This window comes from Olsenella sp. An270, assembly GCF_002159735.1.
Lineage (GTDB): Bacteria > Actinomycetota > Coriobacteriia > Coriobacteriales > Atopobiaceae > Thermophilibacter.
In genome coordinates this window covers 399,122-454,794 of record NZ_NFJF01000001.1, presented here as the reverse complement: position 1 = coordinate 454,794, position 55,673 = coordinate 399,122, and the positions used below count along the sequence as shown (strand labels likewise).

Genomic DNA, 55,673 nt, shown 5'->3' with positions numbered 1-55,673 from the left:
CCTCGCCCGCCGCTACGGCGAGCGCCCCGAGATCGTGCACGCTATCGAGGCGCACCACGCCGACGTCGACCCCGACACCGTCCTCGACGTCCTGGTCCAGGCAGCCGACGCCATCTCCGCCGCCCGTCCCGGCGCCCGCCGCGAGTCGGCCGAGAACTACATCAAGCGCCTCGAGAAGCTCGAGGAGATCTCCAACGCCCACGACGGCGTCGAGCGCACCTACGCCATGCAGGCCGGTCGCGAGCTCCACGTCATGGTCGAGCCCGAGAAGATCTCCGACGCCCAGGCCACGGTCCTCGCCCACGACATCGCCAAGCAGATCGAGGACGAGATGGAGTATCCCGGTCAGGTCCGCGTCGTCGTGATCCGCGAGTCCCGCGCCGTCGACGTCGCGAAGTAGGCGGCATGGCGGACGCTCCGGGAGGGCTCGCCGACTTCGTGTCGACGATGGGCGGTGACCGCGCCCTTCGCGTCGAGGAGTCGCTCGGCGGCGGCTTCGTGCGCTTGCGCGTCGCCGAGGCCGAGCGTCGTCAGGCGAAGCACGACGTCCGCTGCGTCGAGGACGCGGTGATGGAGATGCTCCGCAACGCGCGCGACGCCGGCGCCCGCCACATCTACGTCGCGACCACCCGCGAGGGGGACCTCCGCACGACGACGATGCTCGACGACGGGTCCGGCATACCCGCCGACATGCACGAGCGCGTCTTCGAGGCACGCGTCACCTCCAAGCTCGAGTCCGTGCACATGGACCGCTGGGGAATCCACGGTCGAGGCATGGCGCTCTTCTCGATCAAGGAGAACGCCGTGAGCGCCGAGGTGGTCTCCTCGGCGCCCGGCAAGGGCAGCGCCCTGCGTGTGGTGACCGACGTCAACGCACTCCCCGAGCGTGCCGACCAGTCGAGCTGGCCCTCGGTCGGCGTCGACGACGACGGGCGCGACGCCTGCGTCCGCGGGCCCCACAACATCGTGCGCACCTGCTGCGAGTTCGCCCTCGAGGAACGTGGGACGTGCGAGGTGTACCTCGGGTCGCCCGCCGAGGTCGTCGCCACCGCGCGCGCCCGTGCCAGGCAGTCCGTCGACGGCTCCGACCTGCTCTTCATCGACTCGCTCGACCAGCTGCCCGTCATCGAGCGCCTCCGTGCCGCGGCAGACGCGCGTGAGCTCCGCGAGCAGGCCGCCTCGCTCGGGCTCGAGATGTCCGAGAGGACGGCCCATCGCATCGTATCCGGGCAGATCAGGCCGCTGCGCAGCGTCGCGTCCCGCCTCACCCGCACCTCCGAGGACCTCGGGTCGGCGGGCCCGCGCGAAGTCGACCTCGTCCGGGACAGGAGGGGGCTCAGGGTCGCGCCCGACGACGTCGACGAGTTCTCCCGCGTCATGGAGCGGGACTTCGCCCTCCTGGCGGACCGATACTACCTCACGCTTGCCGGCGAGCCCCGCGTTCGTGTCACGGGGAGTCGCGTGACCGTGACCTTCGACCTCGCCCCGTCCGACTAGCTTCTCAGCACGCATCCCAAACAGTAGAATTGTCACATCAGCGCACAGTCGAAACAGATTCGTCGCATCACCGCATCAGGAGACGTACATGGACTACCTAAAGGTTTCGAGCAAGTCCTCGCCCGCGTCGGTCGCCGGCGCCATCGCGGGGCTCGTCAAGGACGGCGTTCCCGTCAACATGCAGTGCGTCGGAGCCGGCGCCGTCAACCAGGCCATCAAGGCCATCGCCATCGCGCGCGGCTTCCTCATCCCCACGGGGCTTGACATCTCCTGCGCGCCCACCTTCTCCGATGTGGAGATCGGCGGTGAGAGCCGCACGGCCATCAGGATTGCCGTCTACGTCCACCGCCTCGCGGCGCCCGTCTCGTCCGCCAACACCGAGAGTGCGGAGGCGTGATGGAGCACCCTCGCGAGCTCGTCGGCAAGACCTACTACGTCCGCACCTTCGGCTGCCAGATGAACCTGCACGACTCCGAGCGCGTCGCCGGGGTCCTGGACGAGTGCGGTTGCATCTGCGTCGACGACACCGATGACGCCGACATCGTCGTCTTCATGACCTGCTGCGTCCGCGAGAAGGCCGACCAGCACCTCTACGGCCAGGCCTCGGCCATGGTGAGCGCGCCCACGCCCCCGTCCGGGCGTCGCGTCGTCGCCATCGGCGGCTGCATCGCGCAGCGCGACGGCGAGAGGATCCGCGAGCACGTGGCCTGCGCCGACGTCGTGTTCGGCACGAGCGCGATCTCGAGCCTGCCGACGCTGCTCGCCGACGCCTTCGCCGGCGACGGGGCGCGCGCCGAGGTGGACACCGTCGAGGAGGGACGCTCCTTCTCGACCGACCTCCCGAGCCACCGCGCAAGCGCCTACCACGCCTGGGTCCCCATCATGACGGGCTGCAACAACTTCTGCACCTACTGCATCGTCCCGTACGTTCGCGGCCGCGAGAAGAGCCGCACGATCGAGAGCGTCGTCTCCGAGGTCGAGCGCCTCGTCGCCGACGGCGTGCGCGAGGTCACCCTCCTCGGGCAGAACGTCAACTCCTACGGGCGCAACATCTACGGCGAGCCCCGGTTCGCCGAGCTCCTGCGCCGGGTCGGCGAGACGGGCGTGGAGCGCGTCAGGTTCACGTCCTCCAACCCCAAGGACCTCTCCGACGAGACCATCCGCGCCATGGCGGAGACGCCCTGCGTGATGCCCCATCTCCACCTCGCGGTGCAGAGCGGATCGAGTCGCATCCTCAAGGCCATGAACCGCAGCTACACGCGCGAGGAGTATCTCGACCTCGTAGCCCGTCTGCGCGCCGCCATTCCCGACCTCGCCCTCTCGACCGACATCATCGTCGGCTTCCCCGGCGAGACCGAGGAGGACTTCCAGGACACCCTCTCGCTCGTGCGCGAGGCGTCCTTCTCGTCCGCGTTCACCTTCATCTACTCGCGCAGGCCCGGAACGCCTGCCGCCAAGATCCCCGACGACACCCCGCGCGAGGTGATCCAGGAGCGGTTCGACCGCCTCGCCGACCTCGTGGCCCAGCAGGCGCATGACGCCAACCAAGTCTTCCTCGACCAGCTCGTGACCGTGCTCGTCGAGGGGTCCTCGAAGAGGGACGACGGCATTCTCGTCGGGCACAGCGAGCACAACGTCACGGTGCACTTCCCGGTCCCCGAGGGGCGCACGGCCGACGAGCTCGTCGGCGCGTTGGTCGACGTCCGCGTCGACGAGGCGCGCACGTGGTACCTGCGCGGCACCGTGGAGGGCGACCCCCGATGAGGGTGATCGGACCCGTCGTCTGCATCGTCGGGCCCACCGCCTCGGGCAAGAGCGCGCTGGCCGAGGAGGTCGCCCTTCGCCTCGACACGTCCGTCATCTCCGTCGACGCCATGCAGGTCTATCGCGGCATGGACGTCGGCACGGCCAAGACGCCGGTCGCCGAGCGGCGCGTCCCGCTGCTCATGGTCGACGTCGCAGACCCCGACGAGGACTACTCCGTCCGGCTCTTCCAGCGCGACGCGCGTGCATGCGCCGACCGCCTTCTCGCCGAGGGGAGGGTCCCGGTGCTGTGCGGCGGGACGGGGCTGTACCTCAACGCCGTCATCGACGAGATGGACTTTCCCGCCGGCGAGCGGGGAGGCGCCTCGCGTGAGAGGTACGAGCGCATGGCCGAGGAGCTTGGCGGCGACGCGCTCCACGCCCTCCTGGCCGAGCGGGACCCCGCGAGCGCGGCCATCATCCACCCCAACAACGTCCGGAGGGTCGTCCGCGCCCTCGAGATGCTCGACGAGGGGGTCTCGTACGCCCGCCAGCACGAGGGCCTCCATGCCCGCGCCGTGCACTACGACGCGCGCCTGTGGGGGCTCACCATGTCACGGGAGCGCCTCTACGCCCGCATCGACGCTCGGGTCGACGCCATGATGGAGGCCGGCCTCCTCGACGAGGTGCGGGGCCTCTGCGCCCGTGGCCTGAGTCTTGAGACCAGCTCCGGCCAGGCGATCGGCTACAAGGAGCTCCTCTCGGCCCTCGCGGGCGAGACGAGCGTCGAGGAGGCCGTGGAGCTCGTCAAGCGTCGGTCGAGGCGCTATGCCAAACGACAGCTCTCGTGGTTTAGACACGACCCCCGCGTCCGCTGGATCGACCTCGACCAGACGAGCGGGGAGGACGCGGTTCGTCTGGTCCTCGACGACCTCGGGGAGGTGCGCTGTGGGACGGTTTAAGCCGCTCTCCACCGCGCCGGTCCCCGAGCGCGCGATACTCGTCGGCGTCGAGGTCGGCCGATCGGAGTGGAGCTGCGAGGAGTCCCTCGCCGAGCTCGCGCGCCTCGCCGATACCGACGGCGCCGAGGTGGTCCTCACCATGACGCAGCGGCTCGACGCCCCGGTCCCCAAGACGTTCATCGGCAAGGGCAAGGTCGAGGAGCTCGTCTCTGCCGTCCACGCCCTTCATGCCGACGTGGTCATATTCGACGACGAGCTCACGCCCTCGCAGCAGGCAAACCTCGAGCGCCTCGTCGGCGAGCCCGTCAAGATCATCGACCGCACGGCCCTCATCCTCGACATCTTTGGCGTGCACGCCAAGACGCACGAGGGCCGCCTCCAGGTCCAGCTCGCCCAGCTCCAGTACGTACTGCCGCGCCTGCGCGGCATGTGGAGCCACCTGGTGGGCGAGCAGACCCGAGGCGGGATCGGGAGCCGCTTCGGCCAGGGCGAGAGCCAGCTCGAGGTAGACCGGCGGCTCGTCCGTGCGCGCATCTCGACGCTGCACAGGGAGCTCGAGCGCCTCGAGCGACGTCGACTCGTCCAGAGCAAGGCCCGCTGGGACTCGGGAGTCTATCGCGTCGCTCTCGTCGGCTACACCAACGCCGGCAAGTCCACGCTGCTCAACCGCCTGACCGGGTCCGACGTCTACGTCAGGGACGAGCTGTTCGCGACGCTCGATCCCACGACCCGCGCCCTGGATCTCGAGGAGGGGCGGAAGGTCACGATCACCGACACCGTCGGCTTCATCCAGAAGCTCCCCACCACCCTCGTCGAGTCGTTCAAGTCGACCCTCGCCGAGGTGCGCGCGGCCGACCTGGTGCTTCTCGTCATCGATGCGTCCGACCGTCACCGTGAGCTCCAGATCTCTGCCGTGCGCTCCGTCCTCGAGGAGATCGGTGCCGGGGAGCTGCGGTGCGTCGAGGTGCTCAACAAGGTCGACCTCCTCGACGAGGGGGCCCTACGGGAGGCGGTCGCCGCCCATCCCGACGCTCAGCTCGTCTCCGCCGCAAGCGGGACCGGCATCCGCGGCCTGCTCTACCGCATCGCCAAGGAGGCCAGCCAGGGGAGCGTCTCGCTCACCGTGCTCGTCCCGTACGAGAAGGGGCTCCTCATGAAGATGGTCCATGAGCGCTGCCAGGTCATGCGGGAGCGCTACGTGCAGGAGGGGCTCCTGGCCACCGTCCGCGCGGACGCGAGGATGGCCTCCACGCTCGGCCCCTACGTCGTAGAGGACGAGGCCTAGAGGGAGCCTGCCAAAAGGCAGCCGGCGAGAATGAGCGGCTGATGCGCGACGTAGACGGCGAGCGCGTGTCGACCAACGAAGTTGAGGGGCGCCACACGTGCCCTCCGCGCCCACTCCGGGTACCCGCGCGACGACCACAGCGTGCCCAGAGACGCGCCGCACAGATAGATCATGAGGTAGGGGAGAAGGGGATAGTAGTCCCCCGAGGCAAACCCCGGACCCGGGAGGCCAAGCCAGGAGAGCCAGGGGGTCGCGTAGAGTGACTCGGGCAGCGTCACCGTGAGGGGGCCGATGCCCACGTGGCCGTCCGCAAGCCCCTGGAGCGCGAGGAAGGCGAGAAGGAGCACGACGGCCGCAGCTCGCCCCCGAGGCCTCAACCCAAGGCGCTCGAGCACCCACGCGACGAGCGTGCAGACGGCCATGCAGTAGATGATCCCGAACGAGATGGGGATGTCTACGGCCGCGAGCGAAGTCACGACCCAGATGGCGAGCGCGACCGCCCCGTACTGCCCCGCGCGCCGGAGGTTGTTTCGCGAGAGGGGACACATGCACCCTGCGACGAAGAGAAAGGTCCAGGATATGCTGCATCGCCAGACGTCCTGGAGCGGGGGAGCAAACCAGGACAGGTCGGCGCCAACTATGAACCTGAGGTCATAGCAGAGGTGGAACAGCACCATTGAGACTACCGAGAAGCCTCGCACGAGGTCGAAGACGCCGATTCTGCCGCCCCGCGGGGAATCCGAGCCCAAGCCCGCCGCCATCAGGAGATGGAGCGGATGAGCGCGGTGACGCGCCCCAGGATGACCGGGTTCTCAACGTAGATCGGCGACATCATGTCGTTCTCAGGCTGGAGGCGGACGCGGTCGCGCTCGCGGTAGAAGGTCTTGACGGTCGCGGAGTCGTCAAGCAGGGCGACCACGATCTCCCCGTCGTGCGCGTCGTGCTGCTCCTTCACGACGATGTAGTCACCGTCGAAGATGCCGGCGTTGATCATGGACTCGCCGCGGACCCTGAGCACGAAGGAGCTGGCATCACCGACGACGGAGGTGGGGAGGGCGAGCGTCTCCTCGACGTTCTGCTCCGCGAGTATGGGCACGCCGGCCGCGACCCTGCCCACGAGTGGGAGCCGGATGACGTTGGAGGCAACGTCCTCGGTCACCTTGGCCAGGGGCTGCTGCGAGTCGTCCTTGTCGGCGCGGTCGTCCATGACCTCGATGGTACGGGGCTTCTTGGAGTCACGCTTGATGAGGCCGCTCTCCTCGAGCACCTTGAGGTGCATGTGGACCGTCGAGGGGGACGCGAGGCCGACGGCGGCGCCGATCTCGCGCACCGACGGGGGATAGCCGTGCTCGTCGGTATAGGTGCGGATGAAGTCGTAGATGGCGATCTGGCGCTTGCCGAGCTTACCCTTTGGCATGACGGCCCCCTTCTCTCTTGCGAACAAGTATACGGCCTGTTGCTCGAAAGCGCAAACATCTGTTCGAAAATTCTCTTGACACGAACACATGTACCGTCATAATCAAGTACAGATGTTCTGATTCTTCCGGCGAGCGGTTGTTGTCCGGTACCTCCCGTATAACGGACGTGTACCGCGAGCGATAGGGGAAACGCAGATGACACGCAGCAGCTACGCCATGCCCGCCTTCGACGGAACCGCCGCGCTCGAGCAGCGCGCCACGGGTCTCGTCCTCATCGAGGGCGGCCGCGGTCGTCGCGTTGAGGGCACGCCCGAGCCCGTCACCCCAAGGCTCACCGTCTGGCAGTCCGTCGCATTCGCCGCCCTCGGCGTCATCCTCGTTACCGCCCTTGCCATGACGAGCCTTCTCGTTGACACGCTCGCCTCGCAGAGGGGCTCGCAGGCCCTCTCGAACCTCCGGGAGAGCGAGATGGTCGTCCAGGACGGTGACTCGCTCTGGTCAATCGCCGAGTCGCTCGAGCTCTCTGATGCCTCCGTGCCCGACGTCGTCTCCTGGATCAAGGCTCGCAACGGCCTCGATGGGTCCATGCTCGTCGCCGGCCAGATGCTCGTCGTTCCCATGGCGGGCCCGCTCGACTGACGAGCCTTTCCAGTTCGTTACCTACGCAGTTTCGCGGGACGAATTTGTGCGTTTTGTGATAACGTTTCCTCTGCTGCCTGTAGAGGAGGTTTGATGCGCTGTCCCAGGTGCGGCTGCGAGGAGTCAAAGGTCGTCGACTCGCGACCCTCGGAGAACAACGATGCCATCCGCCGTCGTCGCGAGTGCATCGGGTGCGGCTTCCGCTTCACCACGTACGAGCGTTGCGAGGAGATGCCCATCGTCGTCATCAAGAGGGACGGCCACAAGGAGCCCTTCGACCGACAGAAGCTCATGAGGGGCCTGCTCACGGCCACCGTGAAGCGAGACATCCCCGTCTCCACGCTCTCCGCGCTCATCGACGACATCGAGTCTAGCCTCAGGGACGGCGGTACGCTGGAGGTCTCCTCGGTCGACCTCGGGAGCATGGTGCTCAAGCGTCTCATTTCCGTCGACAAGGTCGCGTACGTGCGCTTTGCCTCCGTGTATCGCGACTTCAAGGACGTCGACGAGTTCAGCGAGGAGTTGAGGAGTCTCAATGACTGATGACGTTGTCTCGCTTCCCATTAAGCGGCTCGACCCCACGGTCGAGCTGCCGAGCTATGCCTACGCCGGCGACGCCGGGCTCGACCTGAGGGCAAACGAGGACGTGACGCTCCAGCCGCTCGAGCGCCGTCTCGTCTCGACCGGTCTCGCGGTCGCCATTCCCGAGGGCTATGCCGGGTTCGTGCAGCCGAGGAGCGGCCTCGCCCTTCGCGAGGGCCTCTCCATGGCAAACACCCCCGGTCTCGTTGACTCCCACTACCGTGGCGAGCTCAAGGTATGCGCCGTCAACCTCGACGCCGAGCGCCCGATTCACATCGAGCGCGGCGAGCGCATCGCGCAGCTCGTCATCCAGCGCGTCCCCGTCGTATCCCTCGTCGAGGTCGACGAGCTTGACGAGACGGACCGTGGTGCCGGCGGCTTTGGCTCCAGCGGCGTCTGACGTTTGGTTTTGCGTCTGCGGCTCGTCCGCGGCATGACACATAGTGTACGTAGCAACAGGAAAGGGATGTTAGTTTATGGATTCTTTCTTCAAGGCAGGTGAGAGGGGCTCGAGCGTCGGCCAGGAGGTCCGTGCCGGTCTGACCACGTTCCTCGCGATGGCGTACATCATCGCCGTGAACCCCTCGCTGCTCACCCAGGCGGGCATTCCCGCGGCCGCGGCGGTCACCGCGACCTGCCTCGGCGCCGGCGTCATGACCATCCTCATGGGCCTCATCGCCAACCGCCCCCTGGCCTGCGCCTCGGGCATGGGCGTCAACGCCGTCTTTGCCTTCACGCTGACCGGCATCGCCGGCGGTGACTGGCACGCCGCGAGCGCCGTCATCTTCATCGAGGGCGTCGCGATTCTCATCCTGGTCCTCTGCGGCCTTCGCGAGGCCATCATGGACGCCATCCCGGTGTCCCTGCGCCACGCCATCTCGGTCGGCCTCGGCCTCTTCATCGCGATGATCGGCCTCGCTGACGCCGGCATCATCGTCGCCGACGAGTCCACCATGGTCGCCCTCGGCGACGTGTTCAGCCCCACCTTCCTGGTCGGCCTGATCTCGATCATCGTGACCATCGTCCTCTACGCGATGAACGTCAAGGGCGCCCTGCTCCTCGGCATCATCCTCGCCGTCCTCGCCGGCATCCCGCTCGGCGTCACGCAGATGCCCTCCGGCATCGTCTCCGGTCTCGACTTCTCCACCTTCGGCGCTCCCTTCCAGGCCGACGAGGCCGGCATCATGGGCATCGCCAAGGTCGTCACCAACCCGACGCTGCTCATCTTCGCCTTCTCGCTCATGATGTCCGACTTCTTCGACACCATGGGCACCGCGATGGCCGTGGCCAAGCAGGGTGAGTTCCTCGAGGCTGACGGTCGCGTCAAGGACATCAAGCCCATCCTGATCGTCGACTCCGCCGCCGCCGCGGTGGGCGGCCTCGTCGGCGCCTCCTCGATCACCACCTTCGTCGAGTCCGCCTCCGGCGCCGCCGACGGCGGCCGCACCGGCCTCTCCTCGGTCGTCGCCGGCCTGCTGTTCATCGTCGCCGCGTTCTTCTCGCCGCTCATCTCCGTCGTGAGCTCCGCCGCCACCTGCGGCGCGCTTGTCTTCGTCGGCTACCTCATGATGAGCGAGGTGACCGAGATCGACTGGTCCGACCTCCTCGAGGGCCTGCCTGCGTTCCTCATCGTCGCCGGCGTGCCCCTGACCTACTCCATCTCCAACGGCATCGGCTTCGGCTTCATCGCCTACGTCGTCGTCGCCGCCGTGACCGGTCAGCTCAAGAAGGTCAAGCCGCTCATGTGGGTCGCGGCGCTCGCCTTCCTGGTGTACTTCCTCGTCGTCTAGTCTCGACGACCGCCCGGGCGCTCGCGCCCGGGCTTTTTTCTTATCGAACCAACGAAAGGAGGGCTCGATATGAGCACGCACGAGCGTGAGGTCATCGGCGTCGACGACCGCGTGTCGGTCGGTCGGGCGATCCCTCTCGGCATCCAGCACATGATGAGCATGTTTGGCTCCACGGTGCTCGTCCCGGTTCTCACGGGCCTCAACCCCAACGTCGCGATCATGTGCTCGGGCATCGGCACCATCTGTTACCTGCTCGTCACACGCAACAAGATCCCGAGCTACCTCGGAAGCTCCTTCGCCTTCATCAGCCCCATCCTCGCTGTCGGCGCCACGCAGGGCCTTGACGCCGCCATGTCGGGCGTCGTCGTGGCCGGTCTCGTGTTCCTAGCCGTCTCCGGCATCATCCGCCTCGTCGGCACCGGATGGCTCGACAGGCTCCTGCCGCCGGTCCTCGTCGCCTCTGTCATGGTCGTCATCGGCGTCGGCCTCGCCGCGACGGCCGCCGACATGGCGTTCATGACGACGGACGCCTCGGGCGCCAGCGTGTTCTACGGCACCGGCGCGATCGTCGCCTTCGTGACGCTCGCCGCCGCGGTCGTCTTCTCGAGCATGGGCGGCATCGTCGGCACGGTGCCCGTCCTTCTCGCGATCATCGTCGGCTACCTCGTGTCCCTCGCGCTCGGTCTGGTGGACTTCGCTCCCGTCGCAGAGGCGGCGTGGATCGGCCTCCCGCAGATCTCTATGCCTCGCTTCGACCCCGGCGCCATCGCGCTGGTCGCGCCCGTCGCCGTCGTCGTGGTCATCGAGCACATCGGTCACCTGCTGGCCGTGGGTGAGATCGTGGGCAAGGACTACCGCGAGATGCTTCCCCGTTCGCTCGCCGGCGACGGCATCTCCACCGTCATCTCCGGCTTCCTCGGTGGCCCCCCGACCACGACCTACGCCGAGAACATCGGCGTCATGAGCGTGACGCGCGTCTACTCCACCCAGATCTTCTGGTATGCGGCCGGGTTCGCGCTCGTCGTGGGCGGCTTCTGCCCCAAGCTGGCGGCCCTCATCCAGTCCATCCCGAGCCCGGTCATGGGCGGCGTGAGCCTCCTGCTCTTTGGTCTCATCGCCTCCAACGGCCTGCGCATGCTCGTCTCCAACCGCGTCGACTTTGACGTCAACCGCAACCTCATGATCGCGTCTGTCGTCATCATCCTCGGCGTTGGCATGGAGACCTCCGGAATCTCGATTCCGATCGGCGACTACACGCTGCCGGGCATGGCCACCTCGACGCTCGTGGGCATCCTCATGAACCTCGTGCTCCCGCGTCCCAAGGAGGCCTAGGGCCAGCCTCTTTCCTGAGTGGGCTCCAAACAGAGGCGGCGACCAAAATGATGGTCGCCGCCTCTCATTTGATTCAGGGGCGGCGCTCTCGGGTATGCTAGAGCAAGGGATTGCGAGAGGGGAGAGACCATGAGCGATACCGTCCGAGACCTCGTGATAATCGGAGGCGGCCCGGCCGGTCTCTCCGCCGCCATCTATGCCAGCAGGTCGATGCTCGACGCCGTCACCCTCGAGCGCGAGGCGTCGGGCGGCCAGATGGTCCTCACCGGGGAGATCGACAACTATCCCGGACTCCCCGGAACCGACGGCTATGGGCTCGCCGAGGCGATGCGCGCGCAGGCAGAGGGCCTCGGTGCGCACCTGGAGATGGATCTGGTCACCTCCGTCGGGCGCGATGAGGCCAGCGGATTGTTCTCCGTTTCAACCAGCACAGGTGTTTACCAGGCAAAATGTGTCATCGCCGCCCTTGGTGCACGGCCGCGCAGGGCCGGCTTCGAGGGTGAGGAGGAGTTCACCGGCAGGGGAGTGTCCTATTGCGCGACCTGCGACGGCATGTTCTACAGAAACAAACATGTGTTCGTAATCGGGGGAGGAAACTCAGCCGCCGAGGAGGCTCTGTTCCTGGCACGTATTGCCAGCAAGGTGACGATTGTGGTGCGCAGGGACCACATGAGGGCCCAGACGGCCCTCGTCAGAAGGCTTGAGAGTGACGAGAAGGTCGAAATCAGGTATCAGACGTCGGTCGTGGCCGTCGAGGGCGGTCGACTGCCGAGCTCGATTACGTTGCGCGACAACGCCACCGGAACGCTTAAGGTCGAGAACCACGAGGAGGGCTCCTTCGGGATCTTCGTTCTCGTGGGCCGCGAGCCGGAGACTGAGCTTCTGGGCAATCTTGTCGAGCGAGACGAGTCGGGCTACGTGGTGACCGACGACCGCATGGCGACAAGGACACCGGGACTGTTCGTGGCCGGAGACGCCCGCAGAAAGCCTCTGAGACAGATCGTGACGGCGGCGGCCGACGGAGCCGTCGCGGCAACGAGTGCCGCGGCGTATCTCGGGTTACCGGTCGAGGGCTGAGAGTGAGAACCCAAACCATCTGGTACATGAGACCGTCCCAGACGGTTTGGGTTCGCAAGTTTGACCGCGTCATCGCTTCTGAGTGAGAAACCCCAGATAGTTTTGTTTGAGTAGTCTCAATGCGCCAGTCTATGAACCCAAACCGACGTGGGCTTTGGGTTATCTAAAACCGTGATAATATATCTTATGTAAAGTAGGGATTACAAGCGAATAGTTTGGGGATGCGGGGCGGTCGCGAGTGGCTAAACGCGCTGCTCGCACATCAACGAGAGCTTGAGCCTCGCGTCGTCGAGCGAGCCGGTGTCGACGATGTAGAGGAGCTCGTCTGAGGCTAGCAGCACGGTCTCCCCCGTGGGGACCAGCCTTCCTCCCGCGCGCTCTATCGTGAGCAGTCGCGTGCCGTCGGGCCACGGCACGTCGCACACGCGCCTGCCCTCCAGCCGGCTGCCGGCGCCCACGCGCACCGTGGCGATGTCCTTCTCGCCCGGTCCCGACGCCGTCGTGCCCTTCTTGGCCGTGGAGGCCAGGAGCGACTCCAGGAGGTGCTCGTAGAACGCGTCGGTCCCCGTGAGCGTAGAGACCACGTACGCGAGCACCGATACCAGCGTGACCGAGAGGAGCGCGTCGAGCGAGCCCGTGAGCTCAAAGACGAGGATCACCGCCGTGACGGGCGCGCGCACCACGCCGGCGAAAAGTCCCGCCACGCCGAGCGCGACGAAGTTGGGGCAGAAGAGCGGAGCCAGCCCCAGGCGCATCGCGACGACCGAGAAGGCCCCACCCACGAGGCCGCCGAGCACGACGAGCGGAAAGAGCGTGCCGCCCGGCGCCCCCGAGCCAAAGCAGGCGGCCGTGAAGAGGTACTTCCCCAGCAGCAGCGCCCCGAGCGAGACGAACGACGGGAATGCGCTGGCCTGGAGGACCTCCACGATGGCGTCGCCGCCGCACAGGAGCTCGGGCCAGGTGAACGCCACCACGCCGGCGAGGAGGAACGGGACGGCGAGCCGAAGGGCCGAGAGGCGCTCGGGGATGCGGCCGTAGACGGTCTGCGCGAGGAACATTCCCCGGTTGTGCAGGGCCCCGAGGAGGCCGCACGCCAGCCCGAGCGCGATGACGAAGAGGTAGTCGACGTGAGGCAGGTTGGTAATGAAGGAGAGGCTCACGACGGGCTCCACGCCGAGGACCTGGGAGACGAGGAAGTCAGACGCAACGGCCGCGCTCATGACGGAGATGATGAGCGGGGCGCTGAACTCCTTGTGGATCTCCTCGAGGGCAAAGAGGACGCCCGTGAGCGGGGCGTGAAAGGCCGCGGACATGCCGGCGGCGGCGCCGCAGGTGACCAGGAGCCGCTCCTCTCCCCTCTCGCGCCTGAGCGCCCGTGAGACGGCCTTGCCGGACATGCCACCCAGCTGGACCGACGGGCCCTCGCGTCCGAGCGAGAGGCCGGAGAGGGCGAGGAGCGTGCCCTCGGCGAACTTTGCGGGGACGACGCGCGCCCAGGGGGCGTCATAGCGCCCGAGCACCTCGGCGTCGACCTGGGGGATGCCGGAGCTCGAGGTGGCGGGCTCCCACCTCAGAAGGAGGCAGACCGCGACGAGCATGACGGCGAGAAGGGCGAACCAGCCCAAGATGCCGACGGGATCTCCGACGGCCGACGAGGTGAAGTCCCTGAGCACGGACTCCGCCCATGAGAGCGCAAGGCGATAGAGCGTGACGATGGCGCCGCCGGCAAGGCCGACGAGAGCACCCTCCCAGACGAGGCTCACCGGGAGACGTCGTGAGAGGCGCCTCGAGACAGGGTCCTCCGCTGCGTCATTCCCGGAGTCCATGGTCTAGTAAGGGCCTCCGCCGTAGAAGGCCCAGACGTTGGCGACGACGACGCCGACGGCCGGCGTGGCGGCGTGGACCAGCTGCCCTCCGCCGAGGTAGATGCCGACGTGGCCGCTTGAGGTGAAGATGAGATCGCCGTAGTTGAGCTGGCTCATGCTGGTCTTCCAGTCGCCGGTGCTCTTGAGGCTGTTGATCATCTGGTACGTGGTGCGACCGCGGGCGTAGCCGTAGCTGTAGCAGACGAGGCCGGAGCAGTCGAACGTGTCGGGGCCGGCGGTGCCGAGGACGTAGGGCTTGCCCACCTGGGCGAGTGCCGTGGCGACGCCGCCGCCGGAGGGGGTGTGCCCGCCGCTGCCCTGCGAGGGCGGCGTCTCGGGCTGCTGCTCGGGCTCCTGGGGCGTCTCGGGCAGCTGGGGCGTCTGGTCCTGGCCCTGGTTCTGGTCACCCTGGCCCTGGTTCTGGTTCTGCTCGCCCTGGCTCTGGTTCTGGTCCTGCTGGTTCTGCAGCTCGGCGGCGTCGAGGGCCGCCTGGATCTCTGCGTTGCGCTGCGCCTCGAGCTCGGCCTGGAGCTGGGCGTCGAGCGAGTTGTAGACCTCCTGGGCCTCGGCGACGCGGGCCTGGTAGTCCCCCACCTGCGACTGGAGGGACTCGACCTGAACCTGCTGGTCGGCCTTCTTGTCCTCCAGATCGAGCTTGTCCTGCTCGAGCTTCTCGGCGAGCGTGCGGACCTCGCTGATGGCGGCCGCCTCGCTCTCGGAGATGCTGTCAAGGTAGTAGACGCGCGTGACGAGCTCCTCGAAGCTCGCCGAGCTGAGCACGAAGTCGAGCATGGAGGTCCCGCCCGACTTGTAGGAGGCCTTCATGAGGCCGCCGAGCTGGGTCTGCTTCTCTTCGAGGACGATGCGCTGCTCCTCGATCTGGGCGGCCTTCTCCTCGATCTGGTAGTCGGTCTCCTCGAGCTCGGACGTTGCGTCGGCGAGGCTCGCCTGCATGGCGGAGAGCTCGGCGCCGAGCGACTCGAGTTGGGCGGATGCGGCGGCGAGCTGGTCGGCGGTGTCGGCGCGAGCGATGTCGGGCGTGCTGGCTATGGAAGCTGCCGCGAGCGGCAGCGTAAAGAGTCCTGCGATGACTGCTCTTCTAGAAAGGTTCATAACTTCCCTTCGCTGGTGTGCACCACATTATAGGGTCAAACGAGACTCCGAGCGCGAGCACCATACGATGGTCATGAATCTGAGATGAAAAAGGCGGTGCTAGGAGACCTTGACGAGCGTGAAGACCTCCTGGTCGTACTCCTCGGCGACGACGTCGCGCGGGTTGAGGAAGGAGAGCTCGAGGATGAAGCCAAAGCCCGCGACCTCGGCGCCGGACTGCTCGACGAGCCGTGCCGTGGCCACCGCCGTCCCGCCGGTGGCGATGAGGTCGTCCACGATGAGGACGCGGTCTCCGGGTGCGAGCGCGTCGCGGTGGATCTGGAGCTCGTCGGTGCCGTACTCGAGCGAGTACGTCTGCGAGTAGACCTCGCGCGGGAGCTTGCCGGGCTTGCGGGCGGGGGCGAAGCCGCAGCCAAGACGGTAGGCCACCGGCACGCCCACGAGGAAGCCGCGCGCCTCGGCGCCCACGACCTTGGTGATGCCGTGGCCGGCAAAGTGGTCGGAGATGGCGTCGATCACGGCGCGGAGCGCGTCCGCGTCGTCGAACAGCGGGGTGATGTCCTTGAACACCACGCCGGGCTCGGGATAGTCCGGGATGTCGATGATCTTGCTCTCGAAGTCGAAGTCGCTCACGAGCGTCTCCCCTCCTCCGACCGGGGGTCGCCCGGCTCGTCGCTTTTGAACGGGTTTGTGACGCGACGAGAGATGAGCTCGTCGCGAACGGTGTTGGTGAGGCCGAGCATCCGGGAGAACGCCTGGTCGTAGCGGGCCCGAGCCGCCTCGGTGTCCTCGATCTCCACCCCGCCGCCCTTCGCGGCAAAGACGACGAGCGCCTGCTCGAACATGGCAGACTCGCGGTTTGCGGCGATGACGTACTGGCGGAGGTTCTTGGGCCCGATGCCAAAGTGCCTGAGCTCGTCGCAGACGCGAATGAGCGGGAGGTCGCGGCCGTCGACGAGGTCGCGCCCGTGCGGCGAGCGCGTGAGCCGTATGACGCCCGCCTCGGAGAGCTGGCGCACGAAGCTCACGGTCACGCCCGCGATGTCGGGCATGCGGTCGATGGGATGGAGCTTGGAGAGGTTCTCCTCGTCCTCTGTGGGCAGCGCTATCGCCTCGGCGAGGACGTCGGGGCCGTCCCCCGCCGGCACCTGTCCGGCGTCTGCGCGCTCGAGCTGCTCCTTGATGACGGAGAGCGGGAGGAACCGGTTCTTCTGCAGGTAGAGGATCGTCTCGAGGCGACGGACGTCGCGCTGCGAGAAGAGGCGGTACCCGCTGGGCGTTCGCGCGGGGTTGAGCAGCCCCTCGTCCTGAAGGTAGCGCACCTTCGAGATGGAGAGGTCGGGATACTGCTGCTGCAGCTTCTTTACGACCTTGCCGATGGTGAGGTATCCGGCATCGGCCATGACGGCTAGGCCTCGGTGTCGATGCGGCGCTGCCGGGCGTTGGTGTGGAACACCATGCGGAAGGTGCCGATCTGGATGGTCGAGCCGTCCTTGAGGGTCGCACGCGTGGCGATGGCGCCGTCCACCCACGTGCCGTTGAGCGACCCGAGGTCCTCGATCGTGGCATAGCCGGCCGCGATGTTGCCGAGGTCCATGCGTGCGTGGTGACGGGAGACGGTCATGTCGTTCAGGAACACGCTGTTGTGCGGGTCTCGACCGAGGGAGATCTGGGGAGCGTCCAGCTCGAACACCTCTCCGATCTGCGGGCCCTTCACGATGGTGAGAGTGGGATGCGCCGGACGATGCGCACCCATGAGGTCGGGGACCGTGGAGTCGGCGGCGGGCATCCGGAAGATCTCGGTGGCGCCGGGGTTGGTGGAGTTGTTCGTGGGCATGTCTCTCCCCTCGTCGTCTATGTTCCTATCATAGCGCGCTTATCGGCAGGCGACACAGTCCATCTCGATGAGCGCCCCGAGCGGCAGCTCGCTGACCCCAACGACGGCCCGCGCGGGCGCCGGGGTGGTGAACCGGCGGGCGTAGACCTCGTTCATGGCGTCCATGTCGTCGAGCGAGGCGAGGTACACCGTCGTCTGCGCTACGTCCGAGAGCGTGCAGTCGACCTCCTCGAGGATGGACTCGATGATGTCGATGACCCGCTCGGTCTGCTCCCTGATGCCGCCCTCGACGAGGCTCTTCTTGTCCCTGTCGGAGATGGGCAGCTGTCCGGAGGCGAACACGAGCCTGCCGGCGGTGGTTCCCTGCGAGTAGGGACCGATCGCCTCGGGTGCCCTCTCGGCGTTGATCGAGTACTTCACGCGACTCCCCTCCCTGTGGACAAAGCGGGCGCCTCCCTCAGCCGAGCGACCGCGCACCGACGAACGTCTGGTCGTCGCGGACGATTCCCCACTCGGACAGCTCGGCGCGCGTTGCCGCCGTCGCGCCGTCCGCGAGGGCGCGGGACCAGGGCATGCGCTCGAGGAGCGAGCGGAGCCGACGATGCCCGACCGGGGTCACCTCGGTGAAGGAGAGCAGACTCCTCCATAGTATCCGAGCGTGCGCTACGGGGACGAAGAGGAGATAGGCGGAAGGTGCGAACGACCCCGCGAGCCGCGTGACGATTGCGGCGATGTCGTCGAGTCTGAGCTGGGCCACGACGCCCTCCCCGGGGAGCTCGGCGCCGTCGTGGAGGTAGTCGGCGAGCACGTGGGGGGCGGCGGGGCCGGCGAGCAGCAGCGGGACGAGCATGCCGCTCGCCTCCTCGAGCAGCAGGTCGGGGAAGGCGGCGTCGCCCTCCCCGGAGCGGGCGTGCGCGAGGAAGCTCACCCAGGCGGCGAGCGCGTCCCCCCTCTCGCTCGCGTCGAGAATGACGTGCTCCTGGTCGCCGGTCCTCATGAGCAGCGGAACCGAGACGAGGCGGCCCGCGCCGTTCAGCGAGGCCTCCCAGGCCTGCTCCCCCACGTGCAGCTCCCTTCCGGCGAGCGCGGCCGTGCAGAACGCTTCTGCGTTGGGACCGCTCGCGAGAAGGTAGGCGCAGCCGGTGAGGTCGGCGAGCACCGTGTCCGAGTCGCTCGCGGACTCGTTGGCGTAGCACGCCACGCGCTCGACTCCGATGCTATCGGAGACCTCGAACTCGGCCCCGAGCAGAAGATGCTCGACGCGGAGCACGCCCTCCCGCGCGACGGCCGTCATGCCGACGCCCCGGAGCGCCTGCTGTCCCGTATGACCTGGACGCCCTTGAAGGTGTAGACGACCGCGGTGACGAGCGAGCACGCGACGCCGGCGTAGACGAAGAAGATGCCGAGGGCGGAGGCCTGCGAGTTGAGGCCCGGGAGCCATGCGGCGGAGACGAGGCCGAGGCCGTCCACGACCGGCAGACCGAGCAGGAGGTCGCAGAAGCCGAACATGAGCAGCGCGGTCGCCGCCTTGCCGACGTACACGACGTCGATGGGCCGGCGGCGGAAGTGCTGGAGGATGAGGCCCCCGATCGCGAGGTACACGTCGCGACCGATAACGAAGACCGGAACCCAGAGCGGGAGCTCGCCGACGATGAGCAGGCCGAGCACGCCGGTGAAGAGCAGGACGCGGTCCATGATGGGGTCCATGATCTTTCCGAGCCAGCTCACGGTCTGCGTGCGGCGCGCCACCTGGCCGTCGAGGAAGTCGGTCGTCGCGGCGACGACGTAGCAGACGAGGGCCGCGGTGCGCTGGTGCCCGCCGGCGAACAGCGCGAGGAAGGCGAGGGTGAGCCCGAGACGGCAGAATGTGATGACGTTGGCGATCGTGAATACCTGGGAGGACGGGTTGTCGGAGGTTCCGACGGGACTCTCCGTCGTGCCCTGTACCTGCGCCTCGGCAGCGTCGGTGTCGGCGATGGTCTTGGCGCGCTCCTTGACACGCTCCTTGGCTCTCGCTGCTCTCGCTGCTTTCTCAGACACGAATGACGCCCCTCACTACGGTTGACTCACGTCCACAAGGTACCCATCTTAACGCAAATTGATACCCGGCCCGCGTGGCCTAGAGGGTGGTGCGCTCGAGCAGGGCGAGGATGACGCGGATGCCCTGGGCGTACACGCGCCTCGAGATGCGCTCGTTGACCCCGTGGAGCCCGCGGGAGAACTCGTCGGGAGCCGGCCTGAACGGCGTCACGCGCAGCAGCTTGTCGCAGACGCCCTCGTAGCGGATCGAGTCGGTCCCGCCGCAGACGATCGACGGGACGACCGTCGTCTGCGGGTGGTATCTCTCGAGCACGTCGACGAGCTCGTCGTACCCGAGACCACCCGCCTCGTCGAGCCGGCCTGCGGGCGTGTGGTGGAGCACCTCGACCTCGACGCCCTCCCCCACCGTCTCCCTGACCCAGGAGACGACGTCCTCGACCGTCGTCCCGGGAAGCAGCCGGAAGTTGACGGTCGCGCTGGCGTCCCCGGGCATGACGTTGGGTGAGGGGGCGCTGCCCCCGATCTGGTCGACGGCCATCGTGGTGCAGACGAGGGGGTGGAGCTCCCGCATGGAGGCGGCCTCGCGCGCGATGGCCCCCGCGTTGGCGTCGACGTCGTCGGCGAGCCCCCGGAACGGTCCCTCTACGATGTGCGGCGCGAGCGCGCGGAAGGTCGAGGCGACGGGGGGCGTGAGCCTCGGCTTAGGGCGACGCTCGGCGAGCGCCGCCACGGCGACGCAGATGCGCTCGAGCGATGTGCCACCGAAGGGGTTCGAGGAGTGACCGCCGGCCCCGCGGGCAATGAGCCGCAGGTCGAGGTACCCCTTCTGCGAGAGGCAGACGTCGATGAGCGTGGTCCCGGGCGCGCCGTAGGGCGCCGCGTCGGCAAACGTCGACACGCCCTCGTCGAGAGAGAAGGCAGCGTGCACGCCCCTGCTGGCGAGCTCGGCGGCAAGCGCGGTGGCGCCGCGGCTCGTGACCTCCTCGTCCTCGCCGAACGCGAGAATCACGGTCCTTCTCGGCCGCCCGTTGCGCACGAGGAGCAGCTCGACGGCCTCGAGCTCCCCCATGAGCATCTCCTTGATGTCGATGGCGCCGCGACCCCAGACCCACTCGTCGTCGAGGTGCCCGCCAAAGGGGTCGTGAAGCCACTGGCCCTCCGTTCCGGGGACCACGTCGACGACGTCCTGGTGGGCGAGAAGGAGCGCGGCGGGGAGCGACTCGTCGGTGCCAGGGATCGTGACGAGGACGGAGTGGCCCACGCGCTCGAACGTCCCGGGGCGGGCGACGTTGGGATACGCGCCCCTGACGAGGTCGTAGAGCCGGTCGAAGGGCGCGAAGTCGGTCTGCTCCGGCGTCGTGTAGACGGTCCTCAGGGCGAGCGCCGCCGCGAGGCGGCGACAGGCGGCCTCGCAGTCGAGCTCGGGGTAGTCGTCCTCGTGCGCAAAGTGGGCGAAGGGGTCAAAGCTCTTCGTCACGTTCTTCTCCGCTGCCTAGGCGCTCGGGGAGATCGCGCGGACCCTTCTCACGTGCTCGAGGGCGGTGAGCTTGGTGACGACCTCGTCGCTGACGGGTGCGTTGACCTCGATGAGGGTGTAGGCGTCGGCACCGCGGCTCACGTTGCTCATGTTCTCGATGTTGAGCCCGGCGTCGGCGAGGATCTGCGAGAGCTGGCCGATGACGCCCTGGGCGTTCTGGTGGAACACGGCGATGCGCCAGTCGCCCACCAGCGGCCCGAGGTCGACGCGGCCAAAGTTGACCGAGTTGGTGATGTTTCCGTTCTCGAGGTAGTCACGGAGCTGACGCGCGGCCATGACGGCGCAGTTGTCCTCGGCCTCTCCCGTGGAGGCGCCGAGGTGCGGCAGGACGATGGCGTTCTTCATGTTCGCGGAGGCGGGGTTGGCGAAGTCGGTGACGTAGCGTGCGAGGTGGCCGTCGTCGAGTGCCTCGGCGAGCGCCTGCTCGTCGACGAGCGCGTCGCGGGCGAAGTTGAGCAGCACGGCGCCGCGCTTCATCTTGGAGATGGCCTCGGCGGAGATCATGCCCTTCGTGGCGTCGGTCGCGGGGACGTGGAGCGTGACGAAGTCGCAGGAGGTGAGGAGCTGGTCGAGGTCGGTCGCGTGCTCGATCCTGCGGTCCAGCCCCCATGCGGCGTTGATGGAGAGGTAGGGGTCGTAGCCCATGACCTCGGCGCCGAGCGCGATGAGGGCGTCGGCGACCTGGGCTCCGATGGCACCGAGGCCGATCACGCCGACGCGCTTGCCGGCGAGCTCGCAGCCTGCGAAGCGCTTCTTGGCCTTCTCGGCGCGCTTTGCGATTTGCGGGTCGTCCACGGCGTCGCGGACCCACTCGATGCCGCCGATGATGTCTCGGCAGGCGAGCAGCATGCCGCAGATGACGAGCTCCTTGACGGCGTTGGAGTTGGCGCCGGGGGTGTTGAAGACGACGATGCCGCGCTCGGCGCAGCGCTCGACCGGGATGTTGTTCACGCCGGCGCCGGCGCGGGCGATGGCGAGCAGCGACTGGGGCGCCTCGATCTCGTGCAGGTTGGCGCTGCGGACGAGCCAGGCGTCGGCCTCGTTGGGATCGTCGACGAACTCGTAGCCGGCGCTCTCGAGCGCGTCGGTGCCGACGGTCGAGATGTTGTTCATGCAGTGGATTGCGTACATAGCGGTCCTCTCAGAGATGTCAGACTACCTGACAAACTACCCAGGCACCTTTGTCAGGTTTTGCGCCTAGTGGCGCGCCTCGAAGTCCTTCATGAAGCTCACGAGCGCCTCCACGCCCTCGCGCGGCATTGCGTTGTAGATGGAGGCGCGCATGCCGCCCACGGAGCGGTGACCCTTGAGGTTGACGAGGCCCTTCTCGGCGGCCTCCTTGACGAACTCGGCGTCGAGGTCCTTGTCGCCCGTGACGAAGGGCACGTTCATGAGCGAGCGGCAGGACGGGTCGACCGTGGACGAGAAGAGCTCGGACTCGTCGAGGAAGTCGTAGAGCACGGCCGCCTTCTCGGCATTGCGCTCCCCCATCGCCACAAGGCCGCCGCATCGATCGATCCACTCGAAGACGAGGCCGCAGACGTAGATGCCCCAGCAGTTGGGCGTGTTGTAGAGCGAGCCGGCGTCCGCCTGGGTCTTGAGGCGCAGCATCGTGGGCACGCCGGGCAGGTCCTCGGGGATGAGGTCCTCGCGCACGATCACGATCTGGACGCCGGCGGGGCCGACGTTCTTCTGGACGCCCGCGTGGATGAGGCCGTAGCGGGTGACGTCGACCGGCTCGGAGAGGAACATCGAGCTCTGGTCTGCCACGAGCACGTGGCCCTTGGTGTTGGGCAACTCGGGGTACTTGGTGCCGTAGATCGTGTTGTTCTCGCAGATGTAGAGGTAGCTCGCGTCCTCGCGGATGGGCAGGTCGGAGCAGTCGGGGATGTAGGAGAAGTTCTTGTCGGCCGAGGAGGCGACCGCGACGGCGTCGCCGAGGATCTGCGCCTCCTGGAAGGCCTTCTTGGCCCAGTTGCCGGTGATCACGTAGTCGGCCTTGCCGTTCAGGGCGAGGTTCATGAAGACCGTGGAGAAGAGCAGCGAGTCGCCGCCCTGGGTGAAGATGACCTTGTAGTTGTCGGGGATGTTCATGAGGGAGCGCAGGCGCGCCTCGGCGCCCTCGATGATGCCCTTGAAGACGGAAGATCGGTGGCTCATCTCCATGACGCTCATGCCGCAGCCGGCGTAGTCGAGCATCTCGTCCGCGCACCGCTTGAGGACGTCCTCGGGCAGCACGGCGGGACCGGCGGAGAAGTTGTACACGCGTGCCATAAGATCCTCCAATGGTTGGTCTTGCCGTGAGGACATCTTAGGCGTGCCCGGACGCGTGGGCGCCGGCGGTCGCGCGTCGTTTGCGAGCCTGAAACGAAAAGAGGCCAGGGACTGCTCCCTGGCCTCGAAAGTGCTGGTCGGGTGGACTGGATTCGAACCAGCGACCCCTTGACCCCCAGTCAAGTGCGCTACCAAACTGCGCCACCACCCGTCGTGCGAGGAAGAACTATAGCATCCCTCGCCGTCGTGTGCAAGCGGGAGATTGGGACCCCGCTAGGCCAGGGCCGCCTCGAGCTCCGCGACGGTCACGAGCTCCGAGCCGTAGCACTTCTCGCAGTGCTCGAGCGCGCCCTCCTGGGTGCCGCAGAGGAAGGTCATCGTGGCGTCGGTCACCACGACTGAGGCGTAGTTGTTGAAGTAGGCGTCGGCGAGGGTGTGGAGCACGCAGATGTTGGTGTCGGCGCCCACGGCGATGACGGTTGTGACGCCCAGCTCGCGCAGGGTGAGGTCGAGGTCGGTCTGGAAGAAGCCGGAGTAGCGGCGCTTGGGGATGGTGATGTCGCCGGTGGCCTGCCCGATCTCGGGGAAGACGCGCACCTCGCCGGCGACGCCGTGCTCGCCCCAGAGGTCGAGCTCGCGGTCGAGGCCGCGGATATGTGCGTCGTTGCAGTAGATGACCGGGATGCCAGCCGCATGGCAGGAGGCGACGGAGCGCGCGACGGCGGCGCGGTAGGCGGCGGTCGCGGCGTCAGGATCGTAGAGCGAGTCGTCGCCCACAGCCTCGATGGCGTCGATGACGAGCAGGGCGGTAGTGTTCTTGTCGAGCTCCATGGAATCCCCTCTCGGTTGGGTGGTAGCCTGAAGCATAGCGGATTGGAGGATCTGTGGAGGAGTCGTTCTTCGAGCGAGCCTGGGACGTGGTGCGACAGATTCCCGAGGGGCGCGTGGCCAGCTACGGGCAGGTGGCTCGTCTCATGGGGGCGCCTCGCTGCGCGCGGCAGGTGGGGTTTGCCATGCACGCGAGCCCTGGGGTCGCGGGCGGCGTGCCGTGCCATCGCGTGGTCTTTGCGGACGGCTCGCTGGCTCCGGGTTTCGCGTTTGGTGGCCCCGGCGAGCAGCGTCGTATGCTCGAGTCCGAGGGAGTGCGCTTCCTGCCGGACGGGCGCGTGGACATGGACGCCTGTGCCTGGGAGCTGGGCCTGGTCGAATGATGCAGCGATCCCCTGTTTCGAGCGAACCTGCCTTCAATACCGACTTCTGAATAGATTTCCACCCAGGACCCTTCCGAGTGGGCCCTTCTTGGCTATGAAACCGCAGGTAAGCGAAGTTGAAATTCGAATGTTTGACCCCTTGCGGTAGAAATATGTTCAGAAGTCGGCTTTGAAGTCAGGTTCTTTGCAAGTCATGTTGCCAGCGGCCCCTAGAGCACCGGCGGATGGTTGAGCAGCAGGTGCCACGCCTCCCAGCGCTCGTTGTCGTAGTCGTCTGCCTTGCCGTCTCTCCTGGCCTTACGCTTTCCGAGCGCCCTGCGAATCCGCTCCATCGAGCTGCGCCACGCGGGATACGACGTGCGCTCGTCCTCGGTGAACGTGAAATGCACGAGGCGACGGACGCCGCTGATCTGGTTTCCCCTCCTCACGTCGCTCTTGCGCTTTGCCTCTCCGCCGTGCGTGACCTCGGGGTCGAAGTCGATTCCCACCATGCGGCGCTCACCACCTGCGGTCTTGCCCACGATCACGACATCCGGGTAGCGAGTCGTGTAGCGACTTTTCCCACGCGCATCCATTCGCTCGAAGACACGCAGCGCGACGTTCAGCCTCACGTCCTTCCACCCAAACCCGCCGCACTTACACGGGAGCATGGCAAGCAGCCCAATGCCGCCCTCAGGTGGCGAGAGCGCGCCGTCGCGGACGTACCTCAGAGCGCGACGGGCCTCGTCCACCCCATAGAGTCCCTTCGCACGTCGCAGTAGGCCGCGATCTTCTTGACCGAGGTCAGCGGCTCCTCCGGCTCCTCCCGCCTCGCGAGCCCGGACGTCGAGAAGTCGTCCAACCTGAAGGACGAACACAGCGCCATGCCAACATAGGCCGCGACGCGCAGGTCCTCGGTCGCGGCGATCTGGATAAACGTGAGCTCCGGCGAGGTGACCACGATGTCGTAGCCGCGCAGACCGGTCGGCTGGATCGATCCCCTTGGTAAGGGTGTCGAGCAGACGTGGCTGGTGACGCCCGCGATCTTTCGACGTCCCCGGTCGCTCGCCACGAGCACGTCAATCGACGGCGCGCGGCCGGGGACCTCGGGCAGGTAGGGCTCGAGCGCCCTCATCACATCCGCCACCTCGGCGGCGGTCGGCCCGACGTCGGGCACCCGAGGCTCGTCGCCGTCAGATGCCATCACGCTCGACCAGCAGACCCGACGGAGATGCCAGTGGAGCGCCGTCCAGTGTGAGATGCACGTCGTCATGGTTTCCCCCTCTCGCGAGGGACAATCGTCTCAAGGCGACCTTCCACGAAAATGCCGATGGCTCACGGCAGCCTGGCGGCGCGCTGCCACGTGGCTGCCACCCGCGGCGATTCATCACAAACGCGCAGGCAAGGAAGTTCCTCAGAGACAGATGCGACGCACCACTACCGGACCCGCGTGAAATCGGGACGCGCGGCCTCCACAGCACGCTCACAAGTTCTCGCCAACGACCCAATATGGGTATATACGACCCGAACACGACCAAGGAGGACCCATGTCGTACGCAATCATCTGCAGCTCTAAGACCGGCAACACCGAGAAGCTCGCACAGCGCGCCCGCGAGGTGCTGGGTGAGAAGGGCGAGGGACCGGTGGCCGACGCCGACCTCGTTCTTCTTGGCTCCTGGACCGACAAGGGCGGCATGGACCCCGCGCTCGCAGACTCGCTCCCCCAGCTTGTGGGCAAGCGCGTCTTCCTCTTTGGCACCTGCGGCTTTGGCGGAAGCCAGGCGTACTATGACCGCGTGCTCGACCGCTTTGCCGCGGCGCTGCCGGAGGGCGCCCAGGTGGTCGGTCGCTTCATGTGCCAGGGACAGATGCCGCCCGCCGTCCGTGAGCGCTACGTCAAGATGGCCGAGCACGACCCAAAGAAGTTCGAGCCCATGATCGAGAACTACGACCGCGCGCTTGGTCACCCCGACGCCGCCGACCTCGACGCCTTCGAGGAGGCTCTGCGCGGCGCGCTCTAGGTCTTACTCGATTCCAAGCCTCTCTGAGAGCTCGAGCCACTCGTCCTCGAGCTCTCCGCGCTCGGCGAGGCAGGCATCCAGCGCCTCCTGCGCGGCCATGAGGGCGGCGTAGTCGCTCGCGTTCACGGCAGCCATCTCGGCTCGCAGGCGATCGGGCTCCCCTGCCGTCTTCTCGAGTCTGCGGCTCACCGCGTCGAAGCGCTTCTTGAGTTCGCGGCGCTCCTGGTTGGTGAGGCCGGAGTCAGCTGGACGAGAAGAACCTTCCTCCTTCGTAGCCTCCTCCGTCTGAACGTCGTCCTTCTCGGCGAGCAGCCTCAGGTACTCGTCGACACCGCCGGGGACGTGTCGGACGTGGCCGTCCAAGAGGGCAAACTGGTCGTCGGTCACGCGCTCCATGAGGTAGCGGTCGTGACTCACCACGAGCAGCGTTCCCGGCCAGCTGTCGAGCAGGTCCTCCATCACGGCGAGCATGTCCGTGTCGAGGTCGTTTCCGGGCTCGTCGAGCACGAGAACGTTGGGCTCCTCGAGGATCACGCACAGAAGCGCCAGGCGGCGCCGCTGTCCGCCGGAGAGGTCCTTGATGAAGTTCTGCAGCTCGCGCTGCTCGAAACCCAGACGCTCGATGAGCTGCGTGGGACTCTGCATCTTGCCGCCCACGAGGTAGCTGCGCTTGTAGCGGCCGAGCACCTCGAGGACGCGCCAGTCGTCCTTCTCGCCCAGCGCGTCGAGATGCTGGCTCATGAAGCCGAAGCGCACGGACGCGCCGATCTTCACGGTGCCGCTCGTAGGCTCGAGCGACCCCGTCATGAGCGCGAGCAGCGTTGACTTGCCGGCGCCGTTGGCTCCGAGGATGCCGTAGCGGTCGCCGGGTCCGATGAGCCACGAGACACCGTCGATCACGCGCGGACCGCCGGGATAGGCAAAGTTCACGTCCTTCATCTCGATTACCTGCTTGCCCAGGCGGCTCACGGCGAGGCGCTTGAGCTCGAGCGGGTTTCTGAGCGGCGGGTCGTTGGCGATGAGGGCACGCGCCGCTTCGATGCGAAACTTCGGCTTGCTCGTGCGGGCCTTGGCGCCGTGCGCCAGCCAGTTGAGCTCCTTGCGCAGCGTGTTCTGGCGGCGCTCCTCCATGACGGCGGCCTGGCGCTCGCGCTCCACACGCTGCTGGATGTAGGCGGAGTAGCCGCCCTCGAAGGGCTCGATGCGACGGTCGTGGACCTCCCACATGTGCTCGCAGACCTCGTCGAGGAACCATCGGTCGTGCGTTACCACGAGCAGCGCGCCCTCCCCTGCCGGCCAGCGGCGGCGCAGATGGTCCGCAAGCCACTCGATAGCTGCGAGATCGAGGTGGTTGGTGGGCTCGTCCATGAGGATGACGTCCCAGGTGTGGCAGAGCACGCGGCAGAGGTCCACGCGGCGGCGCTGGCCGCCGGAGAGCTCGCCCACGAGGCCGCTCAGGTCGAGATCGCCCACGAGCTCGTCAAGGATGGCGCGGATGCGGGCGTCCGAGGCCCACGTGTACTCCGGGACGTCGCCAAAGATCGCGCGGCGCACCGGGTCGGCGTCAGAGAGCTCGTCGGTCTGGCCGAGATAGCCAACCGAGATGCCCCGGCGCCAGGTCACCGTGCCGGAGTCGGGCTCAAGCACGTGACCCACGATCTCCAGCAGCGTCGACTTGCCGTCGCCGTTGCGGCCGACGATGCCGATGCGCTCGCCCTCGTTGATGCCGATGGTCTGGTCCTCGAGCACGCGCTTGCCGGGCCACTCGTGCCCCACATGCTCAAGTCCGATGAGGATTCCCATTACGATGCGTCCTCTCGCGTCGCGAGGGTTCTAAGCAGCGCGATCTCTCGCGCCCAGCCCTCGAGCCCGTCCTGGGGGGTCTCAAGGACCATGGGCAGCCCAGCCAGGCGCGCATTGGTGACGACGGCACGGAAGGTCTCGAGCCCGAGCGTTCCCTCCCCTATCCGCTCGTGACGGTCCTTGTGGGAGCCAAGCGGGTTCTTGGAGTCGTTCAGGTGGAGGGCGCGCAGGCGCGCGAGTCCGATCACACGGTCAAACTCGTCGAGCACCCCGTCGAGGTCGCGTACGATGTCGTACCCCGCGTCGGCCACGTGGCAGGTGTCCAGGCACACGCCGAGGAGCTCGTCGTGCTCAACGCCCTCGATGATGCGCGCCAGCTCCTCGAAGCTGCGGCCCACCTCGGTGCCCTTTCCGGCCATGGTCTCCAGCAGCACCGTCGTGCGCTGGCCGGGCACGAGGACCTCGTTCAGACCCTCGCAGATAAGACGGATCCCCTCGTCCACGCCCTGCTTGACGTGCGCGCCGGGATGGAAGTTGTAGAGGTGGCCGGGCATCCGCTCCATTCGCTCCAGGTCCTCGCGCATCGCACGACGAGCGAACTCCACGGTCTCCGGCTTGGAGGAGCAGAGGTTGTAGGTGTAGGGCGCATGGGCCACGAGCGGCCCGATCCCGTGCCCATCGAGCGTGGCGAAAAACCCCTCAAGATCCTGTGCGTCGAGCTCGCGCGCGTTGCCGCCGCGCGGGTTGCGCGTGAAGAAGGCGAACGTGGTGGCGCCGATCGAGACGGCGTCGGCAGCCATGGCGGCATAGCCGTTGGATGTGGAGAGGTGACAGCCTAAAAGCAGGTCTTTCATGTCAGCTCCAGTCGACAATCAAGAGGTCTATCGTAAGCCGAGCGGCGAGAATCCAGGAGAACCTGCCTTCTAGGCTGACTTCTGAATAGATTTCGGGTGCCGAGGCGGAGAAATCAATGCTCAAACAAAATCCACCTGCGATTCTTTCTCACGTGGCCACCCGATACACACCGCTTTGAGGGCAAATCTGTTCAGAAGTCGGCTCTGAGGGCAGAAGCGTCGTGGGTCACTGCCTGGAGGCGTGATTCCGGACCCAGTCCAGGATGGCGTCGGCCACGTTGGCGAGCGGCATGGTGTCGAGCTGCTCGATGCCGTTCGCGGTCACGAGCGCGACGCGGTTGGTGTCGGCACCGAAGGTCGACTCGGGCCGGCTCACGTCGTTGGCCACGATGAGGTCGGCGCCCTTGTGGTCGACCTTCTCCTGCGCGTGGGCGAGAAGGTCATCCGTCTCGGCGGCAAAGCCCACGACGACGCGCGCGCCCTTCGTCGCGCAGAGGTCAGCCAGGATGTCGGCGGTCTCCGTGAGCTGGATCGCGTCCAGATGCTCGTGGGACTTCTTGAGCTTGTGGTCGGCGGGCGCGACGGGCGTGTAGTCTGCCACGGCTGCGCTGCAGATGGCGACGTCAGCAGCGTCGAAGGCGGCGAGCATCGCGTCATGCATCTGCGCCGCGCTCACGACGTCCACGCGTCGCGCGTCCGCGGGCGTGACGAGCGACGTGGGTCCGGAGACGAGCGTCACCTCCGCACCGCGTCGCGCGGCCGCAGCCGCGATGGCATAGCCCATCTTGCCGGTGGAGCGATTGGCGATGTAGCGAACCGGGTCGATGGCCTCGTGCGTGGGGCCGGCGTTCACCAGGACGCGAAATCCCGCGAGGTCGCGCGGCGCGAGAAGGGCGAGCGCCGCCTCGACGACCTCGTCGACGCTGGCGAGCTTGCCCTCGCCCACCTCTCCGCAGGCCAGCCGGCCGCTGTCGGGGCCGACGAATCGCACGCCTCGCTCGCGCAATGTGGACACGTTGGCCTGCGTGGCCGGGTTCTGCCACATGTGGACGTTCATGCCCGGCGCCACGAGCACGGGGCAGGCGCAGGCGAGAAGCGTCGTCGTGAGGCAGTCGTCCGCGATTCCACACGCCATCTTCGCGAGGACGTTGGCGGTGGCGGGCACCACCACGGCAACGTCAGCCCACTCGGCGAGCGAGATGTGCGGGATGGCGGAGCCCGGGTAGTCGTAGAGCGACGTGGCGACGGGAGCGCCAGAGAGGGACTCGAACGTCACGGGACCCACGAAGCGCGTCGCGTCCTCGGTCATGGTCACGCGCACCTCGCAGCCGGACTTCTGGAGAGCGCGCAGGACCTCGCACGCCTTGTACGCCGCGATGCCCCCGCAGACGGCGAGCAGGACGCGACCCCTCTCGCCGCTCACTCCTGGCCCTCCTCGGAGGTGACGAGGATGCGGTGGCAGTACGGGCACTCGGTGATCTCCTCGCCCTGGGCGAGGTCGTGGAAGGAGCTCGGTTGGAGCTTCACGCGGCAGACCGAGGGGACGTTGCCGCGCAGACGCTCGACGGCAAGCCCCTTGAAGCGCTTGCGCGCGGCCTCGTAGCGCTCGAGGAGCTCGGGCGAGAGGCTCCCGGCGAGCTCGTCGCGCTCACGGGAGAGACGGACGATCTCCGCGCGCAGCGAGGCGGTGCCCTCGGAGAGCGCGGACTCGGTCGCCGAGCGCTCGGCCTCGAGACGTTCGGCCGTTGCGCGCGCGTTCCTCTCGGCGAGCTCAAGCTTCTCGAGGCGCTCGCGCAGGGGCCGCAGCGTGTACTCGGACTTCTCGATCCTCTTGGCGAGCGAGGTCAGCTGCTGCTCGAAGTCGCGGATCTCGCGATGGGTGTGCTCGCCGGCGTCGGCGGCCGCCTGGACCTCGGCGGTCTTCTCGCGATAGTGCTCAAGGGCCTCCTCGGCGTCGGCGATCTCGGTCTCGGCGTCCTTGCGCTGGCCCACGATGCCCTTGAGCTCGGTGGCCACCTTGCGAGCGGCGAGCTCGATCGTCTGCAGGCGCTTGCGCTGCGGCATGGCGGAGAGCGTGGAGGCGTGCTTGAGCAGCTCGAGGTCGACCTCCTGGAGCTTGAACAGAGTCGTTGCGGCGGTCATGGGTACCTTTCTCTCAGCGCCGTGCGCCCGAGCGCTCGGCGACGATGTTCACGAGGGTGCTGGCAAAGCGGTTCAGGACATCCTCCGACACGCGTTCGTCAAAGCTGACGCGCAACGAGCCGAGCGCCTGGTCTCGGGGAACGCCCATGGCGAGCAGGACATGGCTCGCGTCGAGCGAGCCGGAGGAGCAGGCCGAGGCCGCGGAGACCTCGAAGCCCGCCTGGTCAAGCGAGAGGATCAGCGTCTCGGAGTCGACGGAGGGCACCATGAGGCTCACGATGCCGGGCAGTCGGCCGTCGTCGACGACGGCGGAGGTGGTGGGCAGGATGCCCGTCCCCGGTGCACAGACGTGCTCGTAGAGCGCGTTCGCACGGCGGGCGACAAGGGCACGGGTCTCGGCGAGCGTGGCGTCGCACGCGCGCGCTGCCGCCGCGAAGGCGAGGGCGCCGCGGACGTCCTGGGTCCCGGCGCGCCTCCCGGCCTCCTGCCCCCCGCCCACGAGCTGGGGCCTCAGCGGCACGCGGCCGCGAACGGCGAGCGCGCCGACGCCGACCGGACCGCCGATCTTGTGCGCGGCCACGCTCACGGCGTCGACATCGGAGAGGTCGAGCGGCACGTGGCAGAAGCCCTGGACGGCGTCGGTGTGGAAGATCGCCCCGCACGCGTGCGCGCGGCGGGCGAGCTCGGCGACGGGTTGGATCACGCCCGTCTCGTTGTTGGCAGCCATGACAGAGACGAGGGCGCATGTGTCGTCGAGCAGGGGCTCGAGGGCTGCCGGGTCGACGATGCCGTCGCGGCGCACGCCGGCAAGCTCGACCTCGAACCCGCGCGCGCGGAGCGGACCCGCGAGGTCGAGGACGGAGTCGTGCTCGATCGCGGAGATGACCACGCGCCTGCGACGGGCGGCCCTCGCCCGCACGCCCTCGGCGATGCCGATGAGCGCGAGGTTGTTGGACTCGGTGCCACCCGAGGTGAAGGTCACGTCGGAGGGCCTGAAGCCGCCCCCGAGCACCGCGGCGAGGTCTCGGCGCGCACCGTCGAGCGCGCGAGCGGCCTGGCGTCCGAGCGTGTGGAGCGAGTTGGGGTTGGCGCCGGCGTAGGGTGCGCGCTCATATGCGCGCTCGGCCTCGAGGGCCTCCTGGCGCATGGGCGCAGACGCCGCGTAGTCGAGATATTCGAGCTGGTCGGGCATGGCGCACCTAGGCCATCTTGGAGACGCCGCGCTCGGCGTGGCGGCGCAGCTCGCGAATGGCAACGGCGCGGTCGGCCGCACGGAAGACCGAGGACCCGGCCACGATGACGTTGGCGCCCGACGCCACGGCCTGGGCGACGTTGCCCATGACGATCCCGCCGTCGACCTCGACGCGCGGGTTGACGCCATGCTCGGCGCAGAGGCGACGCAGGCGACGCAGCTTCTTGAGGGAGGACTCGATGAAGCGCTGCCCGCCGTAGCCCGGGTCGACGGTCATGATGAGGACCATGTCGAGGTCCTCGATGATGGGCTCGAGGACGCTCACGGGCGTGGCGGGGTTGAGGGCGATGGACGCCTTCGCGCCGCGGTCGTGAATGACCGAGACGATGCGATGCGCGTGCGTGGCGGCCTCGTAATGGAAGGTGAGGATGTCGGCCCCGGCGTCGAGGTAGCTCTCGACCTTCTGGTCGGGGTTGGAGATCATGAGGTGGACGTCGACGGGCAGCTCCGTCGACTCCTTCACGGTGCGCAGGAAGTCGACGCCGAACGAGATGTTGGGCACGAAGTGGCCGTCCATGACGTCAACGTGGATGAGGTCGGCGGTCTTGGCCTCGGCGACCTCGTCGGCGATGTGGCCGTAGTCGGCGGCAAGAACGGAGGGGGCAATGAGTATGGGCGCGTTCATCAGCGACTCTCCTTCTTCTCAGACTTGTGGAACGAGAAACGACGCTCCTCGCCGCGGGCGAGCCGTCGGACGTTTTCCCTGTGCGACCAGATGACCACCACGGCGGCGACGGCCACCGGGAGAATCGAGACAAACGGGAAGCCAAAGATGAGGCACCACACGGGCAGCGACGCGGCCGCGACGACCGACCCGAGGGAGACGAAGCGCGTGGGGATGACGAGCAGGAGGAAGAGCGCGAGCAGCCCGACGCCGATGGGCCAGTAGAGACCCAGTGCGGCGCCAAAGCCGACGGCGATCCCCTTGCCGCCATGGAAGCGCAGGTAAGGCGAGAACACGTGCCCGCAGATGCAGGCGAGGAAGACCACGGTGAGCGAGGTCCCAAAGACCGTCGTGTGGTCGAGCGACGCGAAGTCTCCGCCAAACACGAGAAACGCGAGCACGGCCCTCGAGACGAGCATCCACACGAGGCCCTTGCTCAGGTCGAGCAGGAGGGTGAGCGCCGCAGCGCCCTTGCCCACGGAACGGGCGACGTTCGTGGTGCCGATGTTGCCCGAGCCGATGGTGCGGACGTCGACGTGACCCATCGCGCTGGCGATGAGAAGCCCGAAGGGCACGCCGCAGACGAGATAGGCCCCCAGGGCGAGAAGGACCGTGACGATCTGGAGCTCGCTCATCGCTCCCCTCCCTCGCTCTTGCGACGGAACTTGAGGCGAATCGGCGTGCCGGTGAGGTCCAGGCGGCTGCGCAGGCGGTTCTCGAGGAAGCGCTCGAAGTTGTCGTCAACGAGGTCGGGCGCGTTGCACCAGAAGGTGTAGACCGGGGGCTTGGAGCCGGTCTGCGTGGCGTAGTTGATCTTGAGGCGGCGGCCCCGCTCGCTGCGGGTGTGGCCGCTCTCGCGAATCTCGGCGAGAAGGGCGTTGAGCTCGGAGGTCCTCACCTGGGACGCGTGGGCCGCCGCGGCTCGGACGGCCAGCTCGAGGACCTTGTCGGTGGCGCGGCCGGTGAGCGCGGAGACGTTGACCGTGGGGATCCACGACGCGAAGGCGAGGCGCTTGTCGATGGACGAGACGATCTCGTCACGCTGCTGGTCGGTCTCGACGAGGTCCCACTTGTTGAGCACGAGGACCAGACCGCAGCCGCGGTCGATCGCCATGCCGGCGACCTTCTGGTCCTGCTCGGTCACGCCGACGGTGGCGTCGACCACCAGGAGGCAGACGTCGGCGCGGTCGATGGCCTGGAGGCCGCGGACGAGGCTGTAGTACTCGACGTCCTCGTGGACCTGGGACTTCTTGCGCATTCCCGCGGTGTCGACCAGCTTGATCGGCTGGCCCTTCCACTCGATCATGGTGTCGATGGCGTCGCGCGTGGTTCCGGCGACGTCGGAGACGATGGAGCGCTTCTTGTTGGCGAGGCGGTTGGCGAGGCTGGACTTGCCCACGTTGGGACGGCCGACGATCGCGAGCGAGAGGACGTCGTCTTCGGCCTCGTCCTCCTGCGGCTCGGGCAGGGCGTCGACGATGTCGTCGAGCAGGTCGCCGGTGCCGTGCCCATGGCTCGCGGAGAGCGGGCGGGGCTCGCCGACGCCGAGGGCGTAGAAGTCCCAGAGACCGTCCTGCTCGGTGGCGGGGTTGTCCTTCTTGTTCACGACGAGGAAGACGGGCTTGTCCTGCCTTCGCAGGACGCGGGCGACCTCCTCGTCCTCGTCGGTCACGCCGGTCGAGCCGTCGACGACGAAGACGATGACGTCGGCCTCCTCGCAGGCCATCAGCGCCTGCTCGCGAATGCGCGGGGCGAAGACGTCCTTGGACTTGACGGACTCGATGCCGCCGGTGTCGATCAGGATGAAGTCGCGACCGTTCCAGTCGGCGTCGTGATAGGAGCGGTCTCGAGTCACGCCGCGCGACTCGTGCACGATGGCGTCCCGGCTCACCGCGATGCGGTTCACAAGCGTGGACTTGCCGACGTTGGGCCGGCCGACCACGGCGACTACGGGTTTGGGCATCTGTTCTCCTCGCTATTCGTTTGACCTGCTCAGCTTACCACGAGCGGCAACAAATCGCCGGTGAGCGCGAGAAATTCACGGGGTGTCCGCGTGCTAGGAGATGTCGGCCTCGTTGTGATAGAGGCCAAACTCGAGGCCCTGCCGGACACGCTCGTCGAGTCGGTCTCGGAGCGCCTGCTGGTCGTTTGCGGCAAGGTCAACAGCAACGCGCACGATGGTCCCGTCCCCGGCGGCGCCTATGATGCTCGTGCGGTCCGATGAGATGACGATGCCGCGCAGCTCGCTGCCCAGCTCGTGCCGGGCGCTCACGCCAAAGCCGTCCTCGGGGAAGAACGTCACGAGCGTGCCGTCCGAGAGGCCGCAGACAAAGAGCGACCCGTCAGAGGACGCGGCGATCGTCCGCGCGTAGGGCGAGGCGGAGTCGGTCATGCTGGACGTAATGCCGTCCCGCTCGACCCAAGTCCCCCATTCTCGGGTGAGCGACCGCGAGCCGTTCCCGCACGCGGTCCCCTTCCCCACCGACACGGCCCTACCTGAGCCCACGGCGATGGCGAGCGGTGTCGTGCCTCCATGCGTGACGGCAGACTCCGGGCGAGAGACCTCGGACGCGCCAGGCTCCAGGACGACAAGGTCCCCGCTCTGGGTCCCGGCGAACACGCGGCCGTCGGCATCCATGGCGACGGCGGAGACATTCAGGCCGTCGACCCTGTTCTGCACGCCTCCCGTGGCGTCGAGCACGAGGAGCGCGCCCTCGCACCCGACCGCCAGCTCGGAGCCACCCGCCACGGCGGAGACGCACGTTGGGACCAGCCCGTCAGGGAGCGGCAGCTCCGCGACGGTCCCGGCGGCGCAGTCCACGTGAATGAGCCGGGTCGCATCCGGGTCGTCGGCGAGGAGGGCGACCACGTAGAAGTCCTTTTCGCCCGGTCCCGGGGCCAGGTGGAGGGCCTCTGCGGCCTCGAGCGACTCATCTACGTCCTCAATTGAGCCGGACGTGACGTCGACGAAGGTGATCGAGCCGTCGCTGGCGAGAAATGCGGCTAGCTCGCCGCCTTTGACACTCGCACCGTCGACGAACGTGCTGCCGGTCGTCGCAAGTATCGTCGTGTCCTGCCTGACCGACCAGGAGAAAACGTAGTCCTGCGGCGTGCGCACCGCCACAAGGGAGCCATCCGGGCTCCATGCCAGCGTGCTGCCCTCCGGATTCTGCGTTCCGTTGAGGAAGAGCAGCTGGGAGCCCTGATGTCCGTCCAGGATGGCGATGCCGCCCTCACCAAGGACCGCAAGGTAGCGTCCGTCGGGCGAGAAGGACAGGTCAAAGCTCGGCATCTCGAGGCGGGCGGTCACAAGGGTGCCTGAGTCGCCATCCGTCGAGAGGGTCACGACCGCCCCGTTCTCGCTCAGCTCGGCGGTGACGCCGGAGGCCTCCACGGCGGCCCTCGTTCGGGCGGCGTCCGGGAAGGAGAAGCCGCGAGAGTCCGCCTCTTCCGCGTCCATTTGCTCGGTGGGCGTGATGGCGTCGAGCGCCGACCTCATCATCAGCTGCGTCGAATAACCGTCGTTGAGCGCAGCGTCCTGTGCGTACCCCTCATCGTCAAGCAGGCGAAGGGTCCCGTCGGCAGTGACGTATGGGTTGACCCGATTGCCGACAGCGCTGGCATAGACGAGCATTGAGTTTGCATAGCTGCGACTTCCGACGAGCGACGTTTCGCGAGCTGCGTTTCGAACCTGGTTATATGCGGAGAAAGCCCAAAATACGATTAGGGCAGAGATGACTGCGAAGACACGCACGCCTCGGGCGTGTCGCCTCGAAGCACGCACGTATCTCTCTGCGTTAACCGTCAGAGGCGACGTGCCCCGTGTCTTTTTTCGCATGCGAGTCATCTCACGGAGGCTCCGCCCTCTGAGCAGGTCTCTCCGTCTATGACCGCCCTTCAGCCAACCCTCTGCGCGCGTCTCGACCGTTGCAGTGAGGCTGGAGATCGGTGAGACGCGCCGATACTCGTTGGCAATTTGGACGGCCGTTCTTTCGACGTCGCGCTCAAGCGAAACTTCCAGAATCGGACGTTTGTAGTAGCGGGCCTGACTCGCCTCGTTCTGGCAGGGCTCCGAGTCACACCACTCGCGCGAGACGACGAGCACCACCAGGCTCGCCCCTCGTATCGCGTCGTTGACGCGCGCGTCCCAGACCTCGCCAAAGCGGAGCTGCTCCGTATCCTGCCACACGGGGATGCCACGCTCCTCCAGCTCGTCGGCGAGGCGGTCGACGTAGTTCTTGCAAACTCTGGCATAGGAGACAAAGACGTGCGACATGCTCTCCTCCTAGCGGGGCTCAGGCAAGGGGGTCGCCACGCGCATCCCCATGCTCTCGACGAAGTCCTCGGGGAACGACTCAATCTCCGTCTTGGTCCACACGGCCGGCTCGCGCTCCTTGATGGTGGAGGCGATCCCCTGCAGACCGATGGCATCGGAGTTGGCATAGGGGGTCCACCAGCGTCCTCCGGCCCTCACGACGAGGCGCTCGCCGTCCTCACTCCATCCCACGGCCTCGACGGAAGAGCCGTCTGGCGTGTCCCACTCCCGCGTGGAGACCATGGTGATGCCGTCCTCGCCCTGTAGCATCGTGTAGGTGGTGACCCCTCCCGACCGTGTGCCAATGACGTAGCGAGCCGGCAGATACGCGCATGCAGCTGCCGTGATGTCGTCGCGCTCCCCATGGGTTCCCTGGAAGGTGTAGTCGTGGTCCTTCCCGCCATAGGTCAGGACGAACTTCTCGGCACCGTCCGAACGGATGGCGAAGGTTCCATCCGACGTGCTGCATTCCAGTGACTCGCTGACCAGCGCCCCACTCGGGGCCTCGTCTCCGGGTGCGATGCCCTCGAGGGAGTAGATGCTCGTCGTGACGCCGTTCCCGCAGCTCATAAGGCCCGCTTCCGTTGCGTCTGCAAAGACGACGCCGGCCATGCTCGTGCCTAGCCTGGCCAGGGTCGCCCCGGTGGGAACGTCGACGACCTGCGCGCCACCCTCCTCTGTGACAACGATGACGCTCTTCCCCGAGATGGCGAGGTCGAGAGGCCGGCTCTTCGTTGAGAAGGCAATCGGGGAAAGCTCGTCAGCGCTCGGGGCGAGCAAGCCGAGTCGTCCGTCAGACCAGATGACGGCGCCGATTTCGCCAATCGCGCCGACACAGTCAGCGCTCTCGGGAATCGTGGCACGTGCGAGCGGATTCAAGCTCTCCCCGTCAACAAACTGCACGTCGGAGTCGGTACGAACGAGCGCGCGGAGACCGTCTGGCGTTCGCTCGACGGCCAGCGTGGAATCTGCGGCGAGCTTGGCCGCGACCGTCCCGTCGTCAAGGTCGACGAGCACGATTCCGTCCTCGGTCGCCCCGAGCGCTCGCATTCCGTCCGCCGAGACCGCGACGCTCTCGATAGCGGGGCCGTCATACCCCAGGTCGACCCTCTCCCATGTGCTGGTGTCAAAGCGCCTCAGACCGTCCTCGTCCGCGACGACGAGAAGCGCGCCATCCGGCGTAGCGTCGAAGGTGAACCGATCGCGTGCGGAAACGTAGCGGTTGTCCGCGGCTTCCGCGGTTCTCGGGACCCAGGACTGAACGGTCCCCTCCGCCCCGGCAACAAAGACCCTCTCACCGTCGTCGGTGAAGACCGCCTCCCCTTGGGCACCGGTCCCGGCCTCCGCCTCCGCGAGGCCGAGCTCGGAGATCTTCCAGATGGAGGAGAGGGCGTCGATGGTCTGGTAGAAGCCGGTGTCCGAGTTGACGTTCTCGTTCGCGCCGATTTGGAGCAGTCGTAGTGCGGCGTATTCCGGGTCGTTGTTTGTGTCGAGCCCGTCCATGGACTCTCTCAACAGCTCGGCGTGGAACTGATAGTACTGAAGCACCACGTTTGATAGAACGAACGCGATGACGATAAAGAGCGCTGCGCAGATGGTTCGCACCCATCGATTTCCAAGTCGCCTGCGCTCCTTTGCCGCATGCTGCGTCGACGCTTCGACGTAGTCCCGCATCACCTTGTTCGGTCGCTGATAGGGATCGTCCGCGAGGGCGTCGAGCACCTCATGGGCCCGCGCGGCAGCCTTGACGTCCTGCAGCAGGTAGCTCGCGTCGTGGTCGCATAGCTCCCAGCGCCGCGCACGCTCGTCAAGATCGTAGAAGTCGTCATAGAGATCCACGTTGGAGCGCATGAGGAGCTCCCAGGGCTCCTGGTCTCGACCCGAGCTCTGGGAGAAGTCGGCCCAGTTACGCTCCCTTATGGGCGACCCAGGTTCGCCCGCCTGCTCGGGACGCACCTCGTCGAGGCGCACGGGAATGGTGACGGATGCGTTCGAGGACACCGCGTTTGCGATGCGGAGGAACTCGTGGTCCCGGACGGCCGAGAGAGACATCAAGACGATGCAGAGGTCCGCAGGAGCGTCACCCGTGCTGGCCGCGACCACCCTGAGCCCCTCGGAGCGGGCGACATCCCTGACGACAGAGGCGACCCTCTCGTCCGCCTCACAGGCGAAGACGCATACAGACCTCTGTCCTGACGTCATGCTCATGCGGGGCCTCCGTCTCAGTTGCTAGGGCAATTCTAGCGCGACGGCGTCGAGGTCCGTCACGCGTTCTTCAGCAAGCTGAGAATGGCGTCGAGGTAGTCCCCGGGGTTGGGGACGCTCACGGTCACGAGCGCGCCGCGGCTTCGGAGTTCATCGACAATGTGGTCCTGCGTGTCGCCGTCGAGGGTGAGCCGGTCAAAGTTGAACATCACCTCGGGGAGGACGACGATCGTGCCGATGAGGTCGGCGGGCAGCTGTGCGAGCAGGTCCTCGGAGACGATGAGGCCCGTGACGTTGACGTCGCCGCCAAAGTAGTCGTTTCTGATCGCGCGGGTGCGCACGCGACCTGCGGGCGAGAGCTCGCGGCAGAACACGTCGATCGTCTCGGCCGCCGCCTCTCCGCAGACGAGCTCCAGGCGGAGGTCCTTCTCGGCAAGCGCATCGTCAATGCGTCGCAGGTCGTCGTGGCGACCCTGCGCGACGAGGGCCGTCTCGTCGAGGAAGCTCCGCAGCATGCCGATGCCGTCGTAGAACTGCGGGTAGCCGTCGTAGGTCGCGGCTGGCGGCACGGGCAGGCCGGCGTCGACATAGAACTCGTCGGAGAGCTGGAAGCGCGTGATGCCGAGCGTCCTTCTCGCCCGCTCCTGGTAGGGCTCGAGCAGACGGACCACCGCCCGCGAGGCCTCGACGTCGTCTGAGTAGGAGCTCTTGAAGCGCCGGCTGTGCTTGGTGTAGCCGAGCGGCACGATGGCGAGCGAGGTGATGCCGGGGCGTGCCTCGACCCAGTCGAGCGTGGCGGCAAGCTCGTCCCCGTCGTTGATGCCCGGGCAGAGCACGATCTGCGCGTGGACCTCGATGCCGCCCGCGAGCAGCTGCTCGAGCACCTCGATGCCTCGGTCGGCGCGCCTGCCGATGAGGTCACGACGCACCTCGGGCGTGATCGCGTGGATGGATACGTTCATCGGCGAGAGCCCGCAGGTGACGATGCGCTCGGCCTCGTCGTCGGAGACGTTGGTGAGCGTCACGAAGTTGCCCTGCAGGAAGGAGAGACGGTAGTCGTCGTCGCGCAGCGTGAGCGTGGCGCGGGCCTCCGGCGGCAGCATCGCCATGAAGCAGAACTGGCAGGCGTTCACGCAGGTGCGGATCCCGTCAAAGAGGACGTCGGTGAAGTCGACGCCCCAGTCCTGTCCGGGCTCGCGCCAGAGCTCGCAGGGGGTCGTCGTGCCGTCGCGCGGGTCAAAGACCTCGAGCTCGCAGCAGGCGCCGTCCGCCTCCCAGCGCCAGTCGATGAGGTCGCGCGGCACGGCGCCGTTCACGCGCTCGATGCGCATGCCCGGCTCGATGCCAGCCTCCCAGGCGGGGCTCCCCTCCTCAACGGCGGCGACCCAGGCGCCGTCCGCCTGCGGCCTCGTGGAGGCGTAGTCCGCGCGCTTCTGCTCCGCCATCAACGGCCCCCGTTCTTCTCGCCCGATGCTTCCCGCGACCAATAACGTACAAAATCAAGCACAACAATCTATATGCCCAGTTGAAAATAACGCACATGTACGATTTTGTGCGTTATTTGCCCCGGGGCGAGAAGGACGTACGCTCGCTACTCCCCCACCATGCGGGCGATCTCTGCACGCACGGCCTCGATCTGGCTCGCCGGGGTGCTCGCGCCGGCGGTGATCCCGATGACCTCGGCGCCCTCGAACCACTCGGGCCTGAGCTCGTCGGCACCCTCGACGTGGTGCGTCCGCGGGCAGCGGGCGGCGGAGATCTCGGCGAGGCGTGTGGTGTTGGCCGAGATGCGCCCGCCGATCACCACCATGACGTCCGCCTCACGGGCGAGCTCGTCGGCGGCGGCCTGGTGCCCGGCCGTGGCCTCGCAGATCGTGTTGATCACGCGGACCTCCTCGGCGCGGCCGAGAAGCGCCTCCACGACCTCGGCGAGAAGGGCGCGACGAGCCGTCGTCTGCACCACGACCCCCACCTTGCGGGCGTGCGGCAGCGCGCGGGCCTCGTCGGCGGAGCCCACCACGACGGCGCCCGGGGCGTGCGGCAGCGTGGCCTCGACCTCGGGGTGACCCGCCTCTCCCACGACGACGACCTGGTAGCCCTCGCGCGAGAGGCGCTCGGCCGCCAGGTGCACCTTCTTCACGAACGGGCACGTGGCGTCCAGGACGCGGGCGCAGAGCTCGCGGGCGCGCGCCTCCTCGGCGGGGGCGGTCCCGTGCGTGCGCAGAAGCAGCGTGTCGCCCGCGGCCTGCTCGGGGCGCTCGACCGCGTCGACCCCGCGCGCAGCGAGGTCGGAGACCACCCGCGGGTTGTGGATAAGCGGCCCGAGCGTGTGCACGGCGCCCGTCCGCTCGTCCGCGGCGGCCTCGACCATCTGCAGGGCGCGCTCGACGCCGTAGCAGGCGCCCGCCTCGCTCGCGACGCGAATTTCCGGCATGTCAGTCAACCCCGGGGTAGTCTTCGCGAAGCTGGTCGCGCAGGGCGTAGACGCACGCCATGCCGATGCGCTCCATCTCGGCGAGCTGCTCCTTGCGCTTCTCGGCGCCGATCTCAGACCACTCGATGGGCTTCTCGGCCCTCACGTAGACGGGCCTGCGGAAGCTCAGGTGACGGGCCCCGATGATGGCGACGGGCTGGACCGGGGCCTTGGCGAGCTGCGCCATGATCGCGTAGCCTCCGTGGGCCTCCTGGTCGGCGTCGTTGCGGACGCGGGTGCCCTCGGGGTAGATGAGAACGCTCTCGCCGCGCATGAGCATCGCACGGGCGCGGCGCACGGTCTTCATGTCGGCGGTGCCGCGCTGCACCGGGAAACCTCCCGCGCGCGAGAAGAGCCACGTCGCCGGCAAGATCTTGTCGAAGTCGCCCTTGTACACGGTGCGGACGGGCACGCCTGCGAGCCACAGTGACACGACGATCACGACCGGGTCGAGCATGGACTCGTGGTTCATGATGATGACGCGACCGCGCGGGTCGTTCGTGAGCAGCTCGGCGTTCTCGATGCGCCAGGGCCAGAGGAACTTGGTGATGACCCACAGGATGCGGACGACGGCGCCGATCAGGAGCCTTCCGGGGAGCGGGTGCTCGCGGATGTCGTGGTCGTAGTAGTCGTCAAAGCTGTTGCCGGAGAAGGCGTGCATGCGCCCTCCCCTCTCGTCGGCGGAGCTCATGCGAGCCTCCCCTCGGCGCGGGTGGCCAGCTCCGGGGAGAGCCCCAGGATGGCGCTCACGACGTCCTCGAACGAAAGCTCGGAGGAGTCGATGTGGTGCGCGTCGTCGGCGGGCCGCAGCGGGGAGGCCTCGCGGGAGGAGTCGTAGGCGTCGCGGCGCACGAGGTCCTCGAGAATCTTCTGCTCGGCGCGGGCGTCAACGCTCACGGCATCGCCCGTCGCGAGGTTGCCGCCACCGCGCTGCACCGCGCGCCGGCGCGCGCGGGCCTCGGGCGAGGCGCTAAGAAAGACCTTCACGTCGGCCCCGGGGAAGACGACGGTGCCGATGTCGCGACCCTCGGCCACGACGTCGCCCCGCTCGCCGGCTGCGCGCTGGAGGGCGACCATGGTCTCGCGGACCCTCGGGTTGGCGGAGACGGGCGAGACCGCGAGCTCGACCTCGGGCGTCCTGATCTGAGCGGTGACGTCCTCGCCGTTGGCGAGCACCCGCTGGCCGTCGCCGTCCGGGACGAACTCGATCGTGACGTCACGGGCGACCTTGGCCACGGCGTCCGCATCATCGGGGTCCACGCCGCGCTCCAGGCAGACGTAGGCGACCGAGCGGTACATCGCGCCGGTGTCGAGATAGGTGAGGTCACAGCGCCGCGCGATCTCTCTCGCGACGGAGGACTTCCCGGAGCCGGACGGCCCGTCAATGGCTACGATCATGGTCTCTCCTTGTCCGTGTGCAGATCCCGTCGAGCTCCGCGCGCTCGGCCTCGGTCACCTCGCGCCACTCCCCCTCGCGGACGCCCCCGAGCCGAACGGGCCCGAAGGCGTCGCGGTGGAGCGCGAGCACGCGATGGCCGATGGCGAGCATCATCTTCTTGACCTGGTGCTTGCGACCCTCGTGGATGGTTAGGCCGACGACGGCGTTAGGCTCGCCGCCTCCCGTCCTGCCGGCACCATGCGGGGCGACCGTCGAGAAGGACCGCTCGTCGGGGCCGACCAGGCGGGCCTTGGCGGGCGCCGCAGGACCGTCGTCGAGCATGATACCGCGACGGAGCCGGTCGAGGTCGATCTCGCTAGGCGTGCCCGAGACGAGCGCGACGTAGTGCTTCTCGACGTGGCGCGAGGGATGGAGCAGCGCCTGGCCCAGGTCACCGTCTGTGGTGAACAGCAGAAGCCCCGTCGTGTCGAGGTCGAGCCTTCCCACCGGGAAGAGGCCGGGGTGCTCCCTCGTGGGCACGAGCTCGGCGACGGTGCGCCTGCCCTGGGGGTCGCTCATGGTGGTGACGTAGCCCGCGGGCTTGTTGAGCACGATGGTCACCGGCCGCTCCTCGAGGCGCACTGGCCGGCCGTCGACGGTCACCTCGTCACGCTCGGGGTCGACCTTGCTGCCGAGCTCGGTGACGACCACGCCGTTGACGCGCACGCGCCCCTCGGTCATGAGGCGCTCGGAGCCGCGCCGGCTGGCGGCGCCGGCGCGCGCGAGGAAGCGCTGCAGTCGCATGGGATAGACGCCGCTCTCGCGGATGGGGTCACTCATCGCTCGCGTCCGAGGGCTCGGTCTCGTCGGACTCGTAGTCGTCGAGGAGCTCGCGCTCGTCGTCCATGTCTTCGGCGGTCTCCTCGAGCGTGGAGGCGATGGAGCGCCCGGAGAGGCGCTCGCGGATGAAGCGGCGCGACTCCTCGTCCGGGGCAAAGTCCTCGAGTGGCGGGAGCTCGCGGAGGCTCTTCAGGCCAAAGTGCTCCAGGAAGAGGCGCGTGGTGCCCCAGAGCTGGGCGCCGCCGTGGTCGCGGTCGCGCCCGACCTCGCGGACGAGCCCCTTCTCCCTGAGCGAGGCGATCACGCCGTCGGAGTTGACGCCGCGGATCGCGCGAACGCCCTCGCGGGTGACGGGCTGGTGGTAGGCAACGACCGCGAGCGTCTCGAGGGCGGCCTGTGAGAGCCGGCGCGTGTCCCAGGAGAGCACGTAGTCGGCCACCTGGTCGTGGTAGGCAGGGTGCGTGAACAGGCGCCAGCCGCCCGCGACCTCGCGGAGCTGGAACCCGCGGTTGGCGTCGGCGTACTCGGCGGAGAGCTCGGCGAGCGCCTGGGCGGCCTCCCCCGGCTCTACGCCGGCGGCACGCGCCAGGTCGGTCGCGGGGACAGAGTCGTCCGAGACGAGCAGGAGCGCCTCGAGAAGCCCCTTCAGCGACGAGGAGTCAAGACGGTTCAGGTCAGGCATGTGAAACCTCCAGGTTCTTCTCGTCCGCGGGCTCCTCGCCGAGCTCGGCGAGGACGGATTCGTCGAGCTCGTAGGCAGGGGCGCCCTCGACGTGGGTGACGTCGATCTCGCCGAAGAGCTCGCTCTGGGTGACGTCGACGAGCCCGCGCTTGTAGAGCTCGAGGACGGCGAGGAAGTTTGCGACGACGACCTCGGGGGCGTCCTGGCCGTCGAGCAGGTCGGAGAACGTGACGCGCCCTCGCCCGCGGACCAGGCGGTCGACCGCGGCGATCGTGAGCGCGACGGGGACGCGGCGCGGGGCGACGTGCTCGGCCTCGAGGAGGAACGTCTCGTGCTGGCTGTCGATGTCGGCGCAGATGACGGCGAGGCTTCGGAGCGTGATGCCCTCAAGGTAGTCGGGCATGAGGTCGAGGAACTCCGGGTCGGCGCCCACGGTCCTGGGAAGCATGCGGGACTCGGCCTCGGCACGGGCGCCGAGGGCGGCCGCCGCGCTACGGAACTGCTTGTAGGCGATGAGGCGGGCGATGAGGACCTCGCGCGCCTCGTCGGGGCTCAGCCCCTCGAGGTCGGCGTCATCCTCGTCGTCGAGCTCGTCGGCAGAGCGGGTCAGCGGCTCGTCAGGCACCAGCGACGCCGCCTTGATGTCGAGGAGCGTCGAGGCGACGAGCACGAAGTCGCTCGCGACGTCGAGGTCGAGGTCGCGCATGCGCTCGACCTCCTCGAGGTACTGGCTCGCGACCTCGGAGATGGAGATGGAGCCGATGGTCACCCGCTGCCTGCTCACCAGCTGGAGCAGCAGGTCGAAGGGACCTGAGTACGCCTGTGTGGACACGCGGTAGGATGCCATGGCTAGAGTCCCGTCAGGAGAAGGTCGTAGAGCCCGCCGGCGGTCCAGTCGAGGTAGATGCCAACGGGGTCGAGGCGGAGCAGGGACGGCAGGACGTAGAGCGCGATGATGAGGATCGGCATGGCGTACTGCTCGAGTCGATAGTAGCGCGCACGCGCCTCCCCGCTCAGGAAGAACAGGACCACCTTGGAACCGTCGAGCGGCGGGAGCGGGATGAGGTTGAAGAAGCAGAGCACGAGGTTGACCATGACGTAGGTGGAGAGCACCTGGAGCAGCAGGGACGCCACGTCGGTCGAGAGCGCCCCCGTCAGGACCCCCTCGACGATGGCGCTCCACGAGAGGTTGAGGACGACGGCGCCGAGCAGGGCCTGCGCGAGGTTGGAGGCGGGGCCTGCCAGGGCGACGAGCAGCTCGTCGCGGCGCGGGTGCCTCAGCTTGTACGGGTTGTAGGGGACCGGCTTGGCAAACGCAAAGACCGGGCCGCCGAGAAGCGCCATGACGAGCGGGAGCAGAAGCGACCCAAAGCCGTCGAGATGCGCCCGGGGGTCGAGCGTGAGGCGACCCGCGTCACGCGCGGTGGTGTCGCCGCAGAGGAGCGCCGCCCACCCGTGAGCGACCTCGTGGACGATCGCCGACGCCATGACGAGCAAGACCGTGATGACGACCGAGACGATGGTGTCGATGGAGTATCCCATGCCTCCCCTATCTTGGACGACGGATCGCGGCGGCGAGGCGGCACAGGGCCCAGTCGACGAGCAGCAGGATGACCGCCAGGATGGCGAAGTCGCCCCTGAAGGCGCCCCCAAAGGGGGTGACGAAGACGAGAAGTCCCGAGACGGCCTCCGGCACGAGCCCCGAGACGAGGTTGTTCACGCCGAGGAGCAGCGATCGGGGGCCGGCGGGGAGCACCGCCCCGGCCGCGACGAGCGCGACGAGAAGCCATGCGGCCACGCGGCAGACGCGCGCGAGGTTCTGGACGACCCGGGAGGCCGTGAGATTAGACACGGGCGGCCTCCTCGATCTTCTCGGTGAGCTCGAGCCACTCCTGCTCGAGCGCCGGAACCTTCTTGGAGAGCGCGGTGTACTCGCTCATGCACTCGTCGAAGCGCTTGGCGTCGTTGTAGAGCTCCTGGTCTGCCATGAGCGTCTCGAGCTCGGCGAGGCGCGCCTGCGCCGGCTCGAGCGCGGCCTCGACCTCGCGCAGGCGGTCGCGCTCGGCCTTGAGCGCCCGGTTCCTGCGGTTGCGCTCCTCGGCCTCGGCGCGTCGCTGCTCGCGCGTCTTGACGTTGCGCCCGATGGTCGCCTGGGCAGGCTCGGAGGTCGTCTTGACGGGAGCCGCGACCGTGGCGTTCTCCTCGGCGGCGCGCGCCTCGAGCTCGGCGCGCTTGTAGAGGAAGTAGTCGTAGTCGCCCTCGTAGACCGTGACCTTGTGGTCGCGCACGTCCACGACCTTGTTGGCCACGGCACGCACGAGGTGCTCGTCGTGGGAGATGAGCACGATCGTGCCCTTGAAGTCGACGAGCGCGCGCTCGAGCACGTCGACCGAGTCGATGTCGAGGTGGTTGGTGGGCTCGTCGAGCAGAAGCAGAGGGTCGGGCGCCACGAGCATCTTCGCGAGCGCAAGGCGCGCCCGCTCGCCGCCGGAGAGCACGCCCACGCGCTTCTCGACGTCGTCGCCGTGGAAGAGGAACGCGCCCAGCAGGCGGCGCTCCTCGGAGGTGGTCCAGCCCGCCGCCACGGAGTCCATCTCGCCGAGCACCGTGTTGGCCTCGTTCAGCTGCTCGAGCTGGTGCTGCGCGTAGTAGGCCTTGGTGACGTTCTTGCCGAGGGCAACCGTGCCGGCGTCGGGCTCGAGAAGACCGTTTATGAGCTTCATCAGCGTGGACTTGCCGGCTCCGTTGGGGCCGGTGAGCGCCACGTGGTCGCCGCGGTAGAGCTTGAGGTCCACGCCGTCGTAGACGTGGTTCTCCCCAAAGGACTTGGCCACGCCCGCAAGGCTCACGACCTCGTCGCCGGTGCGCGGCGGCTCCGGGAACGAGAAGTGCACCTTCTTGGTGCCCTCGGGCAGGATCACGAGCTCGCTCTTGATCTGCTCGATCTTCTTCATGCGCTCCTGGGCCTGCGCGGCCTTGGTGGGCTTGTAGCGGAACTTGTCGACGAAGACCTGCATGTGCGCGATCTCGCGCTCCTGGGCGGCACGCTTGGCGCGCATCTGCTCGAGGTTGTCCTCGCGCTGATGCAGGTACTGGCTGTAGTTGCCGGTGTAGGTGGTGAGACGGCGGTTCTCGACGGCCGCAACATGGCTGACGGAGGCGTCCATGAACGCGCGGTCGTGGGAGACCAGGAGCACAGCCCCGTCGTAAGAGGAGAGGAACTGCTCGAGCCAGCGGACGCTCTCGAGGTCGAGGTGGTTGGTCGGCTCGTCGAGAAGGAGCAGGTCCGGGTGACGAAGCAGGAGCTTGGAGAGCGAGATGCGCATCTGCCAGCCGCCAGAGAAGTCGCACGCGGGCTTGTCGAAGTCCTCGACGGGGAACCCGAGGCCGGCGAGGATCTGGCGCGCCCGCGCCTCGAGCTCGTAGCCGCCGAGGCGCTCGAAGCGGTCCTGCGCGGCACCGTAGCGCTCGAGGAGCTGGTCGAGCTCGGGCCCGGGCTCGGTTCCCGAGATCTTGCGCTCGAGCTCGCGGACACGGCGCTCCATGTCCTTGACCTCGTGTGCGGAGTCCACGACCTCGGCGAGCGCGCTCTTCTCGCCCGCCAGGTGCGTCTCCTGCTCGAGGTAGCCAACGGTGGTGTCGCGCGCGAAGCTCACGGTGCCCTCGTCGGGGGACTCCTCCCCCATGATGATGCGCAGAAGCGTCGTCTTGCCCGAGCCGTTGGGGCCGACGAGCGCCCAGCGCTCCCCTGCGTTGAGCTGCAGGGTGGCGCCCGTGTACAGGACGCGGCCCCCGAAGGACTTGTAGATCTTGTCTGCGAGTGCGATCACGTGGCTGCCCCGGAGCTAGTCGGCGATGGTGAGGTGGATCGCAAAGCCGGCGATCTCCTCCTTGAAGTAGATGAGGTAGGTGCGGCCGGAGCCGTCGGGGCAGAGCGTGCGCGAGGACTCGTTGAACTCGACGCCGCGCGCCTCGTACCACGCCTGGGCGGCGTCGATGTCGTCGACGTGCAGCCCGATGTGGCCCTTCTCGCCACGGCCGCCGTTGTTCATGACCTCGACGAGGCTGCCAGCGAAGGAGGACACCGGGAAGGGCTCCTCGCCGCGCTTGATGCCAAGCAGGGCGCAGAGCGCGTCCGCCGTGGATGCGGCCTCCTCGGGCGTGTTCGTGTTGATGCCAACGTGGGCGAGCCTGAGCCCAAAGAGCTCGGCGGGGTTCTCTGACGTGTTCATGCGGTCCTCCCTGTAGTCAACCCGTCCAGTATAGGCGAGAAGGACGACAGGCAGAGGGCTGCCGAAAAGCCCCATCGGAATATCGCACGTGCGGCAGACGCGCGCGGCTAGTCCACGCGGCGGAAGCACACGAGGTCGCAGCCCGGCTCGGTGTGGAGCGGCATGGCCAGACCGTCGACCGAGCCGCCCGTCTCGGCCAGGTGGAAGTGGACAGGCATGCCGGGCGGAAGCTCCCCGAGGACGTCGTCGAGCACGAAGGTGTCGTAGTGGAAGTGGTCGAGAGGCAGGTGCCAGTGGTTGAACTCCAGGGCGAGCGCGCCGGCCTCGCACGTGACGCGGACCTGCTCATAGCCGGGCCTCGCGTAGGTGCCGACGTAGTCTGCGAGCGCATGCGAGGGCGCGGTGCCCAGGACCCGCTCGCCCCTGAGCCGCGCGGCCATCTGGGCCTCCTTCTCGCCCTTCTCGACGGCATGGTCGTGATAGCGCCTGATCCAGTCTCCCCCGCTCACGCCGAGGTAATGATCGAGCGCCTCGTGCGCGAGCGCAGCGTGCAGCAGGCTCCCGTTCATGTTGGTGAGGGCGACGACACCGAGGTCCTCGTCGGGGAGGAGCCCGACGAACGATGAGAAGCCGTCGATGTTGCCGCTGTGATGGACGAACCTGCGGCCACGGTAGGACTCGACGAACCAGCCCAGTCCGTAGCAGTGGAAGGCGGACTCGGCCTGCGGCATGTCCAGCGGGCGGTCGAGGATCATCTGCGGCGCGTGGAGCGTCGCGAGGGAGGCCGGCGAGAGGACGCCTGTGGGCACCGAGTCGTCACCGAGGTGGAGGCGAGCCCAGACGAGCAGGTCGTCGACACAGGAGCTGATGCAGCCGGCGGGTGCGAAGGGAGAGCCGACGCCGGCGGAGCGATCCTCGACGGAACTCCTGTAGTACGGAATGGGAACGCGCCCGTGGACGGGGTCGCGCCCGTCGGGACGCCCGTAGCCGACGGCATGGTTCTCGTCCGCGGCGAGCTCGTCGAGGTAGAGCCTGCTGCGACACATGCCGAGGGGCTCGAGGATGCGACGACTCACGAGTTCCTCGAAGGTCGTTCCGGTGAGGTGCTCGAGGACACGGCCGGCAAGCACGTAGCACTGGTTGTTGTACTGGAAGGTCGTGCGAATCGGGTGGTTTGGCTCAAGGAAGCGCAGGTTGTGGATGATGTCGTCGCGCGTGTAGTCGGTCCCGTACCAGGAGTACTCGTGGCGCGGGAGTCCCGTGCGATGGCACAGGAGGTCGCGCACGCTGACCGTTCGCGTGGCGTAATCGTCATAGAAGCGGACCTCCGGGACGTATTCCCTCACCGGGGTGTCCCAGTCGAGCACACCTTCCTCGACGAGCATCGCGGCGAGCGCGGCGGTGAACGCCTTCGTGCAGCTCGCGATCTGATAGAGGGTCTGGGAGTCGGCGGAGAGGCCCCGCTCGACGTCACGCAGGCCGAAGGCGCCCGAGAACACGGTCTCGCCACGATAGGTGACGCCGAGAGCGACCGACGGGCTCTCCCAGAGTTCGAGCCCACGCTCGGCCATGTCGCTGAGTTCGTCGAAGAAGCCTGCCATCACATGCCCCCGTCTCTTCCTGCGCTCGCGTCGCTGCGTCTAGAAGTCAAGCTCGATGCCGAGGCCGGGCTTGTCGAGCAGCCGGAACGTGCCGCCCTCACGCGTGAAGCCGCCCTCGATGCCGTCGTCGTCACCCACGAAGAAGGTGAAGCTGTCGCAGTCTGCCTCGACGACCGCACTCTTGGCGGCGACGAGGCTGATCCCGGCGGTGAGGCTGATCTTGTTTTCCATCATGCAGCCGACCATGCAGCCCACACCGGAGCGCTCCGCGACGTCGGCGATCTCAGCCCCGCCGAGCAGGCCTCCACACTTCATGAGTTTGATGTTGAAGAAGTCTGCGGCGTGCAGGGCCGCCGCGCGACGAGCGTCGTGTACGTCATGGATGGACTCGTCGAGCATGAGCTTGACCGACGTTGTGTTCCTGCGCATGAGCTCGGCAGCCCCGTCGAAGTCCCACCAGGGCAGGAACTGCTCGGCTGCGTCGACCCCGAGCGCCTCGAGCTCGACGAGCGCGGCGAGGGCGGTCTCGACGGTATAGCCCTGGTTGGCGTCGACGCGGATCCGGACGTCGTCACCCACGCTCGACCTGATGGCCGAGAGCGCCTCGAGGTCGTGCTCCAGGTCGAGCCCTATCTTGACCTTAAGGATGTCGAAGCCCATCTCGGACACGCAGCGCTTGGCCTCGCGTCGCATGTTCTCGGGCGTGTCGATGCCGACCGTTATGTCGTTCACCACGACGGGGTCGGACCCGCCCAGCAGTCTGTACAGAGGCACGCCGTGATACTTGCCGGCGATGTCGTGAAGCGCGAGGTCAAAGGCGCACTTGGCCGAACCGTTGCCGTGGATGCGGGCGTCCATGAGCACGTGTGCGCCCGCGATGTCGAGCGCGTCGGCGCCCATGAGCGCATCGGCGAGGTCTTTGAGCACCAGTCGGCAGGTGTCCATGGTCTCGCCCGTGACGAAGGGCAGCGGCGCCGCGGAGCCAAGGCCGTAGAGCCCCTCGTCGGTCTCGAGTCGCACCATCCAGCTGTCGGCGCTGTCCATCGTTCCGTAGGCGACGCGAAACGGCTGCTTGAGCGGGGCGGAGAACCTCTCGATCCTGACGTTGGTGATCCTCATCGTACGACCTCCTGCTCTCAACGGTTAGATGCATGGTAATACCAATGACGTCCGCGCGCGGCTCTATAATGGGCTGACTTGACACGACTTGAGAATGTGGTGGACACCTTGGATCATCGGATCGACCGTGCGAGACCCCAGCGTTCGTCGCGCCCGAGCTACAGGCCCAACCGCGGCTCCGTCGAGCCCCCTGCTCGTCGCGAGGCGAGCGGGGCCAGGGGACGTATCGGCGCCTTGGAGGGCATCCGCACCCTCTCCATCGTCGCCATCTTGCTCTACCACGCCGACCCCTCGTGGCTTCCCGGGGGCTTCTTCGGCGTCTCCGTCTTCTTCGTGCTCACCGGCTATCTCACGACGCTTTCGCTCGAACGCGAGCTCGAGCGCGACGGACGTCTCGACTACGCCCGGTTCATAGTCCGCCGCCTCGCCCGCCTCGTCCCGTCGGTCGTCGTGGCCGTGGGAGTGACGACCGTCCTCTGCGCGCTCTTCGCCCATCCCCTGCTCCCCAAGCTCAAGTCCGACGCGCTGAGCGCGCTCCTCTTCTTCGAGAACATCCACTACATCGTCAGCGACGTCCCCTACTTCGCGGCGGCGGGACTCCCCTCTCCCCTGACGCACCTGTGGTTCCTCGGCGTCACGATGCAGTTCTACCTCGTGTGGCCGCTCCTGCTCCTCCTGCTGCGTCGCGTCTGTCCCACGCGCCGGGCCCTTCTCGTCGCCGTGGGCGCCCTCGTGCTTGCCTCGGCCATCGAGATGGCCGTCCTCTACGACCCCTCGGACACCAGCCGCGTCTACTACGGGCTCGACACGCGCGCCGCCGAGCTCCTCGTGGGCGCCCTCTGCGCGCTCGCAACCGAGGGCGCGGGTTGGCAGCTCGCCAGGTCGACACATGACGGCAAGGAGCGCTTCCCGCTCCCCGGCTGGTGCTACGAGGTCGCCGGCGTCGCCGCGCTCGCGCTGCTCGTGGTCATGACGTTTGCGATCGACGGGTTCTCGCCGCTCACCTACTACGGTGGGACGCTCGTCGCCGCCCTTCTCGCCGCCGTGCTCGTGGGCGTCGTCTGTCGCGGCGGAGTGCTCGGCAGCGTCCTTGGCGCCCCGCCGCTCGTCGCCGCTGGCGCCGTGTCCTTCTCGCTCTATCTCTGGCACTACCCGCTGCTTCTCGTGATGAACCCCGCCACGCGGACCACCGAGCTTCCCTGGTGGGGATGGGTGCTCGAGTTTGCCCTCATCGCCGTTGTGAGCGTCGCCTCGTACGTCTTCGTAGAGCGCGGCGAGGGAAGGCCGTGGCTCCTCGGCCAGAGCAGGGTGCGCGTCGCGCTCTACGCCGTCACTGCCGTCGCGCTTCTCGTGCTCGCCGTCGCTCCCATCGAGTCTGCCCAGACCGGGGTCCCGGTGGGCCAGCAGGCGGAGAGCTCCCAGGAGGTCGTCGACCAGCAGGACGCCGAGGGGTCAGACGACAAGGACGAGTCCGAGAAGGGCGAGGAGGAAGACACCGAGAAGGACGAGGTCGTCGTGCCCGATCCGTCCGACTACACGGTCGACCCGGAGACCGGCGTCACCGACGCGGAGGTCCTGCTCGTCGGCGACTCCGTCTCCCTCGGCGCGCAGGAGCGCTTCAACGAGATATTCCCCAACGGATGGATGGACTCGGCGATAAGCCGCCAGGTGAGCGTTGGCATCGACGTCTACCGTGCCTGCTCGGTCACCGGGCACGACGCGCCCGTCGTCATCTTCGCGCTCGGCAGCAACGGCCCGGCGTCCGAGTCGGACGTGCGCGCACTCATAGACGCCTGTGGGTCCGAGCGGCGCGTCCTTCTCGTCAACACGCGCGTCCCGGGGGCGCAGCAGGACTACAACAACTCGCTCTACGCGCAGATGGCCTCCGAGTACGACAACGTCGAGGTCGTGGACTGGTACGCCGCAAGCGCGGGTCACGACGAGTACTTCTGGGACGACGGGACGCACCTCAGGCCCGAGGGCGCCGACGCCTACGTGACCATGCTCCGCCAGGCCGTCACCGGACGCTAGGCCGCCCGAAGGACAGGCGGATCGCGTAGTCGATGGCGTTGACGAGCGAACGCTCGCTCGACTCTCCGGTCCCGGCCAGCGCGAACCCCGTCCCGTGGTCGACGGACGTGCGGATGATCGGGAGCCCGAGCGTGACGTTCACGCCCTCGACGGCGTCCCATGCGCCCTGCTTGCGGTCAAAGCGGAACCCGAGCATCTTGGTGGGTATGTGCCCCTGGTCGTGGTACATGCAGACGACGATGTCGTACCAGCCGCCGTTCATCTCGGGGAAGACACTGTCAGGCGGGAGGGGCCCGCGGGCGTCGATCCCCTCGGAGCGCGCGGCCTCGATCGCGGGGATGATCTCCTCGATCTCCTCGGTTCCGAAGAGGCCGCTCTCCCCTGCGTGCGGGTTGAGGCCGGCAACGGCGACGCGAGGTCGTTCGATGCCGAGGTCGCGGCAGGCCCGCCACGCGAGACGGATCACCTCGAGCACGCGGGGCATGCGCACGCGCTCGCACGCCTCCCTGAGGGAGCAGTGCGTGGACACGTGCGCGACGCGAAAGTCGTGATGGCAGAGCATCATGGCGTAGCTGGCGGTGTGCGTGTAGTGGGCGTAGATCTCTGTGTGGCCGTCGAAGTGCATGCCGCGCGGGCTGAGGGCGAGGTTGAGCGCCTCCTTGTTGAGTGCGTTGGTGACCGTCGCGTCGACCTCGCCGGCGAGCGCGAGCTCGATGGTCGTCCGCACGCTCTCGAAGGCGGCCCAGCCTGCCTCCGCAGAGACGCAGCCCAGCGGGAGCGCAGCGACGTCCGGCACGAGCGCGAGGTCGAGCACGTCGATGACGCCGGGGACAAAGCTCGCGTCGGACACCTCGGAGACGGCGTTGACCCTGATCTCCGGGTGGCTCACGTAGCCCCGCGCACGGTCTATCACGCCCGCGTCTCCCACGACGACAGGTCGGCACCGGTCATAGAGCGCCGCGTCGGAGAGGGCCTTGACGCAGAGCTCGGGGCCGTTCCCGGCCGGGTCGCCCATCGTGATCGCAACGACGGGCCGCTCCTCTCGGCTCATGACCGCTCCTCTCCCGAGCGCGCCACGCTGCCCTCGGGCACGAGGAAGCGCTTCTCGACCTTGCAGACGTAGGGGCTGAAGGGGCCGTCGTCGCCGTGCAGCATGGTGCAACGCGCCTCGAGCACCTGGCCGAGCAGGAGGTAGGCCTCCTTGGGGTCGAAGCCGTAGTCCTCGACCATCCACCAGATGAGCTCGCGACACGCGGCGCAGAACGAGTCCTTCATCCGGTCGAGGTTCGCGATCGTCATGATGTGGGTGTCGTTCTCGGCGCGAAGCCAGCCGTGCGACGCGTACCCGGGTCTCAGGGAGAGCCTGAGCGTCACCGTGGCCGCGCACTCGATGGCGCCTCCGTGGGGGATCTCGCCGTCGCCCATGATGGCGTGGCAGTCCCCCACGTGCAGCAGCGCGCCCTCGACCTCGACCGGCAGGTAGAGCGTCGTCCCGGGGCAGATCTCCTGGACGTCCATGTTGCCGCCGTTGCGATAGGCGTAGCGGTTCGTCTGCGGCTCCCCCGCCGGCGCCGTGGCGATCGTGCCGATCATGGGGCGCACGGGCAGGCTGAGGCCGTCGCTCCAGAGAACCCGCCCGTCCTCGATGCGCACCGTCTTGGTGACGACGTCCCAGTCGTTCTCCCAGATGAGCTGCGAGAGCGGGTTTCTCCAGCCGGCGAAGCCGGTATAGCCGAGCGGTCCGGGGACCACGTCGAGCACCTCGACGACGAGGGTGTCCCCGGGACGCGCCCCCTCCACGGCCACGACGGTCGTCAGGTTGGGTCCGCGGCTCTTGCTGGGGTCCCAGAGGTCCTCGATGCCGTTGAGCCAGTCCCCGC

At 67.7% G+C, this 55,673-nt stretch carries 56 protein-coding genes and 1 tRNA gene (2 of these 57 running past the window's edge); 15 read left to right on the top strand and 42 right to left on the bottom strand.

Annotation, left to right across the window (positions count from 1 at the left end):
- From rny to hflX, 6 genes are all read left to right on the top strand, one after another.
- Positions 1-400: the end of a ribonuclease Y gene (gene rny, locus B5F73_RS02100; protein ID WP_204206238.1), read on the top strand. 1,163 nt of this gene lie to the left of the window's left edge; only the last 400 of its 1,563 coding nucleotides appear in the window; its start codon lies off the left edge, out of view; it ends in the stop codon at positions 398-400.
- A 5-nt stretch (positions 401-405) separates the two neighbouring features.
- Entirely contained in the window at positions 406-1,497 is a 1,092-nt protein-coding gene (locus tag B5F73_RS02095; RefSeq protein WP_087225655.1) for an ATP-binding protein, read from the top strand.
- An 88-nt stretch (positions 1,498-1,585) separates the two neighbouring features.
- On the top strand, positions 1,586-1,894 hold the full coding sequence (locus tag B5F73_RS02090; RefSeq protein ID WP_087225652.1) for a stage V sporulation protein S: 309 nt from the start codon (positions 1,586-1,588) through the stop codon (positions 1,892-1,894).
- Complete coding sequence (miaB, locus tag B5F73_RS02085; RefSeq protein WP_087225649.1) at positions 1,894-3,261, top strand: tRNA (N6-isopentenyl adenosine(37)-C2)-methylthiotransferase MiaB; 1,368 nt, start codon at positions 1,894-1,896, stop codon at positions 3,259-3,261. The genes B5F73_RS02090 and miaB overlap by 1 nt, the downstream gene beginning before the upstream one ends.
- Positions 3,258-4,202 (top strand): tRNA (adenosine(37)-N6)-dimethylallyltransferase MiaA, encoded by a 945-nt coding sequence (gene miaA / locus B5F73_RS02080; RefSeq protein WP_204206237.1) that lies wholly within the window; start codon positions 3,258-3,260, stop codon positions 4,200-4,202. The genes miaB and miaA overlap by 4 nt, the downstream gene beginning before the upstream one ends.
- Positions 4,189-5,487 (top strand): GTPase HflX, encoded by a 1,299-nt coding sequence (gene hflX / locus B5F73_RS02075; RefSeq protein ID WP_087225646.1) that lies wholly within the window; start codon positions 4,189-4,191, stop codon positions 5,485-5,487. Before miaA ends, hflX begins: the two co-directional genes overlap by 14 nt.
- On the opposite strand, the gene B5F73_RS02070 is transcribed toward hflX, so the two are convergent.
- Positions 5,484-6,248 (bottom strand): heparan-alpha-glucosaminide N-acetyltransferase, encoded by a 765-nt coding sequence (locus B5F73_RS02070; protein ID WP_255376232.1) that lies wholly within the window; start codon positions 6,246-6,248, stop codon positions 5,484-5,486. The two genes, hflX and B5F73_RS02070, sit on opposite strands and share 4 nt — an antisense overlap.
- A complete protein-coding gene (lexA, locus tag B5F73_RS02065; protein ID WP_087225643.1) occupies positions 6,248-6,904 on the bottom strand; it encodes a transcriptional repressor LexA in 657 nt (218 codons plus the stop codon). Before lexA ends, B5F73_RS02070 begins: the two co-directional genes overlap by 1 nt.
- Before the next feature lie 196 nt (positions 6,905-7,100).
- On the opposite strand from lexA, the gene B5F73_RS02060 reads away from it, so the two are divergent.
- From B5F73_RS02060 to B5F73_RS02035, 6 genes are all read left to right on the top strand, one after another.
- The gene (locus tag B5F73_RS02060; RefSeq protein ID WP_087225640.1) at positions 7,101-7,544 is read left to right on the top strand and encodes a LysM peptidoglycan-binding domain-containing protein; all 444 of its coding nucleotides are present in this window, start codon (positions 7,101-7,103) and stop codon (positions 7,542-7,544) included.
- 93 nt (positions 7,545-7,637) lie between these two features.
- On the top strand, positions 7,638-8,087 hold the full coding sequence (nrdR, locus tag B5F73_RS02055) for a transcriptional regulator NrdR (RefSeq protein ID WP_087225637.1): 450 nt from the start codon (positions 7,638-7,640) through the stop codon (positions 8,085-8,087).
- A complete protein-coding gene (gene dut, locus B5F73_RS02050) occupies positions 8,080-8,526 on the top strand; it encodes a dUTP diphosphatase (RefSeq protein ID WP_087225634.1) in 447 nt (148 codons plus the stop codon). Before nrdR ends, dut begins: the two co-directional genes overlap by 8 nt.
- Before the next feature lie 76 nt (positions 8,527-8,602).
- Positions 8,603-9,916, top strand: coding sequence for an NCS2 family permease (locus tag B5F73_RS02045; protein ID WP_087225631.1), 1,314 nt, complete (start codon positions 8,603-8,605; stop codon positions 9,914-9,916).
- A gap of 69 nt (positions 9,917-9,985) precedes the next feature.
- Positions 9,986-11,248 (top strand): solute carrier family 23 protein, encoded by a 1,263-nt coding sequence (locus B5F73_RS02040; protein ID WP_087225628.1) that lies wholly within the window; start codon positions 9,986-9,988, stop codon positions 11,246-11,248.
- 129 nt (positions 11,249-11,377) lie between these two features.
- Positions 11,378-12,325, top strand: a complete 948-nt coding sequence (locus B5F73_RS02035; protein ID WP_087225625.1) for an FAD-dependent oxidoreductase — start codon at positions 11,378-11,380, stop codon at positions 12,323-12,325.
- A 242-nt stretch (positions 12,326-12,567) separates the two neighbouring features.
- Here the strand turns inward: B5F73_RS02035 and B5F73_RS02030 are convergent, their stop codons facing one another.
- The 13 genes from B5F73_RS02030 to B5F73_RS01970 form a co-directional block, all read right to left on the bottom strand.
- Complete coding sequence (locus B5F73_RS02030; RefSeq protein ID WP_239379760.1) at positions 12,568-14,088, bottom strand: ClC family H(+)/Cl(-) exchange transporter; 1,521 nt, start codon at positions 14,086-14,088, stop codon at positions 12,568-12,570.
- Positions 14,089-14,154: 66 nt separating this feature from the next.
- Positions 14,155-15,303, bottom strand: a complete 1,149-nt coding sequence (locus B5F73_RS02025) for a C40 family peptidase (protein WP_087225619.1) — start codon at positions 15,301-15,303, stop codon at positions 14,155-14,157.
- A gap of 99 nt (positions 15,304-15,402) precedes the next feature.
- Complete coding sequence (locus tag B5F73_RS02020; RefSeq protein WP_087225616.1) at positions 15,403-15,936, bottom strand: adenine phosphoribosyltransferase; 534 nt, start codon at positions 15,934-15,936, stop codon at positions 15,403-15,405.
- Positions 15,933-16,706: a MerR family transcriptional regulator gene (locus tag B5F73_RS02015; RefSeq protein WP_087225613.1), complete on the bottom strand. Its 774-nt coding sequence runs from the start codon at positions 16,704-16,706 to the stop codon at positions 15,933-15,935. The genes B5F73_RS02020 and B5F73_RS02015 overlap by 4 nt, the downstream gene beginning before the upstream one ends.
- 5 nt (positions 16,707-16,711) lie before the next feature.
- Positions 16,712-17,140 carry an FHA domain-containing protein gene (locus B5F73_RS02010; protein WP_087225611.1) on the bottom strand — a complete coding sequence of 143 codons (429 nt, stop codon included), beginning with the start codon at positions 17,138-17,140 and terminating at the stop codon, positions 16,712-16,714.
- A 39-nt stretch (positions 17,141-17,179) separates the two neighbouring features.
- Entirely contained in the window at positions 17,180-17,560 is a 381-nt protein-coding gene (locus B5F73_RS02005; RefSeq protein ID WP_087225608.1) for a Rid family detoxifying hydrolase, read from the bottom strand.
- Between the two features lie 37 nt (positions 17,561-17,597).
- Positions 17,598-18,434, bottom strand: a complete 837-nt coding sequence (locus B5F73_RS02000; RefSeq protein ID WP_087225605.1) for a hypothetical protein — start codon at positions 18,432-18,434, stop codon at positions 17,598-17,600.
- Positions 18,431-19,117, bottom strand: coding sequence for a CDP-alcohol phosphatidyltransferase family protein (locus B5F73_RS01995; protein ID WP_239379770.1), 687 nt, complete (start codon positions 19,115-19,117; stop codon positions 18,431-18,433). Before B5F73_RS01995 ends, B5F73_RS02000 begins: the two co-directional genes overlap by 4 nt.
- A 142-nt stretch (positions 19,118-19,259) precedes the next feature.
- On the bottom strand, positions 19,260-20,657 hold the full coding sequence (locus B5F73_RS01990) for a M20/M25/M40 family metallo-hydrolase (RefSeq protein WP_087225599.1): 1,398 nt from the start codon (positions 20,655-20,657) through the stop codon (positions 19,260-19,262).
- A gap of 15 nt (positions 20,658-20,672) precedes the next feature.
- Entirely contained in the window at positions 20,673-21,848 is a 1,176-nt protein-coding gene (locus B5F73_RS01985) for a 3-phosphoglycerate dehydrogenase family protein (protein WP_087225596.1), read from the bottom strand.
- A gap of 66 nt (positions 21,849-21,914) precedes the next feature.
- Positions 21,915-22,991: a 3-phosphoserine/phosphohydroxythreonine transaminase gene (serC, locus tag B5F73_RS01980; RefSeq protein ID WP_087225593.1), complete on the bottom strand. Its 1,077-nt coding sequence runs from the start codon at positions 22,989-22,991 to the stop codon at positions 21,915-21,917.
- Between the two features lie 134 nt (positions 22,992-23,125).
- A tRNA-Pro gene (locus B5F73_RS01975) sits at positions 23,126-23,202 on the bottom strand.
- Positions 23,203-23,264: 62 nt separating this feature from the next.
- On the bottom strand, positions 23,265-23,822 hold the full coding sequence (locus B5F73_RS01970) for an isochorismatase family cysteine hydrolase (protein WP_204206236.1): 558 nt from the start codon (positions 23,820-23,822) through the stop codon (positions 23,265-23,267).
- 53 nt (positions 23,823-23,875) lie between these two features.
- On the opposite strand from B5F73_RS01970, the gene B5F73_RS01965 reads away from it, so the two are divergent.
- Entirely contained in the window at positions 23,876-24,202 is a 327-nt protein-coding gene (locus tag B5F73_RS01965) for an MGMT family protein (protein WP_087225587.1), read from the top strand.
- A 209-nt stretch (positions 24,203-24,411) separates the two neighbouring features.
- On the opposite strand, the gene B5F73_RS01960 is transcribed toward B5F73_RS01965, so the two are convergent.
- Positions 24,412-24,933 (bottom strand): hypothetical protein, encoded by a 522-nt coding sequence (locus tag B5F73_RS01960; RefSeq protein ID WP_087225584.1) that lies wholly within the window; start codon positions 24,931-24,933, stop codon positions 24,412-24,414.
- Positions 24,909-25,454: a hypothetical protein gene (locus B5F73_RS01955; RefSeq protein ID WP_087225581.1), complete on the bottom strand. Its 546-nt coding sequence runs from the start codon at positions 25,452-25,454 to the stop codon at positions 24,909-24,911. The genes B5F73_RS01960 and B5F73_RS01955 overlap by 25 nt, the downstream gene beginning before the upstream one ends.
- Before the next feature lie 274 nt (positions 25,455-25,728).
- Between B5F73_RS01955 and bilS the strand changes: the two genes are divergently transcribed.
- Complete coding sequence (bilS, locus tag B5F73_RS01950) at positions 25,729-26,202, top strand: flavodoxin family protein BilS (RefSeq protein ID WP_087225578.1); 474 nt, start codon at positions 25,729-25,731, stop codon at positions 26,200-26,202.
- Between the two features lie 3 nt (positions 26,203-26,205).
- On the opposite strand, the gene B5F73_RS01945 is transcribed toward bilS, so the two are convergent.
- The 23 genes from B5F73_RS01945 to B5F73_RS01835 form a co-directional block, all read right to left on the bottom strand.
- Positions 26,206-28,005, bottom strand: coding sequence for an ABC-F family ATP-binding cassette domain-containing protein (locus B5F73_RS01945; protein ID WP_087225575.1), 1,800 nt, complete (start codon positions 28,003-28,005; stop codon positions 26,206-26,208).
- The gene (locus B5F73_RS01940) at positions 28,005-28,859 is read right to left on the bottom strand and encodes a deoxyribonuclease IV (RefSeq protein ID WP_087225572.1); all 855 of its coding nucleotides are present in this window, start codon (positions 28,857-28,859) and stop codon (positions 28,005-28,007) included. Before B5F73_RS01940 ends, B5F73_RS01945 begins: the two co-directional genes overlap by 1 nt.
- Before the next feature lie 226 nt (positions 28,860-29,085).
- The gene (coaBC, locus tag B5F73_RS01935; protein WP_087225569.1) at positions 29,086-30,282 is read right to left on the bottom strand and encodes a bifunctional phosphopantothenoylcysteine decarboxylase/phosphopantothenate--cysteine ligase CoaBC; all 1,197 of its coding nucleotides are present in this window, start codon (positions 30,280-30,282) and stop codon (positions 29,086-29,088) included.
- On the bottom strand, positions 30,279-31,001 hold the full coding sequence (locus tag B5F73_RS01930; RefSeq protein WP_087225566.1) for a C4-type zinc ribbon domain-containing protein: 723 nt from the start codon (positions 30,999-31,001) through the stop codon (positions 30,279-30,281). Before B5F73_RS01930 ends, coaBC begins: the two co-directional genes overlap by 4 nt.
- Before the next feature lie 13 nt (positions 31,002-31,014).
- A complete protein-coding gene (locus B5F73_RS01925; protein WP_087225563.1) occupies positions 31,015-32,193 on the bottom strand; it encodes a cysteine desulfurase family protein in 1,179 nt (392 codons plus the stop codon).
- Positions 32,194-32,200: 7 nt separating this feature from the next.
- Positions 32,201-32,878 (bottom strand): ribulose-phosphate 3-epimerase, encoded by a 678-nt coding sequence (rpe, locus tag B5F73_RS01920; RefSeq protein WP_204206235.1) that lies wholly within the window; start codon positions 32,876-32,878, stop codon positions 32,201-32,203.
- Positions 32,878-33,552, bottom strand: a complete 675-nt coding sequence (locus B5F73_RS01915; RefSeq protein ID WP_087225557.1) for a glycerol-3-phosphate acyltransferase — start codon at positions 33,550-33,552, stop codon at positions 32,878-32,880. Before B5F73_RS01915 ends, rpe begins: the two co-directional genes overlap by 1 nt.
- A complete protein-coding gene (der, locus tag B5F73_RS01910) occupies positions 33,549-34,880 on the bottom strand; it encodes a ribosome biogenesis GTPase Der (RefSeq protein WP_087225554.1) in 1,332 nt (443 codons plus the stop codon). Before der ends, B5F73_RS01915 begins: the two co-directional genes overlap by 4 nt.
- 93 nt (positions 34,881-34,973) lie before the next feature.
- Positions 34,974-37,193, bottom strand: coding sequence for a toll/interleukin-1 receptor domain-containing protein (locus B5F73_RS01905; protein WP_087225551.1), 2,220 nt, complete (start codon positions 37,191-37,193; stop codon positions 34,974-34,976).
- A gap of 9 nt (positions 37,194-37,202) precedes the next feature.
- Positions 37,203-39,440, bottom strand: a complete 2,238-nt coding sequence (locus tag B5F73_RS01900) for a WD40 repeat domain-containing protein (RefSeq protein ID WP_087225548.1) — start codon at positions 39,438-39,440, stop codon at positions 37,203-37,205.
- A gap of 56 nt (positions 39,441-39,496) precedes the next feature.
- Positions 39,497-40,882: a DUF512 domain-containing protein gene (locus B5F73_RS01895; RefSeq protein ID WP_087225545.1), complete on the bottom strand. Its 1,386-nt coding sequence runs from the start codon at positions 40,880-40,882 to the stop codon at positions 39,497-39,499.
- Between the two features lie 146 nt (positions 40,883-41,028).
- A complete protein-coding gene (gene ispH, locus B5F73_RS01890; RefSeq protein ID WP_087225542.1) occupies positions 41,029-41,871 on the bottom strand; it encodes a 4-hydroxy-3-methylbut-2-enyl diphosphate reductase in 843 nt (280 codons plus the stop codon).
- 1 nt (position 41,872) lies between these two features.
- Complete coding sequence (locus B5F73_RS01885) at positions 41,873-42,601, bottom strand: lysophospholipid acyltransferase family protein (RefSeq protein ID WP_087225539.1); 729 nt, start codon at positions 42,599-42,601, stop codon at positions 41,873-41,875.
- Entirely contained in the window at positions 42,598-43,308 is a 711-nt protein-coding gene (gene cmk, locus B5F73_RS01880; protein WP_087225536.1) for a (d)CMP kinase, read from the bottom strand. The genes B5F73_RS01885 and cmk overlap by 4 nt, the downstream gene beginning before the upstream one ends.
- On the bottom strand, positions 43,292-44,128 hold the full coding sequence (locus B5F73_RS01875) for a pseudouridine synthase (protein ID WP_087225533.1): 837 nt from the start codon (positions 44,126-44,128) through the stop codon (positions 43,292-43,294). The genes cmk and B5F73_RS01875 overlap by 17 nt, the downstream gene beginning before the upstream one ends.
- Complete coding sequence (gene scpB / locus B5F73_RS01870) at positions 44,121-44,810, bottom strand: SMC-Scp complex subunit ScpB (protein ID WP_087225530.1); 690 nt, start codon at positions 44,808-44,810, stop codon at positions 44,121-44,123. The genes B5F73_RS01875 and scpB overlap by 8 nt, the downstream gene beginning before the upstream one ends.
- On the bottom strand, positions 44,803-45,657 hold the full coding sequence (locus tag B5F73_RS01865; protein WP_087225528.1) for a ScpA family protein: 855 nt from the start codon (positions 45,655-45,657) through the stop codon (positions 44,803-44,805). The genes scpB and B5F73_RS01865 overlap by 8 nt, the downstream gene beginning before the upstream one ends.
- 2 nt (positions 45,658-45,659) lie before the next feature.
- Complete coding sequence (locus tag B5F73_RS01860) at positions 45,660-46,352, bottom strand: site-2 protease family protein (protein WP_204206234.1); 693 nt, start codon at positions 46,350-46,352, stop codon at positions 45,660-45,662.
- 7 nt (positions 46,353-46,359) lie between these two features.
- Positions 46,360-46,662 carry a hypothetical protein gene (locus B5F73_RS01855; protein ID WP_087225525.1) on the bottom strand — a complete coding sequence of 101 codons (303 nt, stop codon included), beginning with the start codon at positions 46,660-46,662 and terminating at the stop codon, positions 46,360-46,362.
- A complete protein-coding gene (locus B5F73_RS01850; RefSeq protein WP_087225522.1) occupies positions 46,655-48,640 on the bottom strand; it encodes an ABC-F family ATP-binding cassette domain-containing protein in 1,986 nt (661 codons plus the stop codon). Before B5F73_RS01850 ends, B5F73_RS01855 begins: the two co-directional genes overlap by 8 nt.
- Before the next feature lie 15 nt (positions 48,641-48,655).
- A complete protein-coding gene (locus B5F73_RS01845; protein WP_087225519.1) occupies positions 48,656-49,042 on the bottom strand; it encodes a 2-dehydro-3-deoxyphosphogluconate aldolase in 387 nt (128 codons plus the stop codon).
- Positions 49,043-49,149: 107 nt separating this feature from the next.
- Positions 49,150-50,643 (bottom strand): serine hydrolase, encoded by a 1,494-nt coding sequence (locus B5F73_RS01840; RefSeq protein WP_087225516.1) that lies wholly within the window; start codon positions 50,641-50,643, stop codon positions 49,150-49,152.
- 39 nt (positions 50,644-50,682) lie between these two features.
- Positions 50,683-51,762 carry a dipeptide epimerase gene (locus B5F73_RS01835; RefSeq protein WP_087225513.1) on the bottom strand — a complete coding sequence of 360 codons (1,080 nt, stop codon included), beginning with the start codon at positions 51,760-51,762 and terminating at the stop codon, positions 50,683-50,685.
- Between the two features lie 234 nt (positions 51,763-51,996).
- Between B5F73_RS01835 and B5F73_RS01830 the strand changes: the two genes are divergently transcribed.
- A complete protein-coding gene (locus tag B5F73_RS01830) occupies positions 51,997-53,793 on the top strand; it encodes an acyltransferase family protein (RefSeq protein WP_158094739.1) in 1,797 nt (598 codons plus the stop codon).
- Here B5F73_RS01830 and pdxA read toward each other — a convergent pair.
- Positions 53,780-54,844 (bottom strand): 4-hydroxythreonine-4-phosphate dehydrogenase PdxA, encoded by a 1,065-nt coding sequence (gene pdxA, locus B5F73_RS01825; RefSeq protein WP_087225507.1) that lies wholly within the window; start codon positions 54,842-54,844, stop codon positions 53,780-53,782. The two genes, B5F73_RS01830 and pdxA, sit on opposite strands and share 14 nt — an antisense overlap.
- Positions 54,841-55,673: the 3' portion of an acetamidase/formamidase family protein gene (locus tag B5F73_RS01820; RefSeq protein ID WP_158094738.1), read on the bottom strand. The gene runs 109 nt beyond the window's last position; 833 of the gene's 942 nt are visible here — the last part of the coding sequence; its start codon lies off the right edge, out of view; the stop codon is at positions 54,841-54,843. The genes pdxA and B5F73_RS01820 overlap by 4 nt, the downstream gene beginning before the upstream one ends.

What these genes read in the sequence shown, in the direction of transcription:
- B5F73_RS02010 (WP_087225611.1), bottom strand. Translation starts at nt 17,140, where the DNA reads ATGCCCACGAACAACTCCACCAACCCCGGCGCCACCGAGATCTTCCGG.
- miaB (WP_087225649.1), top strand. Translation starts at nt 1,894, where the DNA reads ATGGAGCACCCTCGCGAGCTCGTCGGCAAGACCTACTACGTCCGCACC.
- B5F73_RS01940 (WP_087225572.1), bottom strand. Translation starts at nt 28,859, where the DNA reads ATGAAAGACCTGCTTTTAGGCTGTCACCTCTCCACATCCAACGGCTAT.
- B5F73_RS01840 (WP_087225516.1), bottom strand. Translation starts at nt 50,643, where the DNA reads ATGGCAGGCTTCTTCGACGAACTCAGCGACATGGCCGAGCGTGGGCTC.
- B5F73_RS01915 (WP_087225557.1), bottom strand. Translation starts at nt 33,552, where the DNA reads ATGAGCGAGCTCCAGATCGTCACGGTCCTTCTCGCCCTGGGGGCCTAT.
- B5F73_RS01985 (WP_087225596.1), bottom strand. Translation starts at nt 21,848, where the DNA reads ATGTACGCAATCCACTGCATGAACAACATCTCGACCGTCGGCACCGAC.
- B5F73_RS01845 (WP_087225519.1), bottom strand. Translation starts at nt 49,042, where the DNA reads ATGAACACGTCAGAGAACCCCGCCGAGCTCTTTGGGCTCAGGCTCGCC.
- B5F73_RS01955 (WP_087225581.1), bottom strand. Translation starts at nt 25,454, where the DNA reads ATGACGACGTGCATCTCACACTGGACGGCGCTCCACTGGCATCTCCGT.
- B5F73_RS01930 (WP_087225566.1), bottom strand. Translation starts at nt 31,001, where the DNA reads ATGACCGCCGCAACGACTCTGTTCAAGCTCCAGGAGGTCGACCTCGAG.
- ispH (WP_087225542.1), bottom strand. Translation starts at nt 41,871, where the DNA reads ATGCCGGAAATTCGCGTCGCGAGCGAGGCGGGCGCCTGCTACGGCGTC.
- B5F73_RS01885 (WP_087225539.1), bottom strand. Translation starts at nt 42,601, where the DNA reads ATGAGCTCCGCCGACGAGAGGGGAGGGCGCATGCACGCCTTCTCCGGC.
- B5F73_RS01835 (WP_087225513.1), bottom strand. Translation starts at nt 51,762, where the DNA reads ATGAGGATCACCAACGTCAGGATCGAGAGGTTCTCCGCCCCGCTCAAG.
- B5F73_RS02040 (WP_087225628.1), top strand. Translation starts at nt 9,986, where the DNA reads ATGAGCACGCACGAGCGTGAGGTCATCGGCGTCGACGACCGCGTGTCG.
- B5F73_RS01865 (WP_087225528.1), bottom strand. Translation starts at nt 45,657, where the DNA reads ATGGCATCCTACCGCGTGTCCACACAGGCGTACTCAGGTCCCTTCGAC.
- serC (WP_087225593.1), bottom strand. Translation starts at nt 22,991, where the DNA reads ATGGCACGCGTGTACAACTTCTCCGCCGGTCCCGCCGTGCTGCCCGAG.
- B5F73_RS02025 (WP_087225619.1), bottom strand. Translation starts at nt 15,303, where the DNA reads ATGAACCTTTCTAGAAGAGCAGTCATCGCAGGACTCTTTACGCTGCCG.
- B5F73_RS02070 (WP_255376232.1), bottom strand. Translation starts at nt 6,248, where the DNA reads ATGGCGGCGGGCTTGGGCTCGGATTCCCCGCGGGGCGGCAGAATCGGC.
- cmk (WP_087225536.1), bottom strand. Translation starts at nt 43,308, where the DNA reads ATGATCGTAGCCATTGACGGGCCGTCCGGCTCCGGGAAGTCCTCCGTC.
- B5F73_RS02060 (WP_087225640.1), top strand. Translation starts at nt 7,101, where the DNA reads ATGACACGCAGCAGCTACGCCATGCCCGCCTTCGACGGAACCGCCGCG.
- B5F73_RS02090 (WP_087225652.1), top strand. Translation starts at nt 1,586, where the DNA reads ATGGACTACCTAAAGGTTTCGAGCAAGTCCTCGCCCGCGTCGGTCGCC.
- B5F73_RS02000 (WP_087225605.1), bottom strand. Translation starts at nt 18,434, where the DNA reads ATGACGGCCGTCGCGCGGGAGGGCGTGCTCCGCGTCGAGCATCTTCTG.
- B5F73_RS02015 (WP_087225613.1), bottom strand. Translation starts at nt 16,706, where the DNA reads ATGGCCGATGCCGGATACCTCACCATCGGCAAGGTCGTAAAGAAGCTG.
- B5F73_RS01905 (WP_087225551.1), bottom strand. Translation starts at nt 37,193, where the DNA reads ATGTCGCACGTCTTTGTCTCCTATGCCAGAGTTTGCAAGAACTACGTC.
- lexA (WP_087225643.1), bottom strand. Translation starts at nt 6,904, where the DNA reads ATGCCAAAGGGTAAGCTCGGCAAGCGCCAGATCGCCATCTACGACTTC.
- rpe (WP_204206235.1), bottom strand. Translation starts at nt 32,878, where the DNA reads ATGAACGCGCCCATACTCATTGCCCCCTCCGTTCTTGCCGCCGACTAC.
- B5F73_RS01970 (WP_204206236.1), bottom strand. Translation starts at nt 23,822, where the DNA reads ATGGAGCTCGACAAGAACACTACCGCCCTGCTCGTCATCGACGCCATC.
- B5F73_RS02045 (WP_087225631.1), top strand. Translation starts at nt 8,603, where the DNA reads ATGGATTCTTTCTTCAAGGCAGGTGAGAGGGGCTCGAGCGTCGGCCAG.
- B5F73_RS01875 (WP_087225533.1), bottom strand. Translation starts at nt 44,128, where the DNA reads ATGAGTGACCCCATCCGCGAGAGCGGCGTCTATCCCATGCGACTGCAG.
- dut (WP_087225634.1), top strand. Translation starts at nt 8,080, where the DNA reads ATGACTGATGACGTTGTCTCGCTTCCCATTAAGCGGCTCGACCCCACG.
- pdxA (WP_087225507.1), bottom strand. Translation starts at nt 54,844, where the DNA reads ATGAGCCGAGAGGAGCGGCCCGTCGTTGCGATCACGATGGGCGACCCG.
- B5F73_RS01895 (WP_087225545.1), bottom strand. Translation starts at nt 40,882, where the DNA reads ATGGCGGAGCAGAAGCGCGCGGACTACGCCTCCACGAGGCCGCAGGCG.
- der (WP_087225554.1), bottom strand. Translation starts at nt 34,880, where the DNA reads ATGCCCAAACCCGTAGTCGCCGTGGTCGGCCGGCCCAACGTCGGCAAG.
- B5F73_RS01860 (WP_204206234.1), bottom strand. Translation starts at nt 46,352, where the DNA reads ATGGGATACTCCATCGACACCATCGTCTCGGTCGTCATCACGGTCTTG.
- nrdR (WP_087225637.1), top strand. Translation starts at nt 7,638, where the DNA reads ATGCGCTGTCCCAGGTGCGGCTGCGAGGAGTCAAAGGTCGTCGACTCG.
- B5F73_RS01900 (WP_087225548.1), bottom strand. Translation starts at nt 39,440, where the DNA reads ATGAGCATGACGTCAGGACAGAGGTCTGTATGCGTCTTCGCCTGTGAG.
- B5F73_RS01925 (WP_087225563.1), bottom strand. Translation starts at nt 32,193, where the DNA reads ATGCCCGACCAGCTCGAATATCTCGACTACGCGGCGTCTGCGCCCATG.
- B5F73_RS01945 (WP_087225575.1), bottom strand. Translation starts at nt 28,005, where the DNA reads ATGGGAATCCTCATCGGACTTGAGCATGTGGGGCACGAGTGGCCCGGC.
- bilS (WP_087225578.1), top strand. Translation starts at nt 25,729, where the DNA reads ATGTCGTACGCAATCATCTGCAGCTCTAAGACCGGCAACACCGAGAAG.
- B5F73_RS02095 (WP_087225655.1), top strand. Translation starts at nt 406, where the DNA reads ATGGCGGACGCTCCGGGAGGGCTCGCCGACTTCGTGTCGACGATGGGC.
- miaA (WP_204206237.1), top strand. Translation starts at nt 3,258, where the DNA reads ATGAGGGTGATCGGACCCGTCGTCTGCATCGTCGGGCCCACCGCCTCG.
- B5F73_RS02035 (WP_087225625.1), top strand. Translation starts at nt 11,378, where the DNA reads ATGAGCGATACCGTCCGAGACCTCGTGATAATCGGAGGCGGCCCGGCC.
- scpB (WP_087225530.1), bottom strand. Translation starts at nt 44,810, where the DNA reads ATGCCTGACCTGAACCGTCTTGACTCCTCGTCGCTGAAGGGGCTTCTC.